The organism is Mycolicibacterium stellerae (assembly GCF_003719305.1).
In the GTDB taxonomy this organism is placed as follows: Bacteria; Actinomycetota; Actinomycetes; order Mycobacteriales; family Mycobacteriaceae; genus Mycobacterium; species Mycobacterium stellerae.
Genome location: NZ_RARC01000008.1, coordinates 1 through 57,530, shown reverse-complemented (window position 1 = coordinate 57,530; position 57,530 = coordinate 1). Strand labels below are relative to the sequence as shown.

At 61.6% G+C, this 57,530-nt stretch carries 55 protein-coding genes; 28 read left to right on the top strand and 27 right to left on the bottom strand.

What is annotated here, in order from left to right:
• Positions 1-9 precede the first annotated feature (9 nt).
• A complete protein-coding gene (locus D6M19_RS12590; protein ID WP_123025569.1) occupies positions 10-687 on the top strand; it encodes a GtrA family protein in 678 nt (225 codons plus the stop codon).
• Here D6M19_RS12590 and D6M19_RS12585 read toward each other — a convergent pair.
• Both D6M19_RS12585 and D6M19_RS12580 read right to left on the bottom strand, forming a co-directional pair.
• The gene (locus D6M19_RS12585) at positions 624-1,160 is read right to left on the bottom strand and encodes a PH domain-containing protein (protein WP_123025568.1); all 537 of its coding nucleotides are present in this window, start codon (positions 1,158-1,160) and stop codon (positions 624-626) included. The two genes, D6M19_RS12590 and D6M19_RS12585, sit on opposite strands and share 64 nt — an antisense overlap.
• 15 nt (positions 1,161-1,175) lie before the next feature.
• Entirely contained in the window at positions 1,176-1,988 is an 813-nt protein-coding gene (locus D6M19_RS12580; protein WP_123025567.1) for a biotin--[acetyl-CoA-carboxylase] ligase, read from the bottom strand.
• 854 nt (positions 1,989-2,842) lie between these two features.
• On the opposite strand from D6M19_RS12580, the gene D6M19_RS12575 reads away from it, so the two are divergent.
• Positions 2,843-4,597 carry a DUF4012 domain-containing protein gene (locus tag D6M19_RS12575; protein ID WP_123025566.1) on the top strand — a complete coding sequence of 585 codons (1,755 nt, stop codon included), beginning with the start codon at positions 2,843-2,845 and terminating at the stop codon, positions 4,595-4,597.
• Between the two features lie 212 nt (positions 4,598-4,809).
• Here D6M19_RS12575 and D6M19_RS12570 read toward each other — a convergent pair whose 3' ends face one another.
• Entirely contained in the window at positions 4,810-6,297 is a 1,488-nt protein-coding gene (locus tag D6M19_RS12570) for a sugar transferase (RefSeq protein ID WP_123025565.1), read from the bottom strand.
• A gap of 428 nt (positions 6,298-6,725) precedes the next feature.
• A complete protein-coding gene (locus D6M19_RS12565; protein WP_327389789.1) occupies positions 6,726-7,253 on the bottom strand; it encodes an arsenate reductase/protein-tyrosine-phosphatase family protein in 528 nt (175 codons plus the stop codon).
• Between the two features lie 308 nt (positions 7,254-7,561).
• Here D6M19_RS12565 and rfbA point away from each other — a divergent pair, with 308 nt between their 5' ends.
• The 7 genes from rfbA (at position 7,562) to D6M19_RS12535 (ending at position 16,907) form a co-directional block, all read left to right on the top strand.
• Positions 7,562-8,431 carry a glucose-1-phosphate thymidylyltransferase RfbA gene (gene rfbA, locus D6M19_RS12560; protein ID WP_123025563.1) on the top strand — a complete coding sequence of 290 codons (870 nt, stop codon included), beginning with the start codon at positions 7,562-7,564 and terminating at the stop codon, positions 8,429-8,431.
• Positions 8,432-8,830: 399 nt separating this feature from the next.
• Positions 8,831-9,745, top strand: coding sequence for a class I SAM-dependent methyltransferase (locus D6M19_RS12555; RefSeq protein WP_164478463.1), 915 nt, complete (start codon positions 8,831-8,833; stop codon positions 9,743-9,745).
• Positions 9,746-10,160: 415 nt separating this feature from the next.
• Entirely contained in the window at positions 10,161-11,138 is a 978-nt protein-coding gene (locus D6M19_RS12550) for a glycosyltransferase family protein (protein ID WP_234834832.1), read from the top strand.
• A 144-nt stretch (positions 11,139-11,282) separates the two neighbouring features.
• Positions 11,283-12,329 carry a glycosyltransferase family 4 protein gene (locus tag D6M19_RS12545; protein WP_123025561.1) on the top strand — a complete coding sequence of 349 codons (1,047 nt, stop codon included), beginning with the start codon at positions 11,283-11,285 and terminating at the stop codon, positions 12,327-12,329.
• Positions 12,330-13,811: 1,482 nt separating this feature from the next.
• Positions 13,812-14,618, top strand: a complete 807-nt coding sequence (locus tag D6M19_RS12540; RefSeq protein ID WP_123025560.1) for a class I SAM-dependent methyltransferase — start codon at positions 13,812-13,814, stop codon at positions 14,616-14,618.
• Between the two features lie 609 nt (positions 14,619-15,227).
• The gene (locus D6M19_RS34225) at positions 15,228-16,055 is read left to right on the top strand and encodes a hypothetical protein (protein ID WP_164478462.1); all 828 of its coding nucleotides are present in this window, start codon (positions 15,228-15,230) and stop codon (positions 16,053-16,055) included.
• Between the two features lie 78 nt (positions 16,056-16,133).
• On the top strand, positions 16,134-16,907 hold the full coding sequence (locus D6M19_RS12535) for a class I SAM-dependent methyltransferase (protein WP_123025559.1): 774 nt from the start codon (positions 16,134-16,136) through the stop codon (positions 16,905-16,907).
• A gap of 56 nt (positions 16,908-16,963) precedes the next feature.
• On the opposite strand, the gene D6M19_RS12530 is transcribed toward D6M19_RS12535, so the two are convergent.
• The 13 genes from D6M19_RS12530 to D6M19_RS12470 all read right to left on the bottom strand — a co-directional run bounded on the left by D6M19_RS12530 (position 16,964) and on the right by D6M19_RS12470 (position 31,233).
• Positions 16,964-18,100 carry a hypothetical protein gene (locus tag D6M19_RS12530; RefSeq protein WP_164478454.1) on the bottom strand — a complete coding sequence of 379 codons (1,137 nt, stop codon included), beginning with the start codon at positions 18,098-18,100 and terminating at the stop codon, positions 16,964-16,966.
• Positions 18,101-18,559: 459 nt separating this feature from the next.
• Positions 18,560-19,195 carry a class I SAM-dependent methyltransferase gene (locus D6M19_RS12525; protein ID WP_164478461.1) on the bottom strand — a complete coding sequence of 212 codons (636 nt, stop codon included), beginning with the start codon at positions 19,193-19,195 and terminating at the stop codon, positions 18,560-18,562.
• A 26-nt stretch (positions 19,196-19,221) separates the two neighbouring features.
• The gene (locus D6M19_RS12520; RefSeq protein WP_123025557.1) at positions 19,222-19,899 is read right to left on the bottom strand and encodes a class I SAM-dependent methyltransferase; all 678 of its coding nucleotides are present in this window, start codon (positions 19,897-19,899) and stop codon (positions 19,222-19,224) included.
• A 544-nt stretch (positions 19,900-20,443) separates the two neighbouring features.
• Complete coding sequence (locus D6M19_RS12515; RefSeq protein WP_123025697.1) at positions 20,444-21,538, bottom strand: glycosyltransferase; 1,095 nt, start codon at positions 21,536-21,538, stop codon at positions 20,444-20,446.
• A gap of 155 nt (positions 21,539-21,693) precedes the next feature.
• Positions 21,694-22,527 carry an SMP-30/gluconolactonase/LRE family protein gene (locus tag D6M19_RS12510; protein WP_268812309.1) on the bottom strand — a complete coding sequence of 278 codons (834 nt, stop codon included), beginning with the start codon at positions 22,525-22,527 and terminating at the stop codon, positions 21,694-21,696.
• 193 nt (positions 22,528-22,720) lie between these two features.
• A complete protein-coding gene (locus D6M19_RS12505) occupies positions 22,721-23,110 on the bottom strand; it encodes an acyltransferase (RefSeq protein ID WP_234834830.1) in 390 nt (129 codons plus the stop codon).
• Between the two features lie 181 nt (positions 23,111-23,291).
• Entirely contained in the window at positions 23,292-24,716 is a 1,425-nt protein-coding gene (locus D6M19_RS12500) for an O-antigen ligase family protein (protein ID WP_164478459.1), read from the bottom strand.
• Positions 24,717-24,879: 163 nt separating this feature from the next.
• Entirely contained in the window at positions 24,880-26,292 is a 1,413-nt protein-coding gene (locus tag D6M19_RS12495) for a lipopolysaccharide biosynthesis protein (RefSeq protein ID WP_123025553.1), read from the bottom strand.
• Positions 26,293-26,401: 109 nt separating this feature from the next.
• Positions 26,402-27,124, bottom strand: a complete 723-nt coding sequence (locus D6M19_RS12490) for an SDR family NAD(P)-dependent oxidoreductase (RefSeq protein WP_123025552.1) — start codon at positions 27,122-27,124, stop codon at positions 26,402-26,404.
• Positions 27,121-28,053, bottom strand: a complete 933-nt coding sequence (locus tag D6M19_RS12485) for a phosphoglycerate dehydrogenase (protein WP_123025551.1) — start codon at positions 28,051-28,053, stop codon at positions 27,121-27,123. The genes D6M19_RS12490 and D6M19_RS12485 overlap by 4 nt, the downstream gene beginning before the upstream one ends.
• Positions 28,050-28,724, bottom strand: a complete 675-nt coding sequence (locus D6M19_RS12480; protein ID WP_123025550.1) for an acylneuraminate cytidylyltransferase family protein — start codon at positions 28,722-28,724, stop codon at positions 28,050-28,052. Before D6M19_RS12480 ends, D6M19_RS12485 begins: the two co-directional genes overlap by 4 nt.
• Before the next feature lie 19 nt (positions 28,725-28,743).
• Positions 28,744-29,703: a glycosyltransferase family 2 protein gene (locus tag D6M19_RS12475; RefSeq protein WP_123025549.1), complete on the bottom strand. Its 960-nt coding sequence runs from the start codon at positions 29,701-29,703 to the stop codon at positions 28,744-28,746.
• 90 nt (positions 29,704-29,793) lie between these two features.
• Positions 29,794-31,233 (bottom strand): tyrosine-protein kinase domain-containing protein, encoded by a 1,440-nt coding sequence (locus D6M19_RS12470; RefSeq protein ID WP_123025548.1) that lies wholly within the window; start codon positions 31,231-31,233, stop codon positions 29,794-29,796.
• A 1,198-nt stretch (positions 31,234-32,431) separates the two neighbouring features.
• On the opposite strand from D6M19_RS12470, the gene D6M19_RS12465 reads away from it, so the two are divergent.
• The 4 genes from D6M19_RS12465 (at position 32,432) to D6M19_RS12450 (ending at position 35,311) form a co-directional block, all read left to right on the top strand.
• Positions 32,432-34,084, top strand: a complete 1,653-nt coding sequence (locus tag D6M19_RS12465; protein WP_123025547.1) for an acyl-CoA carboxylase subunit beta — start codon at positions 32,432-32,434, stop codon at positions 34,082-34,084.
• A gap of 49 nt (positions 34,085-34,133) precedes the next feature.
• On the top strand, positions 34,134-34,418 hold the full coding sequence (locus D6M19_RS12460; protein WP_123025546.1) for an acyl-CoA carboxylase epsilon subunit: 285 nt from the start codon (positions 34,134-34,136) through the stop codon (positions 34,416-34,418).
• Positions 34,419-34,516: 98 nt separating this feature from the next.
• A complete protein-coding gene (locus D6M19_RS34220; protein WP_164478457.1) occupies positions 34,517-34,897 on the top strand; it encodes a hypothetical protein in 381 nt (126 codons plus the stop codon).
• Positions 34,898-35,311 carry a hypothetical protein gene (locus tag D6M19_RS12450; protein ID WP_123025544.1) on the top strand — a complete coding sequence of 138 codons (414 nt, stop codon included), beginning with the start codon at positions 34,898-34,900 and terminating at the stop codon, positions 35,309-35,311. It abuts the gene before it with no gap.
• On the opposite strand, the gene D6M19_RS12445 is transcribed toward D6M19_RS12450, so the two are convergent.
• Positions 35,312-35,917, bottom strand: coding sequence for a YdcF family protein (locus D6M19_RS12445; protein ID WP_234834829.1), 606 nt, complete (start codon positions 35,915-35,917; stop codon positions 35,312-35,314). It abuts the gene before it with no gap.
• 136 nt (positions 35,918-36,053) lie between these two features.
• Between D6M19_RS12445 and D6M19_RS12440 the strand changes: the two genes are divergently transcribed.
• The 4 genes from D6M19_RS12440 (at position 36,054) to D6M19_RS12425 (ending at position 40,020) form a co-directional block, all read left to right on the top strand.
• Complete coding sequence (locus D6M19_RS12440) at positions 36,054-36,692, top strand: Maf family protein (protein WP_123025542.1); 639 nt, start codon at positions 36,054-36,056, stop codon at positions 36,690-36,692.
• Positions 36,693-36,701: 9 nt separating this feature from the next.
• Positions 36,702-37,589, top strand: a complete 888-nt coding sequence (locus D6M19_RS12435) for a sulfurtransferase (RefSeq protein ID WP_123025541.1) — start codon at positions 36,702-36,704, stop codon at positions 37,587-37,589.
• Positions 37,586-37,996, top strand: a complete 411-nt coding sequence (locus tag D6M19_RS12430; RefSeq protein ID WP_123025540.1) for a SufE family protein — start codon at positions 37,586-37,588, stop codon at positions 37,994-37,996. Before D6M19_RS12435 ends, D6M19_RS12430 begins: the two co-directional genes overlap by 4 nt.
• Positions 37,997-38,223: 227 nt before the next feature.
• Positions 38,224-40,020: an acetyl-CoA carboxylase biotin carboxylase subunit gene (locus D6M19_RS12425; protein ID WP_123025539.1), complete on the top strand. Its 1,797-nt coding sequence runs from the start codon at positions 38,224-38,226 to the stop codon at positions 40,018-40,020.
• Between the two features lie 644 nt (positions 40,021-40,664).
• On the opposite strand, the gene D6M19_RS12420 is transcribed toward D6M19_RS12425, so the two are convergent.
• Together D6M19_RS12420 and D6M19_RS12415 are read right to left on the bottom strand one after the other, a co-directional pair.
• Positions 40,665-41,360, bottom strand: a complete 696-nt coding sequence (locus tag D6M19_RS12420; protein ID WP_123025538.1) for an SDR family oxidoreductase — start codon at positions 41,358-41,360, stop codon at positions 40,665-40,667.
• Between the two features lie 78 nt (positions 41,361-41,438).
• On the bottom strand, positions 41,439-42,173 hold the full coding sequence (locus D6M19_RS12415) for a hypothetical protein (RefSeq protein WP_123025537.1): 735 nt from the start codon (positions 42,171-42,173) through the stop codon (positions 41,439-41,441).
• A 403-nt stretch (positions 42,174-42,576) separates the two neighbouring features.
• Between D6M19_RS12415 and D6M19_RS12410 the strand changes: the two genes are divergently transcribed.
• The 4 genes from D6M19_RS12410 (at position 42,577) to D6M19_RS12395 (ending at position 47,092) form a co-directional block, all read left to right on the top strand.
• On the top strand, positions 42,577-43,905 hold the full coding sequence (locus D6M19_RS12410; RefSeq protein WP_123025536.1) for a nucleotide sugar dehydrogenase: 1,329 nt from the start codon (positions 42,577-42,579) through the stop codon (positions 43,903-43,905).
• 9 nt (positions 43,906-43,914) lie between these two features.
• Positions 43,915-45,264: a glycosyltransferase family 2 protein gene (locus tag D6M19_RS12405; protein ID WP_123025535.1), complete on the top strand. Its 1,350-nt coding sequence runs from the start codon at positions 43,915-43,917 to the stop codon at positions 45,262-45,264.
• A gap of 95 nt (positions 45,265-45,359) precedes the next feature.
• Positions 45,360-46,832 carry a polysaccharide deacetylase family protein gene (locus tag D6M19_RS12400; RefSeq protein ID WP_164478456.1) on the top strand — a complete coding sequence of 491 codons (1,473 nt, stop codon included), beginning with the start codon at positions 45,360-45,362 and terminating at the stop codon, positions 46,830-46,832.
• 23 nt (positions 46,833-46,855) lie between these two features.
• On the top strand, positions 46,856-47,092 hold the full coding sequence (locus tag D6M19_RS12395) for a hypothetical protein (RefSeq protein WP_123025533.1): 237 nt from the start codon (positions 46,856-46,858) through the stop codon (positions 47,090-47,092).
• Here D6M19_RS12395 and D6M19_RS12390 read toward each other — a convergent pair.
• Positions 47,076-47,630 carry a nucleotidyltransferase family protein gene (locus D6M19_RS12390; RefSeq protein ID WP_123025532.1) on the bottom strand — a complete coding sequence of 185 codons (555 nt, stop codon included), beginning with the start codon at positions 47,628-47,630 and terminating at the stop codon, positions 47,076-47,078. The genes D6M19_RS12395 and D6M19_RS12390 overlap by 17 nt on opposite strands.
• Positions 47,631-47,872: 242 nt before the next feature.
• On the opposite strand from D6M19_RS12390, the gene D6M19_RS12385 reads away from it, so the two are divergent.
• Entirely contained in the window at positions 47,873-48,316 is a 444-nt protein-coding gene (locus D6M19_RS12385; RefSeq protein ID WP_123025531.1) for an STAS domain-containing protein, read from the top strand.
• On the opposite strand, the gene D6M19_RS12380 is transcribed toward D6M19_RS12385, so the two are convergent.
• Positions 48,272-49,063: an RNA polymerase sigma factor SigF gene (locus D6M19_RS12380; protein ID WP_123025530.1), complete on the bottom strand. Its 792-nt coding sequence runs from the start codon at positions 49,061-49,063 to the stop codon at positions 48,272-48,274. The two genes, D6M19_RS12385 and D6M19_RS12380, sit on opposite strands and share 45 nt — an antisense overlap.
• Positions 49,060-49,494: an ATP-binding protein gene (locus tag D6M19_RS12375; RefSeq protein WP_123025529.1), complete on the bottom strand. Its 435-nt coding sequence runs from the start codon at positions 49,492-49,494 to the stop codon at positions 49,060-49,062. The genes D6M19_RS12380 and D6M19_RS12375 overlap by 4 nt, the downstream gene beginning before the upstream one ends.
• Before the next feature lie 115 nt (positions 49,495-49,609).
• On the opposite strand from D6M19_RS12375, the gene D6M19_RS35105 reads away from it, so the two are divergent.
• From D6M19_RS35105 to mbp1, 3 genes are all read left to right on the top strand, one after another.
• Positions 49,610-49,744 (top strand): hypothetical protein, encoded by a 135-nt coding sequence (locus D6M19_RS35105; protein WP_268812308.1) that lies wholly within the window; start codon positions 49,610-49,612, stop codon positions 49,742-49,744.
• 49 nt (positions 49,745-49,793) lie between these two features.
• The gene (locus tag D6M19_RS12370; protein WP_123025528.1) at positions 49,794-50,813 is read left to right on the top strand and encodes a DNA topoisomerase IB; all 1,020 of its coding nucleotides are present in this window, start codon (positions 49,794-49,796) and stop codon (positions 50,811-50,813) included.
• A gap of 126 nt (positions 50,814-50,939) precedes the next feature.
• Positions 50,940-51,176, top strand: coding sequence for a microaggregate-binding protein 1 (gene mbp1 / locus D6M19_RS12365; RefSeq protein ID WP_123025527.1), 237 nt, complete (start codon positions 50,940-50,942; stop codon positions 51,174-51,176).
• Between the two features lie 65 nt (positions 51,177-51,241).
• Here the strand turns inward: mbp1 and usfY are convergent, their stop codons facing one another.
• Together usfY and D6M19_RS12355 are read right to left on the bottom strand one after the other, a co-directional pair.
• A complete protein-coding gene (usfY, locus tag D6M19_RS12360) occupies positions 51,242-51,550 on the bottom strand; it encodes a protein UsfY (RefSeq protein WP_123025526.1) in 309 nt (102 codons plus the stop codon).
• Between the two features lie 86 nt (positions 51,551-51,636).
• Positions 51,637-52,011, bottom strand: a complete 375-nt coding sequence (locus D6M19_RS12355) for a hypothetical protein (RefSeq protein WP_123025525.1) — start codon at positions 52,009-52,011, stop codon at positions 51,637-51,639.
• A 111-nt stretch (positions 52,012-52,122) separates the two neighbouring features.
• On the opposite strand from D6M19_RS12355, the gene D6M19_RS12350 reads away from it, so the two are divergent.
• The gene (locus tag D6M19_RS12350) at positions 52,123-52,698 is read left to right on the top strand and encodes a restriction endonuclease (protein WP_123025524.1); all 576 of its coding nucleotides are present in this window, start codon (positions 52,123-52,125) and stop codon (positions 52,696-52,698) included.
• Here the strand turns inward: D6M19_RS12350 and lat are convergent.
• Together lat and D6M19_RS12340 are read right to left on the bottom strand one after the other, a co-directional pair.
• The gene (lat, locus tag D6M19_RS12345; RefSeq protein WP_123025523.1) at positions 52,691-54,028 is read right to left on the bottom strand and encodes an L-lysine 6-transaminase; all 1,338 of its coding nucleotides are present in this window, start codon (positions 54,026-54,028) and stop codon (positions 52,691-52,693) included. The genes D6M19_RS12350 and lat overlap by 8 nt on opposite strands.
• A gap of 53 nt (positions 54,029-54,081) precedes the next feature.
• On the bottom strand, positions 54,082-54,534 hold the full coding sequence (locus tag D6M19_RS12340) for an Lrp/AsnC family transcriptional regulator (protein ID WP_123025522.1): 453 nt from the start codon (positions 54,532-54,534) through the stop codon (positions 54,082-54,084).
• Positions 54,535-54,564: 30 nt separating this feature from the next.
• On the opposite strand from D6M19_RS12340, the gene hglS reads away from it, so the two are divergent.
• Complete coding sequence (hglS, locus tag D6M19_RS12335) at positions 54,565-55,773, top strand: 2-oxoadipate dioxygenase/decarboxylase (protein WP_123025521.1); 1,209 nt, start codon at positions 54,565-54,567, stop codon at positions 55,771-55,773.
• On the top strand, positions 55,770-57,323 hold the full coding sequence (gene amaB, locus D6M19_RS12330) for an L-piperidine-6-carboxylate dehydrogenase (RefSeq protein ID WP_123025520.1): 1,554 nt from the start codon (positions 55,770-55,772) through the stop codon (positions 57,321-57,323). Before hglS ends, amaB begins: the two co-directional genes overlap by 4 nt.
• The last annotated feature ends 207 nt before the right edge of the window (positions 57,324-57,530 follow it).

The following is a 57,530-nucleotide window of genomic DNA, read 5'->3' as shown; positions in this document are numbered from 1 at the left end:
TCGCTTGTCGTGTCCTTCACCGACGCCACGATCGCGCGGCTGCCGCGCCCGATCCGGCCGTACTTTGAACGGCACCACGAGCTCATCAAGTTCGCCATAGTCGGCGCGACCACCTTCGTCATCGACTCGGCGGTCTTTTACACGCTGAAGCTGACGGTGCTGGAGCCCAAGCCTGTCACGGCGAAGATCATCGCAGGCATCGTCGCGGTGATCGCCTCCTACATCCTCAACAGGGAATGGAGCTTCCAGAACCGCGGCGGCCGCGAACGCCACCACGAGGCGCTGCTGTTCTTCGGCTTCAGCGGTATAGGCGTGGTGATCTGCATGGCCCCGCTGTGGTTCTCCAGCTACGTACTGCACCTGCGCGTGCCCGACGTTTCGCTGACCACCGAGAACATCGCCGACTTCGTCTCCGCGTACGTCGTCGGCAATTTGCTGCAGATGGGGTTCCGGTTCTGGGCGTTCCGGCGCTGGGTCTTCCCCGACGAGTTCGACCGCGCCCCGGACAAGGCCGTCGAGTCCACGCTCACCGCGGGCGGCATCGCCGAGGCGATGGAGGACGCGCACGAACACCGCGAGCATGATCCGTCGAACGTGACCCCGCTGCAGCCGACGCGGCGGCGTCAGCGCCTTCCCGGAGACCGACTGTCGGACTCCTCGCCGCCGAGCGTGTCGAAGACTTCGTGATATAGCAGCGAGTGGACGCGCTCCACTTGCGGAATGTCGTTGAACTCCAACGGGTCCTGTGAGGCCGACTCGATGATCAAGGTGCCGGTGCGCACCATCCGGTCGATCAGCCCGTGCCGGAACTCGACACTGTTGATCCGTGCCAGCGGGATGTCGATGCCCGTGCGGGTGACCAGTCCGTGCCGGAACATCACCCTGCGGTCGGTGATCACGAAGTGTGTCGTCAGCCAGTTCAGGAAGGGCCACAGCGTGGCCCAGCAGGCGAGCACCAGCCAGATCACCCAGATGACAAGGAAGATGATCTTCTTGGCGTTGGCGTCCCAACTGAGGGTGTTGACGTAACCCGCGACGAAGGTTGCTGCGGCGGTGGCCACGAGCAGGATGAGCACCGGCAGGATCAGTCGTTTCCAGTGTGGATGCCGATGCAGCACGACTTGCTCGTCAGCGGCCAGCACATTCTCGGGGTAGCCCACGGTGGAACTCTACGGCTAGACCGGCCGCAAATGGGTGATGTCACCGGCGGAGACGGTGAATATTTCGGTGCCGGTATCGATCTGAAGGCGTCCAAGGTCGTCGATGTCTACCGCCGTGCCCTCGACCGCCCTGTCGCCAGGCAGGCTGGCCCGGACGCGGCGACCGATCGTGACGCTGCGCGATCGATAGTCGGCCTTCAGCGCGGCGTCGGCGCCCCCTGCGCTTCGCCAGGCGGCGACACGGGTGGCCAGGTGCTCGAGGACGGCCTGGGCCAGGATGGTGCGGTCGGGAGCGTCGACGCCCAGCATGGCCAGGCTGGTGGCGACGGGATCAGGCGCCTCTTCGGCTGTCATGGTCACGTTCAGGCCCAGGCCGACGACCACGACCGGCTCAGGTGCGGCCACCTCGGCGAGGATGCCTGCCAGCTTCCCGGTGCCGACGAGGACGTCGTTGGGCCACTTGAGACCCGCGGTGATGCCGCAGACCTCCAAGACGGCGTCCACCACCGCGACACCGGTAAGTAGAGGAAGCCAACCCCACGCTGCGCTGGGGACCCCACTGGTGTTAATGCCCACCGACATGGCGATCTGGGAACGCGGGGGTGCCGACCAGCTTCTGCCGTGCCTACCGCGGCCCGCACGCTGGTACTCGGCGAGCAGCACCACACCGTCGATGTCCTTGCCGTTCGCCGCACGCGCCAACAGATCGGCGTTGGTGGAGCCGGTCTCCTCGACTACATATATATGGCGCCACACCTTCTGCTGGTCGACCAGCGAACGTTGCAAATCTGTGATTCTCAGGTTCTGCCTCATTTGATCGTGATTCATCGCCTACAGAGTAAACGCCAGCAACATCGGCGTGGGGCTGTGACTTTGGATGCAAGCGTCTCCGATTGTTTGTACCAATCTATGCCTCAACAGGGCAGACGTGCACTGATGGGCTCGTTAGCGAGGGGAACGAAATTGCGTAGGCAGCTTTGGCTATCCCAATCCTTGCAAACTGAAATTAACAATTGTTTCTGTTGTTGATTACCTGAGAGCGGTGTACGCTAAGCCACAGATTGTTTTTAGGGAGGGGAACCGGAACATGACAACATTCGGTACAAAAGTTCGGGTGGGAGTCGCAGGCTGCGCAATCGCAACTGGCGCGAGTCTCATATCTATTCCAGCGGCGCAGGCGGCACCCCTCGCGCCCGCTCCGATCAGCCCGGTAACGATGCCGTTGCCGGCCAGTCCAGCCACTCTGCCAGCACCGGCGAGCCCAGGCGTGCTGGGATTCGGCGGCGCACCGACGGCCCCGGGTTGGTGGCTGTTTGACGGTCGGGGCGGTTCACGCGATCTTCAGGCGGCTCAGCAGACTCGAAGTGGATGGTTCCCCGGGAAATACATTTTCCGGTTCATCCGCTTCCTCATCCGACTTATTTTCGGACCCTACGGTACCCGCGGCATCTAGCCCGCCCTACGAGGTGAGCAGCAACCCCAATAATTAGAAGATTGGCCTTTCGTGGCTGGCGATCGACTCCAGTCACGAAGGGCCTATTTTCGTCACAGAGGACGCGTTCCGGGTGCCAATATTCTCGCGACATCCCTTCCGACGAGGCGCAAATTCAGAAAATCGCCGTTCTGCGCGGCCTGAAGCGTCCAACGTCGGCAAGGATTCTTCTCAAAACGATGGGAGGCGGATGACTCCGCCTCGCTCCCGTCTCGCCATCATCGCGGGGTTCCTCTTGCTTGTCGTCGCTTTCGCGGCCTGGCTCGGCTATGAGGCGGTTCAAGCGAAGTCGAATCTGGAAGAGGCGCGTCAGAACATCCAGAAGTCAAAGGATGCCCTCCTCGAAGGGGACGATGAGGAAGCGGCTGACTGGGCGGACAAGGCACAGTCAAACGCCGAGGCGGCGCAGGCCCACACCGACTCTGTGCCTTGGAACATTGCCTCAGCCGTACCGTGGCTGGGCGGCCCGCTGAAAACCGGTCAACAGATAGCAGATGTTGTGCTGGTTGCGGTGGCCGATGTCCTGCAACCCAGCGTGCAAATCGGGCAGGTGATGTCGCCGGATCGCTTGCTCAAGGACGGCCGCGTGGACGTTGAATTGCTGCGCGAAACAGAACCCAAGCTGAGTGAAATATCCTCGGCGGCCACCAAACTCGTTTTTCAGGCAGAGTCGATCTCCGACCCCCACTATCTCTCCACCCTGCGTGACGCTCGTCAGCAGCTTCAGGCGCAGACCTCGGACCTTGCCGGGGTGATCGAAAATACCGCGCTGGCGGCGCGCATCGCGCCGTCGATGATGGGCGCAGACGGCCCGCGAGCCTATTTCATGGGATTCCAGACCAACGCCGAGGCCCGTGGCACGGGTGGGCTGATGGGCGCATTCGGCATTCTCCGGTTCGACAACGGTGACGCCGAGGTGGAGACGCTGGGACGGAACTCCGCGCTGGATAAGCAGTTCACCCCGATCGATTTCGACCAGGATTTCGACGAACAGTGGGGATTCACCAATCCTTCGACCGACTTCCGGAACAGCAATATGAGTTCCCACTTTCCGTACGCAGCCGAGATCTGGCGATCGATGTGGCGGCAGCAGTCGGGAACAACGGTGGACGGAGCCATTGCGATCGACCCGGTTGCGTTGAGTTACATCCTTGGCGCGATCGGGCCTGTGACCATGCGGGACGGCGAGACCGTCACAGCGGACAACGTGGTCGAGCTGACGGAGTCGACGGCCTATATCCGTTTTGCCAATGACAATGACGCGCGCAAGCAGTGGCTCCAGGACATGGCCAGCGAGGTCGTGAAGAAGGTGACGGGAGAGGTCAAGGCGCCGCGGACGTTACTGGACGCCCTTGGCAAAGGTGTCAGTGAAGGGCGCATCGCGTTGTGGAGTTCGACACCGGCCGAACAGAAAGTCGTTGAGGAGACACCGTTAGCACATGTGGTTCCGGACGATCCGGCGCCGTACGCGGCGGTGGTGGTCAACAACATCGGTGGAAACAAGCTCGATTACTACCTGACTAGGCAAATTGAGTATTCGGCTGGTGCCTGCGATGGCGAGACGAGGAAGTCCACCGTCACTGTGCGATTGACGAACAATGCGCCACCTACCGGGTTGCCGGACTACATGGCCAAGCTGTCGGAGCTCCCATTCAACGCGCCGCTCGGTACCAACGCGGCGTGGGTTTCTCTTATCGCCACCAAGAACGCACAAATAACAAACGCCACTATCGACGGTGACCTTCTCACCGTTGCGTCAGGCGAGGAGCGCGGTCACCCGGTCTTCAATTCGCAGGTGGTAATGGAGCCTGGGCGCACAATCGTATTGCGTTTCGAGCTCACAGAGCCGACATCTCCAGGTGCCGCCAGGGTTCCGATCCAACCGCTCGTGGACAATCCCGTTCCAGTTGTGTCGGTGCCCGAATGCGCAGCGAAAGAGCAGTAGCGCCATTTCTGTTCCAGGCACAGCGTAGTGATATGAGAGAACGTTAAACTCTTAAGCCGCACCGAGGCGTTAGGAAAAGCGATTCCTTGACGAAGTCGATTCGGATGCGGTTTTCGATGGGGTCGACTGCGTTGCGCAGACGCCAGACATTGAAGGACGCGCAATCGGACACCGCAGCGGCACATTATCCGGTCAGCGGTGATTTCGCTCGATCAGTATGCGCCGGAGTGGGCGATCATCGCCCGGACGGTTTTCACGGCGATCTGTAAGTCGGCGATCATCGACCAGTTCTCAACATAGAAGAGATCGAGCCGAACGGAGTCGTCCCAGGACAAGTCGGACCGCCCGCTGACCTGCCACAGACCGGTGATGCCGGGACGCACCAGGAGTCGGCGCTTCGCGTGGTCGTCGTAGGTCTTGACCTCACCTGCCAGCGGCGGCCGGGGTCCGACCACACTCATGTCCCGCATAAGCACGTTGATGAATTGTGGCAGCTCATCGATGCTGTACTTGCGCAGGAAGGTGCCGATCGGCGTGACCCTGGGGTCGTTGCGGATCTTGAACAGCACTCCGCCCTTGCTTTCGTTCTGCTCGATGAGCTTTTCGACCATCGCGTCCGCACCATCGACCATCGTGCGGAACTTGATCATTTCGAATGGCTCCCCATCCAAACCGATGCGCTCCGAGCGGTAGAAAACCGGGCCCTTGCTCGTCAACTTGACGGCAACGGCGACGCAGATCAGCACGGGAAGTCCGAAGAGTAGAGCCAGGCCCGAGAAAACCACGTCAAATAGACGCTTCTGGAACTTCTTGGCACCGTTGTACTGCGGTTTCTCAACGTGAATCAGCGGCAGGCCACAGACGGGCCGCATCATCAGTCGTGGGCCTGCGACGTCTATGACACCCGGTGAGACGAGCAGATCGATATCCAGTTTTTCCAGCTCCCACGACAAGTCGCGAATTCCCCGTCCGTCCAGTCGCTCAGTGGCCGTGACGGCCACAGCATGGCTGTTAGTGGCCGTCACCGCGCCGACGACGTTCGACTCGTCACCGAACGTCGGAATGGACCCCACGCCGGGCACATCGATCTTGGTCCGCACGATCGGCCCAGGAATGCAGGCCCCGACCACCTCGTATTCGGACGACGGCTCGCGCGCAAGGGATTTAGTGAGGTCGCGCACTGCAGAAGCGCTACCCACGACGAGCACTCGTGTGATGCACTTCCCGTGCTTTTGGCGGGCTCTGCTTACGGTGCGGCGCGCCGCTCGTCTGAGCAGGAGCAGGATAACCAGCCCGGTGGGCAGCGCGATCATCAGATAGCCACGGGCGATCTCGAGCTTGAACAACATGGAAACAATCGCGACCCCGCCGAATACTACGAGCGTCGCCATCCAGACACGCCGGTATTCCTCAGCTCCCGATCCAATAATGCGCGGGGACCGCGACCTATTGATGGAGAGCGCCAGCATCCAGCTGACCGCGATAGCGGCTGACACCGCGGTGTACAGATACTTGTAAGAACCCACTGTTCCCGGTAGCACGCCGAAGCGCAGCCACTGCGCGAGACTGACCGACAGGATTACGCCGGCAAAATCGAGCACAACCAGGCGCCGGGCGTACCCCCGCTGCCATACGGGTAGTTTGCTTGGAATCGGAGCAATATTTGCTGGAGCATCCAAACGCTCATTAACCGCCGTCATATATCCCCCCAGATAATTAATTCCCCTAGCAGGCACTTTATCCCACCAGCTGCAGACTTCTCAAGTGAATCGAGGACTTCGCTCGCAAACGGTAGGTAAAATAGCGCACCATGGTAAATCTTGCTTCTGTGGATGCACGAGTTGTGGCCGCTGAGGGAACCAGTCGCGACTTGGCGCTCGGCAAGGCGGCCTCCGCCGGGGTTGCCCCCGCGGAGTCGGAGACGCTTGCCGGTGCAAGCACTATCGATAGTCGGGGACCACTGCTGGCCCACTATTCTTAACACTGAGGGTTGTAACTGCAGCCTCGGCTTTTGGCGAACTTGCATGGCTCGCCGCTCTTCCCGCTCCACGCGCATTGGCCCCGCGTCGCTTCACTTCCGAGCGCGTTCCCGCCATCGCCTTTGGCGATAAATGTTCTGGGAGCCGGCCTAATCGGCCACAGTTGCCGAAGAGCGCAGGCAAAGTTCGAGTATAGGCGGCAAGAGAGCGTCAATCCGCGATCCAACCATCGAAAAGAACTCTGCGCCTTGGCCGTTCGGGTCTGGAATCTCGGGTATCTCGTGCGCGACTAACTGTGGGCGGAGGGACGCCAACTCTGCGACGTTGCGTGGTTTGCACTCTGCTGCGAGCCGAGAGGCTTCGGTCAGCGTGAAGGTCCGATGCAGCTGTCGCGGGGCGAGTTCGAGGACCGAGTCGAGATGCGCCCTCGTCATAGTGAGAACAAGATCGGCGTCTGAAGCAATCCTAGGGGTGAGTTGCCGGGCGGCGAAGTTGGATATGTCACCGCCTAGCCTTTCCAGCACATCGCCCGCATCCTGGTGAATCGGATGCGCAATAACTGCACGGGTCCCCGCGCTGGACACGCTGAAGGCTGGGATCTGGAGCCGGGCGCCGTGCGCGGCGGCCAGTCGCTCCGCCGTGGGTGATCGGCAGATGTTCCCAGTGCAAACGAACAATATGTGCAGGGCAAACTCCTTGTCTTGACGGTGAATTCAGGTGACTCACCCCGTTGGAGGAGGAAGCGCACTCGAACCGCACACATTTCCAGTGTGTTATCGGGGCTGGCCGCACCCCGGTGCACCTATGTAGTTGACAGACCCCACATCATCCCTCATGTCTTAGGCAAGGAACTTGAGGTGCGGTCGGCTGTGGGCAAACCTGTTCGAGCAGAAAGGGAAGTTTATCAGCAATCGTCACGCCCCGTGATTATCCTGTTGGCTCAATCGTCACAGCAAGTCTCCGAGGTCTGTGCCACGATGGCCCTGTGAGGGGGATTATTTTGGCGGGGGGCGCTGGGACACGTCTGCATCCGATCACGCTCGGGATTTCCAAACAGCTGATCCCGGTGTACGACAAGCCGATGGTGTACTACCCATTGTCCACACTGATGTTGGCTGGTATTCGGGACATTTTGCTAATCACGACGCCGCATGACGCTTGTAGTTTCGAGCGGCTGATGGGTAACGGGTCGCGGTTCGGCGTGTCAATTACGTACGCGCAACAACCGTGTCCCGACGGGCTCGCGCAGGCGTTCACTATAGGAGCCAAGTTCATAGGCGGAGAGAAAGTCGCACTCGTCCTTGGTGACAACCTGCTGTACGGGCCTGGACTGGGAACCCAACTTAGTCGCTTCACCACTATTGACGGTGGTGCGATCTTTGCCTACTGGGTGGCCGAACCCGGCGCATACGGCGTGATCGAGTTCGACGGAAGCGGATTGGCGGTATCGCTGGAAGAGAAGCCGGAGAAGCCAAAGAGCAATTATGCGGTACCAGGTTTGTACTTCTACGACAACGACGTGGTCGCAATAGCGCGGGATCTGACTCCCAGCGTGCGCGGCGAATACGAGATCACCGATGTCAACCGCACGTACCTGGAGCAGGGCAAATTGCACGTGGAGGTACTCCCGCGCGGAACTGCATGGCTGGACACCGGGACGTTCGATCAAATGGCCGACGGCGCCGACTATGTACGCACGATCGAGCGGCGTACCGGCCTGAAGATCGGCGTGCCCGAGGAAATCGGTTGGCGGCAGGGATATCTCACCGATGAGGAGCTGCGAACTCGTGCCGAGGGCTTAGTGAAGTCCGGTTACGGCAGTTATTTGTTAGATCTACTGGACAGGGGACGCTGATGTCGGCGGCGGCTTGTCACCGGAAGTGCCCGGAATTCGGCTGTGATTTCGTACGTCATGTCATGTCACACCACCGTGCTACATCTTCTAACCCGATGGGAGCGCTGATTGCCCGCAAACCTATTCAACCGGCGCGGCGGCGGAGCCTCGCGCTACTCTTGAGCGTACTGTCGCAAGCCGGAACACCCGTTCGAGTTCCGTACACCGTCGGCTAGTCTGAGGGGGAGATATTATTAACAAGACATCCGCGGACAACAACTCAGCACCGCTCTCTGGCGTTCTCGCTCATCATTCATATATCTGCACGAGTATCGCATTTGGGAAGCCAATTGCCCGCTCAACGCAATGTCGAACCTTGCAACGGCAATCCTCTGGGACCTACTTAGATGTGGTCACGCCATGACCGGTTCGACCGATGATTGGCCATTTCCGCCGATTACTGATGAAGTGGTTCAGCGATATCGAAGGAATTATTCGATTCCCACGGGCGTCACCGTGACTCGAGACATGGTCGAACAGCATACAACACTTGAGCATAAGCTGAAGCAGTTACTTTCTAACTCAAAGCCGGAGACTCGTTGCGAAATCTGGGCAAGCAGCTATGACCAATTATATCGAGAATTGCCATGGTTAGCCGAGGCTTCTCCAGTCGATCGGCACAGTATCGATGTCCAGCTCGGGCACTTTCTCAAATTAATCCCGCCAGGTTCACAAGTTATAGAAATAGGATCCGGTGTCGGCTTGCTAGCCCACTACCTGACAGAGCATGGGCGTCCCTGCGTCGCTACCGAAATCACCGGCCATCGAGGTATTCGCGATGATGGAGGCGTTGCGTGGCACAGTACGGACGGTATCCACCTCGATGCGTACGAGCCGGAATCTAGCTACGACTTCGTGCTTTCAACACAAGTAATCGAGCATTTTCACCCCGAGGATGTTGCTCGTCATTTCGAAGGTGCATACACCCTGCTAAAGCCCGGTGGCAAGTATATCCTGGAGACACCTCACGCTTTTTTTGGACCTGCCGATTTGTCGCGAGTGTTTTGCCTCGATCGACCTCAATTTATGCATTTGAAGGAATATACACATCGCGAGCTTGGAACGGCAGCCCGAGGGGCTGGATTCGAAAACATATCTGCGGTCTACATTCCGCCCACAGTAGTCCGGAAGAGGATTCCGGCTGTTATCCGTTCTCGCTTGCTGTATAACTACCTGAGTGCGCTGGAACGACTATTCGGCAACACTAGGCCACCCCAAATTATTCTCAGAGCCCTACTCTTTCACGGTAACGTTTTCTTGATAGCGGGTAAGTAGGATCAGGTTAGCGATTTCGTCGCCGGCTAGCTGGCCGACAGATACCGCGATGTGATGTATATCGAAGCAAATGTGTATAGTATGCAATAAGCTGTACGTTATCCGCATTCGGGGGAAGTTTGAAGTATCGCGGCTTGGAGTCGTCTGCACTGTCGACAGCAATCGATTTGTCGCTGTTGCCTCGCGGGCGGACGCGCCACGTCGAAACCGAAGCCGCTGGGCAAATGTTATCTGACCCTGAACTGCGGTTCCGCGTCACTCCGACGGCGGCGGCTGCCGCTGGTCGCGCGCTGCGGAATCCGCCACCAGCATGCTCAAGGAACAGAACCTGATGCGCATATTGTGGCTCTGTCCCTGGCTTCGCCCTTTGGCTCGCGTACATGCCGAGCAACTTAGGGCGCTAGGTGCTGAGGTTATGCTCGTCACGGCGGCCCTTCATCCAGAATCGGATTCGCCGCGTGAGTATGAAGTGGAGTTGTTAGGTCGTCCGGTTCCGACTGCTGGATGGCTGCCGTTCTTGGCGGCATTCGATGACGCCAGACGGTTTCAGCCCGATGTCGTTGTTACAGAATTCCTGCGGGATCCGCGGTGGCGCGCCTTCGGACAACTCGCTCCGCGGGTACGGCTCTTACATGATGCGACACCGCACGATCCGACGCACAGGGCGCCGTGGTGGAACCGTCTGTTCTTCGAACGCTGGGACGCGAAGGCGTACGCCACCGTAGTGTTTAGCAATTACGTAGCAAATCGCATCGCTCCGACGAGCACGGCTGGTCACCCGGTATACCTGGCGCCGCTAACAAGCGATCTCGAGGCGAGCCTCGTTCCAGAGTTTGTCGCTGCCGAGAAGCGCAGGAACTTTCTACTGATCGGCAGGCAACGCCCTTATAAAAATCATGGGGTCGTCTTCGCCGCCTGGGAAGCCCATACGCAAAGGTCCTGTTGGCGTGGCGATGAATTAGTGCTCTTCGGAGATGGGGAAATTACCCAGCCTTTACCGCCCCACGCTCGCTGGCATCGGGGTTCCTACCTCTACCGTGAAGTAATAGCTGAACTCGCTGCCTCCAAAGGATCGATAATTCACAGCCGTGCCGCCTCACAGAGCGGGGTACAGGTTCTGTCTTTGCAGCTTGGCGTTCCGACCCTCGTATCAAGCGCCGGAGCCCTGCCGGAGTATCAACCCCCCGGTATGAGCATCACGGGCATCGATGACATCGAAGGATTGGCAGTCGCTATTGACGCCCTCGCCGATACTGCACAACTGGATATTCAATCGAAAATGGCGCTTGAGCATTATCGGAGCCATTACGATTCCGCAATTGCCGCGCGAAGACTTCTTGAGATCTTCGATGATGTCACGAAGCGTGCTCGGGGTGACAACATTAATGAATAGGACGATTCAGGAGCCGCACAGGTGCAACCCCTACTAGCTGGCAGCCGAATTCGAAGGAAATATTCGATCGATAAAAAGAGACGCGCACTTTGGGTATCGTCGAGCCTTACTACCTACGGTGGAATCGCGACTTTTGTGCGTAATATGCGTGACACGGCTTTATGGACAGAATGGGACATTCGGCATGTCGCTACACACTGCGATGGTACGAAGTTAAAGCGTCTCGGCATTTTCATAGTTGGGTCTGCGCGATTTATCGTTCAGCTCCTCATCAAGCGGCCTGACATTATCCACTTACATACCTCGGAGCGCGGAAGCTTCGTCCGGAAAGGACTGTTGACCTGGGTGTCGGCCATATTTAGGATTCCGGTTCTCCTACACATGCATGGCGGCGAGTTTCATGAATATTTCGCAAATCAGTCTAGACCTCTTCAGTGGCTGATCCGGGCAACCCTGGAGCGCACCGATGTCGTTATTGCCCTCGGAAATGTTTGGGCTCAGCGCCTCCAGGACGTGGCACCGAAAGCACATATAGAGGTCGTACCCAATGCGATCCGAGCCAACGTAAAAGTTGATCAAATAAGTGCCAAAGAAGTACAAGTAGTATTTCTAGGAGAGCTCTGCGAAAGAAAGGGCACGTCCGTATTGCTCGACGCATGGGCAGGGATGATCGCCGCGAGAGACGTGAAACCGGCAAAGCTAACGATAGGTGGATGGGGAGAAATCGACCGTGCCAATAATCAAATTCGTTCTCTTGGGATTGGGGACACCGTTCACATTGCCGGCTGGCTGTCTGCGACGGAAGTTCAGCAGTTATTAGCACGAACGCACGTACTGGCCCTCCCATCGTTAAACGAAGGGCAGCCGATGGTCATACTCGAAGCAATGGCAAGAGGCATCTGCGTAGTATCCACCACTGCCGGGGGCATTCCGGAAATGCTAGATGAGTCTGAAGGTGTGTTGGTAGCCCCGGGCAGCGTGAGCGAGTTTTCCTGCGCCTTGGCGAAGGTCATAAACGATGCCGAAGCGCGCGGTCGATTCGGATCGCATGCGCGCAATCGAGTCGAACGCGAGTTCAATGTCGACGCCGTCTCGCGCCGTTTCGATGAGTTATACCGCACCGTGCTCACAGATCGCAGACGGCGCCGAGGAAGCGCACCCGAGAATTCGGCCAAGGTTGTGGATCCGTGACACAGTGGTCGGCTGACCTGAGCCCGCCCGTCGATTCTGGCGAGACTTGAAGACCGCGTCTGGCCGGCGTTCCAGCCACGGATCACTCATCGCGGCTGAAGCGGGTCGTCGCGGCCCCCCGACGTAGGCGGGGACGGCGCGTGATATCGGCCAGGCCTGTTCCGGCCACGGGGATTCCGAGCCGCGTCCGTTAGAAGCGAACCGATATCCCGAAAATGCTTAGCGCCATCTTGACGGCGAATCCAATGGTTGTGTTCGCGGCGCCAGACAGAAAAGGAAAGCCTTCCGAACGTTACGCTCCGTATTCACATAATCCAGTCTTATTGCACAGATCGGTGCACCACTTCACGGTGTTTTCATCTTTATCGCAAACTGATGAATCCGATGCAATGTACTTCGCGGTTGCCTCATCCTTTTTTGCCTCGCGCCCCTGCGTGCTCATGGCGGACGCACCTGGGTGGCCGGGGGAGGCAAGAGGTTGGTTACAATCGAGATTTAGCAGGTACTCTCCACTTCGCCCAACGCCACTAGCGTCGCGGAAAATTGACTTCTGCCAACTAAGTACAACGCAGTCGTCTGTTTCCACTTGACTACCGCTCATCGTCGCGATGACCGCCGTACCCTTCCAGCCCCCAATAGTCGACGCCGCGTCAGAATAAGTCTTGCCAACGAGCGGATCCGCCCACGCGACAGTGCCACTAATAGCGGAAACTGACATTGCCACTCCCGTAAGTACGGTCGTCGCACGCAAAATGAATTTCATTGGCCCCCCCGGCACTCCCCAGTGCTGTTACTGGCCCCCACGGCCAACCTAGTTAACCACCAGCACGTCCTCCGGAGTATAACCACCTTCCGATCCAACCGCTGGCCATTCAGCGATAATTTCGCAAGTCAGATTTTGCCGGACATCGTGTTAGATGTTTTCCAGAACTGTCGGAGCCTTGCTGGAAACATTGAATTGCTGCATTTCTGCCAATCTGCGCGGTTCTCGTCGCGCAGCTTCTCGGCCTCAGGGTGAGACGGGTCGACGGCGCTTGGAGCAGACCGGAGCTCTCCGAGGTCGAGTGCAGCAGGTCGGCGCCCCGCGCGGTCGCGAGCTCCGTTATGCCAGCTCACCGCTGACGGCAGGCCCCGATGCGCCGGCCGAGCGGGTCATTTAGCGATCATTCCTCGAAGATGAAGCCGGCGGCCGCTCCGGTTGGGGCGGCCGCCGAGTCGAGGCAGGCTCGCGAGACGCCCTGGCCGTCGCACGGCATCATGGCGGCAGTGTCCGTAATGTACCGAGTGTTTGCTGAATGACGTATGTGCGGCATTTGTCCGATCCTTCACGGCGTCGCGCACGGTCGCACATTTGCCCAGCATCGCCCGATGCTCGATCGTCTCGCCGTCGACCCGCTAGGCAAAGGCTCTCACTACGCCGCTTCGGGATATGCTCGCTAAAACATGGGGGCGATCGGTCGTGGTTCGGGGGCGGGTTTCTGAGTGAACAAGGGATTCGAGATCTACAAATGGCTCGGCCACAGGTTCGTCGCCGGCTGGCTCGAGCCTGAGGTGCTGTCTATCCTGAGAGTCCTCAACTCAGCCCAACGTTCGCAGAACGTATCGGGAGCTGTCGCCGAGGTTGGCGTCCATCACGGTAGACTCTTTATTGGCTTGAGCCTTCTGCAGCGCAGCGAAGAATACTCCGTTGCTATCGACCTGTTTGACGATCAGCTCCGCAACATCGATCATTCGGGGAAGGGTGATCTCGCCACGTTTCAGAAGAATGTCCGGCGTTGGTCGTCTTTGGATAATGTCGTAATCCATCAGGGCGACTCCACCCACCTGCTGTCCGATGAGCTCAGCAAGCTCGCGCGCGCGCAGATTCGTTTGTTCAGCGTCGATGGCGGACATACGGATCAAATCGTCTTCTCCGATATGATGCTGGCGGAGTCAACCACTGCGCCAGGCGGCATCGTCGTGGCCGACGACGTCTTCAATCAATACTGGCCAGGAGTGGCAACTGGCACGCTGAGGTATTTGAGTGGAAGTGGAGGGCTGGTGCCTTTCGCGATCGGCTTCAACAAAGTGTTTTTTTCTTTTGCGGGTCATGCCGAATTCTATCGTGGCATTCTTCGCAAAAGTTTCCAGGATCGACATCTTCTGCTCGTCAAAACGTCGGAGTTTGCAACGCACGATGTTCTTGTAATCACTCGAGCTCCGCGCGGGCCTCGAGGGCTAATCAGCCGCAGCGAAACAGCCAAGCACATCTATCACCGGGTCCAGGAGTGGTCTCATCATCGGCAATGATCACGAAGTAGCAGACGTCGACTCGCGCAGTGCTGAGCATGTCGACCTTGTCGGGAGGTGCGGACGTCGCCAGAGCGACTGGTCAACCGCAAACCCCGTGTGCGGCTTGGATTATCGATCGGTGCTTGCAGAAGCTGACAATGAAAAACGTCTCAAGGAGGATCGCGGCCTCGATAGAAGGCTGGCCGTCGCCCCTATCGACGCGACGACGAAAAGCCGAGGTTTCGCCACGGCGGACTTCGCATCCAGCCGATGATTAGCTACTCGTTTCCGTTGCACCGACGGGCGCTGTGGGCCCTGAGAAGAAGCTTGAATTCGACGGTGGATGTACTCAGAAGACCAATCCGCCGGGCCGACGTCTTACTCGTAACCGGAGACGCAGCGCCATCGAAAGCTCGCGAGGTCGAGGCTCGCCTACAGTTCCTACTCACGCACCTAGATGACCATCTCGACATACGGAGTGTGAGAACGGCTTCACCGTTCGCTTACCTCCGCAGTACCGCTGTCGCTGCCGCGGACGCCAACGCAATCCCAGCTGTAGCACGTCGATACGTACGGTGGATTGCCGATCTTGACTACGAGACCAATCCTACTGACGGATGGGCGCTGATGGACCTTGCCGCCGCAATCAGTGGGGGCGTCCCCCGCAGAGAGGCCGCGACCGCTCGCAAAACGTTCGTCAGTCACGTTCAAGGTCTGAAAGCTGACGGCCCGCGGCCCGTCTATGTCTTCGGCACCGGGCCCTCGCTGGGATCTGCCGTCGAACACTCGTTTGACGATGGCACAGTCGTTGTGTGTAACACGATCGTTCGAGATCCAGAGTTGTGGCACCATCTGGCGCCGGCGTTTCTCACCGCCGGCGATGCCATATACCATTTCGGCCACACTCCACACGCACGCGCATTCCGGGCTGACGCGTTACGTCGCCTCAAGGAATCAGACGGGCGCACACTGTTCGTATATCCGGCCACCTTCGACGTCGTCGTGCGTTCCGAGTTTGAGGCTGTCGAATCGTTGTTGGTACCGATTCCGTGGGGTGAACATACTGATATTACGGTGGATCTCACAAAGCATTTTGTGCTTCCTGCGGTTGGGAACGTGCTGAACGCGCTGTTACTTCCGTTGGCGTGCACATTGAGCCAGGATGTGCGTCTGTGGGGGTTCGATGGACGAGCGCCCACAGACACCGGCTTTTGGGCGAACTCTGGCCGACATACATATCCAGAGCTCATGCAGTCCATTCGCGATTCACATCCGGCGTTCTTTGCCGACAGAATACCGAAGGGCGATGAGATCCGATATGTAAAGGAAGTTCACGGAGACTGGTTGGAAACGCGCCTCAGCGAAGCCGAGGAGCGCTCCTTCCAGTTTCGAATGCTCCACCAATCATGGACACCGACCTTACAGAAGAGATATGCAAGATTACCTCGATCTTGACTGGATACCCGTTCATCGGGCAGCGAATTATCGAACATCACACTCGGGTTGTGATTACCCCGTGTTACCTATGAGAGGATGGCGACTGCTTTGACACTCCCTATGCAATTGCGAGGCCGTCACGGCGACCCACAGCAGCGCGTGCAAAAAGCCGTAGATCAACTATTGGCCGGCGAAGACCGACCGCGTGTTCTCGAGGCCGGATGCGGTTCGCTGAGCCGAATTCAATTACCGACTGGACGCACGCTCGTCGGCATTGACATTGAGCAACGACAACTCGACCGCAATACGGCGCTGGATGAGAAGATCCTGGGTGACCTGCAGAGTTTCACACCACCTGCGCCTGGGTTCGACCTAATACTTTGTTGGGACGTAATTGAGCATCTGCCGGAGCCGATCAAGGCGCTGGAACGCATGACCGCGGCGTTGAACCCTGGCGGCGCCTTGGTTCTGGCGTTCCCAAATCTCTGGTCATTGAAGGGATTGGTGACCAAATTCACGCCCTACACGGTGCATGCCCTGTTCTACCGCTTCGTTGTTGGCGACCGACGAAGTGCGGACGAGTGGGACCAGTTTCCCACCGTCTTCCGAGCGAGCATCGCACCGGGAAGGCTCCGGAAATGGGCTGCCAAGCACGGCTTCCAGTTGGTCTACGAAGAGGTGTACGAAGGCCCTGTACAGGTCGGCCTACGCTCGCGAAGTCGGTTGTTGGACTTGTCATTTGCGGCATTAGGCCTGGTCTCCAGGACATTGAGCCTAGGGCGTCTCGACTTGGGTCTTTCCGACTGCATCCAGGTGCTGCGCTTACCCGATGGTGTTGTGAATGACAACGACGGTAAGGCGGTAAGCTAGATATTCGCTGGACTAGCCGCAGCACCGAGTGAGTGTTGGACCCGCGCAAATGCTTGTCATTCGATTACGACGACCGAGCCAACCTCGCGACCCGTCGCCACTTGCCAGGCTGCAGCTTGCTCTGCGGTTTCGGGCCGCTGATACTGCATCTTTTGATCAGCCCTCAAACGGATTGTGTTGTTGCGTGTCGTGTAACCAACAGGCTCGTAGTGATGGTAACTGTACGCACCGTAGGCGCCATCAAAGATATTGTTCTGAATAGTGATGTCGGCTGGAGTATCCCAACGATAGGTGAGCAGGTGGACTCGTGTTTCCTGGTTCGGCCGAACATCGGAAAACACTGAATAACCCGCTCTCTCGCACACGTTTCCTTCGACGATAATTCGTTTGAATCCACCGGCGGAGGCACTACCCCTCGACCAGAATTCGAACGACTGGTTGCAATCATGGATATGATTATTGCGAAAGGTGATATCTTCCCAACTGCCGTCGGTACCCGCACGGCCTTGCGGGCTCCACGCCACGTCATATACTTGAGCGATTTCATTGGCCTCGATAAGCCATCTTTTTACATTGACCCAGCAGTCGATTCCATTTCCGTAGCGATTATTCGTGCCATCGCGCAGTCTGGATCCACCAATGTAGTCAATCAAGCAGTTGAAAATATGGACATCTGCGGCGGCACCTCCAATGCCGCAACCGCCAGTACCCGTGACATGCACATCGTGAATGTCGTTTGAGCCAGCGGAGCACAAGATACCTCGCCCCGTCCGGCCATTCGGTGCGGCCTTGATATCGCCGGCCAAGAGGGTGGGGTTAGTTGATGCTGCCACGAACAGAATGTTCTCGTTGAGATCGCAGCTGAAGTCCCAGGGGCTGCTCAGCTCAGCAAGCGAAGGCTTGGATGTCGGCATCACGGCGCCATTTACGACAAGGTAACCAATATTCGCATCAGGGGTTGTGTTGTAGCCGTCATGCGTAGCGGGCGATCCAAGGTCGATCTTCCAGATTCCTTGAGCGTGCTCGGTCCAACCGTCCGAGCGGTTCAATACCTTGAACATCGTCAGAATCGGCTTGGCGCCTTCTCCGTACGATCCGACCTCACAACCGAACGGCGGTGACAGCTCGCCGAAGAAAGTATCCCCCTGCCGGAATCGTACGACAGATCCGTCTGTAGGTAGCGACGAGTTCACTTTCTCAATTGTCGCCCAAGCCGACTCAGGACTAAGCCCGTCCGCGCTGTCATTTCCGGATGCTGATACGTAATACGTTGGCCGCCCAGGCATCTCCGCGGGACGATCGGTGTCAGGGAATGGAGACGCCTCAGCGTGAGGGGCATCCCTAACGCCCAAGATTGGAATTGCCATCGCCGCTAATGCCCGGCTCGCGGTGAATAGCGCGGTTCGGCGCGAGACTAACAAACCCATACCCTCTTCGTCGATACGGTTGATACCCCGAGCAGCACTGCCCTATCCGCCCAAACTAGCTGAAGACTTGTCGCGCCGGGCTGAGCGAGCGGTCCGCCGCACCTGACCGGCCGCATACGATATGTATTCGAGTCCATAACGAAATATCCGGTGAACTGGAATTTGCACAGCATTTTCGCGCAGACGTTAAATTTCCCAACGATTCCGTAGTCAGGCTACACGGAATCAGAGGCTGCGGCCGCCGTCACCTTCCGAGTAGCGAGCAAGGAATGTGGGGCTCCATGGCGCGCCGGACACCTCTGTGCCGGCCGGCAGGAGCGCACGAAACTGCCGCCGCGACAAGAGTCGTGTGAAGTTCACTTCGTGTCGCTTTCGCCATGAGGGAAACCAGTGGAGAAAAACTGCCGATGTGTGCGACTCAACCGGGAACCATTTGTTAGGCGTAGTGACAACCCAGGCGCGAGCAACCCGCGTCATCTCGTTTATCATCCTCCGCTGGTCCTGTTCCTGGCCGACGTGCTCTATCACCGCGTTCGCGAGTGCGAAATCAACGTAGTCGTCTGGAAACGGCATGTCACGGGCGTCAGCAACCATAAAGGGGTAGTTTGTAACCGCTGGCTCGATGTCAATGCTCATCTTTATTTCGAAGCAATCAGCAATTCTGCGCTCTACGATATCAGCATTAGACAGATCACTGAGACTGGCGCGCTTGTCCCCCAACGTGCCAACGAGCAGAACATCTTTGACATCCCGCTCACGTAGCCATGTGAGAATTTGGTCGGCCTTCCGGTGACGGTTACGAACGCTATATCTCAGCGCTACCTGACGGATGAGTTTATTGAATCGGCTCTTGAACGGCACCGTGTGATTATAGGACGTGGGAACCCTCACTTTCGAACCCATGCGCAGAATCCATGGTTGTAGTTCAGGTTTACGGCAAAGAAGATTGCCTGGTCGAGCGTGAACGGTCGCGCTTTTCGCCGATACCATACGCGTACTGCGAGTTCCAGTGCTCGATTGACTATCGAAGCCAGCGCAGAGTGGAGCCGTGGCAGCGACCGTATCTTTCCATAACTGATCACATCCCATACGACCCAGCCGTAGCCGACGTCAGTCCCGTTTCCGGGCACGAAGATCTTAGCTTCGCTGAAGCCACTGACCATCCGCGCAAGTTCGGTAATTGTAAAACGGTGGTAATCCATTATGTCATGGAACTGGAAGAAGAAAGGTACGTATAGGAAAGCCTCGCCGCCGGGTCGCAAGATCGAATGAATATTCGTAATTGCCATCTGATAATCAGTCACATGCTCAAGAACGGCATCACAGTAGACGCCGTCAAAAGAGTTAGGTTGAATCGTCGTATTAGTGATGTCGTCGAGAAGATCGGGCTCGTAATCGGGTATGACGTCAGTCGCTATGATTCTGGTTGATGGTCCCGCCCCCAACAAGCGTAGTCGCCGAGCACTATTTGATGAATGGTTACGGCCGCCTATATCTAATACCTTCGGCTTTGTGGCGATACGCTGCTCGTACGAATCTCTGATGCCGGGCCGCGTGTCGAGCATACTACCAAGCTGTTCGAATACCGTCTCAATATCTGGCAACGCGCGGCCCCCCTAGATAACTCCGAGGCCGTAACTCTAGCCTGACTTGGCTCACGATTCGCGGTGTGGGTTAGCCACAGCGTTTTCACTTGATGATTCTTGGGTGTGGTCGAGGTGTGCGCCCTAAGCCGAGCCTCATAGCCGCTTCGGCGTACTACGTGCGCACCGACGTGGCCGCGCCTTTAAGAGCGATCGCGGTATAGATGGATGGTCATCGTAGCCGGGCGAAAGGATCGCCGGATCGGGCCCTGTTACCAGTTGCCCCCTCCTGTGCGGTCCAGCGCACGCGGCGCGGCATCGAAGAACACGTCGTCTAGAGAGCACCGCGGGCGAAACTGCCGTGGCGAAACCAGTATCGGAGTATGCGTGTATTGGCTAACTCGACCTTACGGGCGCAGAGTTACTGGGAGTCACCGACATTCGGGGCCCGCGGCCTCGCTTCGAGGCCGCGTTAGTGGTTTCCGCCCGTAAATGTTGCAGCGACAGCCCATGGAGAGAACCAAGCTCAGCGCCGTAAGAGGTCGCGCAGAGCGCGCTCGTAATCGGCGCAAACTTTCGTCCAGGAGTAGTGCTGTTTTGCGCGCCGGATGTTTGCTTCGGCGGCTTTGTCGCGCTTCGTTTCATCGGCCATCAATTGATGGACCGTTTCGACGATTTCTGCCGGATCGGCAGCGACGAATTCTCCTTCTGGCCCCAAAACCTCGCGGTTATAGACGGTGTCTCGAGCTAGGACGGGAGCTCCTGCCGCCATCGCCTGTACCAGTGCCGGGTTGGTGCCACCGACGCTATGGCCGTGAAAGTAGACGCCGGCGTGCTGCCAAAGTGCGAGTAGCAGATCGTCGTTACTCACCTGGCCGAGCCACGTTACTCCTGGGTGATTGGCCAATTTCCTTGCGGCTTCGTCCCACTCGCCGCCATACCCAGAGCTTCCGACGATTACCACCGGATGATTTACGGCGATCGCTGGTATCGCCTGAAAGAACTGGGGCACGCTGTTTTCCGGAACCAGCCTTGCAACCATCAGCACGTAACTTCGATGCGCCAGCCCTTGCGGCACAGGCAACGCCGGTGGCACATCACCACCGTAGGGGATGAACCTCCCTCCAACGGAGAAGGTGTCATGCCAATACTTTTCGATCGCCAGCGAATCGAAAACAAGATCAGTGGCCCATTTCGCCGTAAAGTTGGCGCCACGACGGAAGACTCGCCTCGCCAGCGGGCTCCATTTCGCCCGCTCCCACTCGACCCCGTCGACGTTTACAAGCGTCGGAACGCCGCGTGCCTTCAGCAGCGGAAGGAAGTAGCCGTTGGCCACGTTCATTACAAGTGCGACGTCAGGCCTGCGCGACGCGGTGTCGAGGGTCGACGTGAACCCGTACGAGAGCGTGCTCAAGCTCTTGGTTTCCAGGCCTTTAGTTACACGAGTTGCCACGCGAGAATCGGCATCGCGGTCGTCCGGTCGCGTGGCGTCGCGACGGCCATACACCGTGACATCCCAACCCTGGTTGGCCAAATAAGGCGCCAGCTTGCGGATTGCCGTCTCGAAGCCGCCATAGTAACTGGGGTAACCCCGCGTTCCGATGATGGCAACTGTCGGCACCACTTCTCCGATCTGCTTGAGCGCTTAGTGCGAACGTTCGTTCAATCTATAGTTCGGCCGCCCGTGCCAGGCGCGCAGTCTATAAAGCCGCCGATAGGTTGCATATCGTGTGCGGACGCTACGGCAGTTCGCCGGTTGTGAAGTGAGCCTCATGACTATCTGGGAAATTCCGCCGGAACCGCGCCCCGAACCGCTGTCTGCATCGCGAACACCGCGCCAGCGTTTGGCTCCCTTCCCGGAGGTAAGTCCTTGCGAGATGTAGTGATATAGAGGATATCTCGCGACTTGCCGCCGAACGCACACGAGCTGACCATGGTAACGCCGGGGACGGCAATGGTGTCGATGTGCCGACCCGAGTTGTCATAGCGAAGAACTGTTCCTGCGCCCCACATCGCAATCCAGAGTCCCTCTTCTTCGTCGATCGCCATGCCATCGGGAAATCCGGGCATGCCATCGATCCGGATGTGCGGACGACGACCTGACCATACGCCGGTACGGGGATCGACATCGAACACGTCCACCCGACGAGTTGGAGTATCGATGTAATAGACCCGTGAGCCGTCAGCAGACCATTGCACTCCGTTTGAGATCGACACTGGCGCCAATATCTTGCACACCTGGCCATTTGAAGTCACACGGTAAACGGCCCCACTGTCGGGTTGCTCGTTGTAGGACATCGTGCCGATGACGAATCCCCCGAACGGGTCGCAACCACCGTCGTTGGTCCTCATCGCCGTGTTCTGGATCACCTCGGCGACAGTTTCGAAGGAGGTCAGTCCGTCATCGGCGACAACGACGCCGTGCTCTGTGGCGATGACGAACCCCGAGTTCGTCCGGTGCCTGATCACTGTCGCGGCACGACTGGGCACCGGATAGCGGTGCGGGCCACCGAAAGAATCGATGGCCACGATGGTGCCCGCCAGGACGTCCATGCACATGAGCCTATTGCTGCGTGAATCCCAGAAAGGCCCTTCCCCGTGGACTGCCACCGGATATGTGAACCGCTCAGCGCGACGCACGAAATCGCCTGCGAATACTCATCGGTACCCAAACCTGAACGGCAGGAAACTCGCCAATGCACGGGCCGAGATCAACACACACGATGTGCACCGAACTAGCCCGACTCAGGCCGCAAGAGGGTCATCATGCAGGAGAGACTTAGCCGTTTGTCTTCTAATGAAATTAGGCATCGGAATCGGATTCCTCGTCGGAACGATCGAGTGCGGGCACTTCATCCGGGACATCGACAAATCGCACTTGGGCCGGAACGCCGGCTGCGAAAGCGCCGGCAGGAATGTTGCGGGTAACGACAGAGCCCGCACCTATGCGTGCATTGTCACCGATGGTCACCTGCCCAATTATGATGGATCCGGCCCCGATGAAGCATCCCCGACCGATGACTACGTCGCGCCCGGATAAAGGAACCTCAGCCAGGGCATCATAGTCCGATAAGCTGACTCTCTGGCCCCCGTGAAAGCGGTGAGTACCGGTCAAAACCATGCAATTGTGTGAGAACAATGTGTCGTCGCCGATGCGGATTTCTCCCGAGACCGTATTGAACAATGTATTCATTATAGAGCACCGCTGCCCAAGTGTGAGGCGACCAGGATCGCCATGAACGTACGAATAATCGATGTTCAAGAAGCCCGCCGCCAAGCCCAAGCGTGTCAGGGGCTTGACTGCTCGCGCTATGACGCGCTGACGGCGCGAAGATTTGGACTGCCGCCACGGGTTGTATACGAACGGCATGTTGTTAGTCCCGGCCCTGTCTGGTTGTGGCACGGACGTCGCCAGCGCGGACTGGCGTCAGCGTCCGCTTCAGCTCGGCGCTGGCCGAGTCCTTCAAGTCCTGGGAGGTCGTGGCATCTTGGCGTTCGGAACTGCCGTCGACGGCTCGCGTGCCGCTCGCTTGACAGGCAATGCCAACAAGAACCAAAAACACCCAGAAGCTCTCCTGAGCCACGCCAGGCGCCATCGTCGCCTCAGTCATCGCGCCCAGAAGTAAGACGGCCATCGCAACTATCGCGGTAACCCCCCAATCACGTCGTCGACGGGCGAAACGTGTGCCAGCCCAATATGTGGCCAGCACGAAAAGGAGCCATCCAATAACTCCCCCGTCAAACACTTGCTGAAGAAAGGAATTATGGACGTACGCAAGCTCGGAGTGTCTGATCAGCGATGCTAACGCCTCACTGTAGCTAAAAGAGGCACCTGATCGATACTGACCATTAACGCCATACCCGAATAGCAGGTGGGGCACGTCGTTCACCCAGTCATTCCAATACCTGATCGAATGATCCCATACATATTCGCGGCTCTCGAGCGTCGCAATTGATCTTGCGTCACTTATTCGACCGGGCGCCAATGACATGAGCGGCGTAACGATAAACTGTATCGAGACAATGATGCTCGGCAGAACAAGGGCGGAAACTGCAGCCAGCAATGTTGTTGCTTGCACCAACCACCGGGTGACGACAGGGAGGCACAATACGAGTAGCGACAAGGCTACAGCGCTTGCCAGTGCCCCTCGGCTTCCGGAGCCGACCAGCACGATGATTGCGGCCACAAAAAACATCAGTCGAAAAGAGCGTCGAACCGACCCTGGTTGTCTTATGAGGAAGATCGAAGATGCGATGTAAACAGCGGCGATTATTGGCGGGGAATTTATGGAAGACGTCAGGGGATACACAATACGCACAAAGCCTGTTGACTCGACCAGACCACCTAGCCGAAAGTCCGTCGACGGTGACTGCAACCCCGCTGCGTAAAAGCAGACGTTGGCGAACAAGTACAGTCCGCAACCATCAATCAGCGAGGCAATGATTCTCCGGGCATCAACCGTGGTTACGAGGCGGACAACAAGCGCGAAGACAAGAAGTAGGTTGAGCAGCGGCCCAATGCCCGCCGGCCTGCTGAAAACAATTGCGCACGACAGGAACAGCAGAACTAAGGGACCGGCATTGAGCTGGAATTTGGCGTCGAATCTACGGATGTAGGCTGCGGCAAGAAAGAATCCGATGATCAGCAGCGAGCCTTCAGCGCTGAACACTCGAATCGCGATGGCAGTCGGGAGCAGCAGGACGATCCAGTCCGGTTCGGTACCATCTGCGGGGACAATTACGCGAGCCGAAAACCGACCTCGCATGGCAAGTGGCGCTAACAAACGCTTAGTCGACACGCCGACGAACAGCTAGCGGGTCAAGCCGGATTTCAGGAGCGGCAAACGTGGTTGCGGTCGCAACTCGTCGGGAGGCCATCGGGTTCTCCTTCCGACGAGACATAGAGTCCGTCATGTCATTAGGACATCGTCCAGGCGGCTTGTGCAAGTGTACCCATGTTATCTATGTCAGGGAGTGCTTTCCACGCGCGGTCAAGATGATCGCGCCCAGCGCAGAAACCAGCGACGTCCCTACGAAAATCCATACGGCGCTTGAGCCCACGGGCTCCGAAAGCGCGACGATGCCGCAAATTAGTGCTAACGCACCAAAAAGAATTGCTGGCCAATCTGTCAGCCACGAATTCCACGCAATGTCCAATCTCAGGCCTCTGACAAGCATCAAGGCCAGGACCGCCATTATCACGTAACCTACGACGGTTATATAGGCGACCCCGGCAGCGCCATACTTATGACCCAATAGCAGAATCGCGACGAGGATGAGTACTGCGCCTCCACCTGATGCAAGGGGACTGTACTTCGGTAGCCCTGCTGTTTGCGTCAGGTAGTTCATTGGTATGAGGTAGAGGCCATACGCCGCTTGACTGATGAGCAATGTTCCCGTCAGGGGGAAAGACGGCCAGTACGCATCGGCGATGATGAGTGGGCCAGCGACCGCCACAGTGGAGCCGATAATTGCGGGGATAACGAATGCGCTGACGAGTTGCCACCTGACGGGGGCAAGAGTTTCGTGGGATGGGGCCCGGAAATTCTCACGCGAGTAGCGGGGGAGCACAGCGCGGTTGATTTCTCCCAACACTAGCCCGGCAACCGACGCGAGATTCAAGCCGAATGCCAGCAACCCAACCTGTTCCAGAGAGGAAACCGCAGCCATTGCGGGACGACTCAGACTATTCAACGCCCAAATTGATGCACTGTGGGGGATAAGAGGCAGGGCGAATCTCAGAACTGCCCGAGCATGGTCACTAGTAATCCGTGCATGCGGCAGCCGCACAAGCAATACCGCCACGATCGCCGAAAGGACTGCACTGATCAAGTCGGAGAGGACCCATCCGAGCACGCCCAACTCGAGTATGACGACGAGCACGATCTTCGACGCTGCTGTCGCTAGAACCGTCGTTGAGGAAAGCCACGCGAATCTGGCGAGATCCTCACGTGCCTGCGCCACCCATAGGGCATAAATAGACGCGGCGGGTTGAAAGCCGATCGCGAGAAGTTCGATCCCCCAAATTGTGCCGTTCACCCCGAGCACCTCGGGCACAAACAGTGCTACTAGCGCACCCGCAACCGCCACCGCGATGGGCAACACGAAGTAGCAATATATGCCGGCGATACGAAGCAGGGCGGGCCCGTCTTCGTCGCCTCGAGCCGCCGCACGGATTACCAGCTGTATCAGCGGTGCACCGACGACAGCAGTTACTAGCAGTGCCGTCGCCGTCAGCGTGGAGGCAGCGCCGAACTCCACGGGCGACATCGCATGTGAAAGGAACGGGAGAATCAGGAACGAAATACCACGCTGCAACGTAGCAAGGAGCATGTAAGTCGCTACTGCCCGTCCGGTTCGCCCAAGTTGTCCCATGCCTAGCCCAACCGTGAATGACGGCAACGGCTTTGCCGCCCGTCTAAGACGGATTCACACCTACATCCCCGTGAATTTCGGCGCACGTTCGACCCGGGCGCGGGCACCGTTACTCGGTACCGAGACGTGCAGTTGCTCCACCGTCAACGACAAGAACGGTGCCGGTGACGAAGCGGGCGTCGTCACCGATCAAAAATGAGACAGCCCCTGCGACTTCGCTCGGCTCGCCAATCCGGCCCAGCGCTGTTCGCTCGCGCAACACCGCTTTGCGCGCTTCCATCGACTCTCCCCAGCGTGCGAAACCCTCACGGAGCTTCGCGGTGTCGATTGCTCCCGGACAGACGGCGTTGACACGGATGTCGGGTCCGAGGTCCATCGCGGCCGAGCGGACCCAGCCCTCCAGCGCCGCCTTGGTCGTGGCGTAGGCCGTGATCCCGCCCGTTGTCGCGCGCCCGTGCACACTGCTTATGACCACAACTGAACCCTGATTGGCGGCGAGGTTCTCGCGGGTGCCCGACGTCAGCGCGTCGACGGCGATGACGTTGACCCGCAAAGCATTTACCCATTCATCGAGGGATGTCTCGCCTGCCCGTGCGATGGGCTGAACCGCGCCGTTGTGCACGAGGGCCTTCAGGTCGTAGTCCCTGGCCAGTTCCCGACCAACGTCCACGAGCTGCTCGGACTTGCTCAGGTCGTGCTGGAGGTCGATATCGGCCGCCGGCGCAGCGTAGCGGTCGATCCCGATCGCAATGTATCCGTCTTTGCGCACCCGTTCGCACAGCGCCGCGCCGATCCCGCCGGCAGCCCCCGTGACGATGACCGCGCGGCTCATCGCGCGAGCTCCTCGATGAGGAAGTCGACTGCAGCGTTGCTCGCCCGTACCACGCCCTCACGGGTGTTCGACGCATTGTGTGCTCCAAGCACGACATTCGGCAGTGTCCGGAATTCGCTGTCCAGCGGCAGAGGCTCGACTTCGAAGACGTCGAGCGCAGCACCAGCAAGCCGCCCGCTCTTGAGGGCACCGATCAGGTCCGCTTCCAAGACAACCGGACCCCTCGCCACATTGATCAGATATGCGTCCGAGCGCGCCAAGGCTAGGCGCTCGGCGTTGATGAGATGGAATGTCTCGGGGGTAAGCGGACAGGCGAGAACGATGAAGCGACTCGTTTTCAGCAGCTGGTCAATATCGACGATTGATACGTCCGCCGACGCCCCGTCGACGTAGGGGTCGAACGCGACGACGTCCATGCCGAAACCCTGTCCGCGCTTGGCGACCTCGCGTCCGATCGCGCCGAAGCCCACAATTCCCAGCCGTGCCCCGGCAAGTGTTATTCCTTCGAGCTTGGGCCACTCCCCCCGGCGGACGGCAGCGTCCACGTCGATGTAGCCCCGCACGAGGTTCAGAATGTAGCCGAACGCCGAGTCAGCGACTTCGTGGCTGAAGACGCCCGGGGTATTGCGAACGGTCACACCGTGTTGTCGGGCGGCGTCGTGGTCGACGGAATCCATGCCGATCCCCCAGCGGATCACCGTCTTGAGTTTGGCGGCTCCGTCGAAGAACTCACGATTGAGCTCGTCATCGCCGGCAATGATACCCACCAGGCGATGGCTGTAGTCGAGCAGTTCGGAGGCGGTAAACTGTTGCCGCCCAGCAAGTTCCGGCGCTACGACGTCGTATCCGAGGTTCTCGATGCGTTCGCGGTATCGCGGGAGTTCGACCTGCATCTGCCGGCAGGTCACAAGAATCAGCGGCTCGCTCATAGAGTGATCCCGCCGCGCTCTGCAATGGCCGCCGCCAGGGAGAAATCCTCTTCTATATCGATGTCGACCGCCTCCAGCGGCGCAATCTCGACCATGAATGGACGTTCCCCGATGCGAGTGCCACGCTCCCTCAGCAAGCTAGGAGTAAATATGAAGAAGCACGAATTCTCAATGAACAGCGGTGCAAGATCTTGTGTTCGAAGCAAGACGGACGGATCGTGATTGACTGGGCGGGTATCGGCGTCCCAGAGGCGCGCCTGCAGGCGCGTCACGCTGAATACGGAGTCGAATTGACGGTCGGGCCTAGCGAAGAGTTCAAGTGCGGCAGATACCGTGTCGGCCTTGAGAAATGGGTTCGTCGAGTGTGTCTGTAGCACGATGTCGGCCTCGACTTGATCGAGCGTGTTGAGCAGCACGTCGTTCATGGCGATCGCGCCATCACGCAAATGGACCGGGCGCAGAAGCACCTGTACGTGCGGGAAGTTATCGGCGCAGTCCTGAATGATGAATTCGCTGTCGGTGTCAATCACGATCAGGTCGATTCCGGCGACCGAACTCAACATACGAACGACGTGGTGGTAGAGCGGAACTCCCGCTAGTGGGCGGTAGTTCTTCCCCGGAACGCGCTCACTGTTGTGACGCATCGGGACGATCGCGACATTGCGGGTCATCAGTCTCTACTACCGTTATCTACGCGTCTTCGGAATACATGATCTTGCGGCCGGGCGCAGGCGGGAGGTCGTAGCTCTGCTGGGACTCCGGCGGGTAATAGAAGCGCTGCAGCAATCGCTCCGACACATGGTTGGGGGCGCGGAAACCCTGCCACGCACCAATGAACTGTGCGAATCGGAACTGCGGGATGCTCAAGACGTTGCTGCGTAGGCGGTTGGCCTTGACCGCCTCCCGGTAGTCACCGGCGATGTTCGACAAAGCAAGCTCGAGGGCGTTCGCCAGTGACATCTGCGACCCTTCGACGATGCGAGCGTAGGCCATTGCTTCACGCCTGTATCTGTTCCGGATCGTGCTCCAAGTCTCTTCGTGCACGTGGACCACCGGCGCATCCGCGACATATGCGATCTTGTACCCTCTGTCGAGGGCCTTCTTGGCAAAGTCGAGATCCTCAAGGCCGGTGAGTGTCTCGTCATAGGGAGATTCCTGCCATACCGACTTCAGTACCGCCGCGTTGGCATTATTGCTGAACGGATGGCCCTGGTCCCAGATGTTTTGATTGGGAAACCATTTCAGCATCACCCGTGATTCGGAAAACTTGGTTCGCTCGTCTCCGATCTGGCGTCCGTAGGCTATAGCGACGTTGTCGCGGTCAAACGCGCTGACGATGTGCTCGACGTGCGTGTTGTACACCGGGTAGACATGGGCCGAGGCGAACAGCAGGATGTCGCCATTCGCGGCGGCGCAGCCCCTATTGAGCGCCCGACCGAAGGAGAATTCGCTCTTGGCGATATTCACGATGGTGCAACCGGCGGCCTCGGCGATCGCGACAGTGTCATCCGTAGAGCCCGAATCGACCAGGATGATCTCATCGAGTTTGACGGTTTGCTGCTCGAATCCCTTAAGCAGTCGGCCGATGTGCTCGCCTTCGTTGTGAGCGCGGATAACCGCCGACACGCGGGGCGGGCTGATCTCAGCCATCCTTCGCAGGCCCCGCACTGGCGTCACGATTCGCGACGGGGCCGGTAACGTCCTGCCCCCGCGCCGCGCAACTCGACCGCCAATGCACGCTCATTCAGCCGCCCTACGCCTTCCGCCGGCCGGCTGCGTGACCTCCCCGCTAGGCCGTGCAGGATTCGGCGGTTGTCGCCGCGCGTTGTCATCGCCGTAGTAACTGTAGCTGTAGTTGTAGGACGCATGTCCGCGGGTGGGCGTCATCGTGAATACCGCCCCGAGCAGTGCAGCGCCCACATCCTGAAGATTTCCGATCGCGTGTGCAAGTTGCTCCCGCTTGGTTTGCTTGAATCGGGCCATGATGAGCACACCATCGGAATTGGCCGCCAGAATCGCGGCATCGGTGACCGCAAGCAGCGGTGACGAATCCACGATGACATAGTCGAATTGCGCACGCATTTCGCCAAGCACCTTTTGGGCTGCCAACGACCCAAGTAGTTCGCTCGGATTCGGCGGGACGGTTCCCGAGGTGAGGACGGTCAAGCCTGGGAAACGTGTCTTCTGCAGCACCTCGGAAAGTGATGCTGCGCCACTAAGCACGGTGCTGAATCCTGCGGACCCGACCAAGTCGAGGTACTTGTGCAACATGGGGCGTCGCATGTCGCCATCGACGAGCACTACGTTGTGGTCGGCTTCTGCCAACGCCAGTGAAATATTTATCGCCGTAGTGGATTTGCCCTCGCCCGGCATAGAACTGGTGACGACGATCAGGCGCGGCGGATTATCGACTGCGAGGAACTGCAAGTTGGTCCGGAGTTTGCGAAATGCTTCGGCGATCCCCGAGTTCTCGCTACCGAAAGATATCGCTGCTTCCTTCCTGCGCTCCTTGTCGAGCGGAATGCTGCCGACCAATCCGACGCCAGTGATCTCCTCGAAAGTCTTTCCGTCCTTGACTGTGTTGTCGAACCGATCGCGTAGTACTGCAAGGCCTACTCCCAACAACAAGCCCAGCGCCACACCGGCAGCAATATTGCGAGCGACCTTCGGAATCACCGGGCGGTCGGGAATCGACGCGCGTTGCTCGACGACAACGCGAGCATCGGGCGGCGTTCCGTCCTCCGGAGTTTCCAATTCGCGTACCATGACGACGAACTCGTCGGCCAAGGTGTTGGCAATGTCACGAGCGCGGACGGGTGATTCGTCGAGCACCGCCACATCTATCAAGACGGTATCGGGTTTCGCAGTCGCCTTGATGTTCTCTTTAAGCGCTTTTGCACTCATACCCAGGCCGAGTTTGTCGATAGTGCGCTGAGCCAGCGTCTCGCCCGTAAGCAGCTCGGCATAGGAGACCACGCGTTCTTGGGAGAAGCGATTACCCTGGTACACATCGGATAATGATGAGCCGGCCGTGGTCGATACGAATAGCCTCGTCGACGCTTGGTACAGCGGTGTCGTTAGCAAAGTCACTGCGACGGCCCCCAAAACGGCGACCACCATCGTGACGCCCACGGTAATCCACCGAGAACGCAGCAGCTTTGCGAAGTCCTGCAGATTCAATGCCCCCCCTTGATTACTGCGTGCCCCTGCCCCCGTGCTCCGTCATCCGACGTCGCGATCTGCGGGAAGTATACCTTTTGCGATTTCGACGCAGCTCATTAATGAGAGTAGTCGCAGTTCACCAATGAGAGTAGGAGCAAACCAAAGTGAGGTCTCAACAGTCGGGCGCCTTGACACATCCCAGGCACTCGGGAACCAACACTACGGGGGTGCGGTGTACAGCAACAGTCGAATGGGGCACCCGGTGCGCACGGTGACGTCGGCATTCGGTGAGTACGAAGAGCGACTCGAGAGCAGCCTCGCTCTATTGTCAGCTGTGCGTTGAGGATTCGGCGACTCTGTTCGACACCAGTGAATAGCGTCGATTGCTCCCCCCCGGCAGTGGCGTCCGTCAGCTGCACCGTTGTCGCCCCGAGAACAGAAACCCGCGACACGTTTGCACCGCTCCGCACATCGACGGGGAGCCATGGATAGCCACAACGTAGTCCGGCAACTCGTCAGCGAGCACGTTATTAGTGACCCGAACCGTGACGATAATTCCTGCACGTGGAATCACGAGCACCGGCGGAGTGCCAAATGTGTTTCGTCAGATAGTAATCGCGTTTGCTGACATAAAGATTATTGATCACCACCGCTGCGTACGGCGGAGGATCTTTCTGAAACTGATGTGCCACAGCAGTCTGCGGAGCATCCGCAGTTGGCTTGGCGACAAGCTCCAGCAAAGATTCGTTGCTACCTTCGGATCGCTGCCTCATCTCATGATCCCGGGTCTTTTCGGGGCGCGACCAAGCCGTGAGCTGCGGTTTCCCGGTTCACGAGGTGATGCGTTTCGTTGACGACGCGCTCACCGGGGACGCCAGACCCTTGACAAGACGCTCGAGAGCCGTGGAGGCGGTCATCGGTCACCAGACGAAGGTTGACGATCACGCCTTATGGCGTCGGGATCGAATGACCACCCACCCCTTCGACTCCGAGCGCAGCAATTCGGCGAACTCGATGCCAGCACAAGACTGCTGCGACCAGAACGCCATCGAGATTCAAGTTCGTGTGGTACGCGATCCGCGCCAGCTATGTACTTCGGCGACACAACAGACAGCCCTGTCATAGCGCTGTGTTGAATCTGATGCCATTCTGCTGTCTGCCCGCTTGCACACCACCACGGGGCCGGCCGCCCACGCACCCGATAGCATCGACACCCATGACGAGCAGTACCAAGGACACCGCGGACCACACCGCCGAGCCATCCGCCGAGCACACGATCGACATCCACACCACGGCTGGCAAGCTGGCCGACCTGCGAAAGCGCGCGGAAGAGACGCTGCACCCGGTCGGTGAAAAGGCGGTGGAGAAAGTCCACGCCAAGGGCAAGCTGACCGCCCGCGAGCGCATCCTGGCCCTGCTCGACGAGGACTCCTTCGTCGAGCTCGACGCCCTGGCGCGGCACCGCAGCGTCAACTTCGGCCTGGCCGAGAACCGCCCGCTGGGCGATGGCGTGGTCACCGGCTACGGCACCATCGACGGCCGCGACGTCTGCATCTTCAGCCAGGACGCAACTGTATTCGGCGGCAGCCTCGGCGAGGTGTACGGCGAGAAGATCGTCAAGGTGCAAGACCTGGCGCTCAAGACCGGCCGCCCGCTCATCGGCATCAACGACGGTGCCGGCGCCCGCATCCAAGAAGGCGTCGTCTCACTTGGCTTGTACAGCAACATCTTTCACAACAACATCAAGGCATCGGGCGTCATCCCGCAGATCTCGCTGATCATGGGCGCCGCCGCGGGCGGCCACGTCTACTCCCCCGCGCTGACCGACTTCGTCGTGATGGTCGACCAGACCAGCCAGATGTTCATCACCGGCCCTGACGTGATCAAGACCGTCACCGGCGAAGAGGTGACGATGGAGGAACTCGGCGGCGCACACACCCACATGGCCAAGTCGGGCCTCGCGCACTACGTCGCCTCCGGCGAGCAGGACGCCTTCGACTACGTCCGCGACCTGCTGTCCTACCTGCCGAGCAACAACTACTCCGATCCCCCGCGGTATCCGGCCGAGGTCCCGCAGGGCGCGATCGAGGACACCCTCAACGAAGAGGACCTCGAGCTGGACACGCTGATCCCGGACTCCCCGAACCAGCCGTACGACATGCACGAGGTGATCACCCGCCTCCTCGACGACGACGAGTTCCTCGAGGTGCAGCAGGGCTATGCGACCAACATCCTGGTCGGGTTCGGCCGCGTCGACGGCCGTCCGGTCGGCATCGTGGCCAACCAGCCCACCCAGTTCGCCGGCTGCCTGGACATCAACGCCTCGGAGAAGGCCGCCCGGTTCATCCGGACCTGCGACTGCTTCAACATCCCGATCGTCATGCTTGTCGACGTGCCCGGCTTCCTGCCCGGCACCGAGCAGGAATACAACGGCATCATCCGGCGCGGCGCCAAGCTGCTCTACGCCTACGGCGAGGCCACGGTCGCCAAGATCACCGTGATCACCCGCAAGGCCTACGGCGGCGCCTACTGCGTCATGGGCTCCAAGGAGATGGGCGCCGACGTCAACGTCGCTTGGCCGACGGCCCAGATCGCCGTCATGGGTGCATCCGGCGCGGTCGGCTTCGTCTACCGGGGGCAGCTCAAGGAGGCCGCGAAGGAGGGCAAGGACGTCGACGCGCTGCGCCTGGAGCTTCAGCAGGACTACGAGGACACCCTGGTGAACCCGTACATCGCCGCCGAGCGGGGCTATGTCGACGCGGTCATCCCGCCGTCGCACACCCGGGGCTACGTCGCCACCGCACTGCGGCTGCTGGAACGCAAGATCACCCAGACACCGCCCAAGAAGCACGGGAACATTCCACTGTGAGCGAGCGAACGATCGGACCCCCTGTGAGCGAGCGAACGATCGGACGACTGTGAGCCACGACGAAACCCACATCACCGAGGTCAGCGACCCGCGTGAGATGACCATCGACGACCCGCCGTCGCAGGCGGTCGACGAGATCAACGTGGTCAAGGGCGAGCCCAGCACAGAGGAAGTCGCCGCGTTGGTAGCGGTGCTCAGCGCCGCCACGGGTGGGCGCGTCGAAGCGGGCCCGCAGGAACTCAACCTGTGGGGCCATCCGGTCGACAAGCTGCGCTACGCACCCACCAGCTGGCAGCTGGTGACGATGGTTGAGCGGACACACATGCGCCGATGACGCGCGTGGTGCAGGTCCAAGCGGATATCCCGTCAGTAGAAGGTGCTTCGCTTATCGCCGAGCGGGCGCATTCGGCCGGCGGCGGCTAGCTTTGGCCGATGCAGCACACGACGCCGCAGCGGACTTCCCGCCGGGCTCCGGCAGTGCTGGGCGGGGCGGCATGTGGAGCGGCAGCGCGCTTCGCAACGCTGTCCTTCTGGCCCGCCGAGGCGCAATTTGTTCCCACGTTGGCGCTAACCATTTCGGGGCTCTTCGTGTGGGGACTGATATCGGTTGGCGACCGGTTTCAGCTGGCAAGGACCGCCGTTGGCGCATTCGTCGGAACAGCCTCGAGTATCGGCATTCTGGTAATCATCGCGATCTCGGCGACCCCTCGTGTTTGCGTTGCGTACATCGCCGCGGTTCCGTTGTGCGCCATCGCCGGACTGGCGGCAGGGGTCCTGCTGGCGGTCGCAATTCAACGCCGAGACGTCGAGTAGATGTCGCCGACACTCAGCTTCGTCAACTTCGTCGCACTGGCGGGCGGCGCGATGGCCGGAGCCGCTGTCACCCTGCGGCGGCCGGCGCACCGCAGCATCGATCGACCCGGTCCCGCCGTATCGCCGGCAGTAATGGCGGTATGCGCGCTCGCGGGCATCCTGACCGGACTATCCATGCACTGGCCAAAGCCAGAATGGGCGAAAGCATTTGCCTTCGGCGGAGTCGCCGCGGCGGGATCGATGACATTGGCTATCAACTCACCTTCGGCGATCCGCTCCCGCGCTGATGTCACAACGTATTTGAAGCGCGCGTCGTTGTCGCTCGCCGCGAACGTCGCCTGTGGGGTCGCGTTCGCCGCTGTGGGACTGATCTTCGTTCGGGGAGCGCTTCACATCATGAACAAATTCGTCTGATCAGCGCGGGCAAAGCCCTTCCAGGGCGGCCTTGGCGAAGCCCGCGTACTGATAGGCGTAGGTGGTTTCCCAGTAGGCGAACGACTGGCTATACGACCTCGGCACCGCCTGCATGACGACCTGGGCGGGATCGTCCGAATAGCACTGCCCGAAGATGAACCGTGCTCGTGGGAGATGGAACCGCCAACTGACCACCACGATGCGGCGCCAGCCCAGTTCTCGGCCGTATTTTCGGGCCATCATCGCCTCACCGCGTGTCGTCAACAGCGACGGGCGATCGCAGATCACCCGCACTTCACCGCGGCGCTTACCGCACCACGGTTTCATCGCGGCGTCTTCAGACGGATATGGGTCCGACATCAATACCGTTGGCGCGCCGATCTTTTCGGCCAACTGAACCCCATAGGCTTCGCGGCCGTCATGTTCGCCGGCGAGAACCACCACGGCGTCAGCGTGCGTGAGCGGATCCTCGCTCGCGTGCTTGAACTGCCGGTTGCCGACGACCGCGACGACCGCGACTATCACCACCACACCGGTGCTACCCGCCAGCCACATCCGACGCCGCCACACGCGCGCCCTCGAGGGTCGACGGTGTTTGGCAGACATACCGTGACCGTACGGGGCAATGCGGCAAAACGCGCGACGCGAGCCATCGGGCCCGCCTACTTGGGTCGAACCATTACGTTTGAGCCATGGCCGAAGGCGAACCTTGTGAAGATCTCGACCGGATGCATCGGAAGCCGTGACGCGGGTCGTTCTCGCATCGGCCTCACCCGGCAGGCTGAACGTTTTGCGCCAGGCCGGAATCGATCCCGTTGTCGTTGTCTCCGGCGTCGACGAGGATGCCGTCATCGCCGCGCAGCGCCCCGACGCCGCACCGGGTGACGTCGCCAACGCACTGGCAGCCGCAAAGGCCGAGCAGGTCATCGTCGATCTCGATCCGGAACTGAGCACGGATTGTGTTGTCATCGGCTGTGATTCGATGCTGTTCATCGACGGTGGGCTGCGAGGTAAGCCGGGTTCCGGCGCCGAAGCGCGACGGCAGTGGGCCACCATGTCCGGCCGCTCGGGCGTGCTGTACACCGGGCACTGCGCGATCCGGCTGTACGACGGTGCCGAAACACACCGCGGGGTCGAATTCGGCTCCACCACAGTCAGGTTCGCTCACCCGACAGATGCGGACCTGACGGCGTATCTGGCCAGCGGGGAGTCATTGCGGGTGGCGGGCGCCTTCACGATCGACGGGTTGGGCGGCTGGTTCGTCGACGGCATCGACGGCGATCCCTCGAATGTGGTGGGCCTTTCGCTGCCAACGATGCGCCGATTGTTCGCCCGCGCGGGGCTGTCGATCGCCGATCTCTGGTCTGACAACCCGCTGTAGGCTCGTGGGGTGCCACTTCCTCCCGATCCCGACCCCGCCCTCGCCGCCTACGCCCACCCGGAACGGCTCGTCACTTCCGACTGGCTGTCAGGCAACCTCGGCAGGCCGGGCCTGGCCGTCGTCGAGTCCGACGAAGACGTGCTGCTCTACGACACCGGACACATTCCCGGCGCGGTGAAGATCGACTGGCACATCGACCTCAACGACCCGCATGTCCGCGACTACATCAACGGTGAGCAGTTCGCGGAGTTGATGAACCGCAAGGGCATCTCCCGCGACGACACGGTCGTCATCTACGGCGACAAGAGCAACTGGTGGGCGGCCTACGCGTTGTGGGTGTTCACCCTCTTCGGCCATCCCGACGTCCGCCTGCTCGACGGCGGCCGCGACCTGTGGATCTCCGACGGCCGGGACACCAACCTCGACGTGCCGAACAAGCCGACCACCGGCTACCCCGTCGTCGAGCGCAACGACACGCCGATCAGGGCGTTCAAGGACGATGTGCTCGGCATCCTCGGCAAACAGCCGCTGATCGACGTCCGTTCGCCGCTCGAGTACACCGGCGAACGCACCCACATGCCGGACTACCCCGAGGAAGGTGCGCTGCGCGGGGGCCACATCCCGACCGCACGCTCCATCCCGTGGGCCAAGGCCGCCCAGGACAGCGGCCGATTCCGCAGCCGCAAAGATCTCGAAGAGCTGTACGGCTTCCTGACGCCGCAGGACAAGACCGTCGTGTACTGCCGCATCGGCGAGCGGTCCAGCCACACCTGGTTCGTGCTGACCCATCTGCTCGGCCTTCCAGGTGTGCGCAATTACGACGGCTCATGGACCGAATGGGGCAATGCCGTGCGCGTGCCCGTCGCCGTTGGGGAAGAGCCCGGCGACGCGCCATGACCATGCCAGCGCCACTGGCCGAAGTGGTGTCGGATTTCCAAGAAGTGGCCGGCCAGGACAAACTGCAGCTGCTGCTGGAGTTCGCCGGTGAGCTCCCTGCACTGCCCGCCGACCTCGAAGAGGCGGCGATGGAACCGGTGCCCGAATGCCAGTCGCCGCTGTTCCTGCATGTCGACACGGAGGACCGGGACCACGTGCGCTTGTATTTCAGCGCGCCACCCGAGGCGCCGACCACACGGGGATTCGCATCCATCCTGGCCCAGGGCCTCGACCAACAGTCGGCCGACGACATCCTTGCCGTGCCCGACGACTTCTACACCGACCTAGGGCTGGCCGCATTGATCAGCCCGCTGCGGCTGCGCGGCATGTCGGCGATGCTGGCCAGGATCAAGAAGCACCTCCGCTAACGCCCACGACGAGATCGCCGCGAGCGCTCAACCCGGTACGGAAATCCCCGCAGAAAACGTACAAAAGTGTGCGCTCATGCGGCCGCCGACCGCCCTTCGTCGCAGTGCCGCGTCAGCTCGCCGTCGGCTATTCAGGGTCAATTGGGGGCGGCACAGCGTGGGCGCTTAAGCTACGCGGGATACATTCTTAAAGACGATTCTTAGATATCTGCCGATCAGGAGGCGCAGTGCCAAGTCACGCCAGCTCACGCATCCAGAAGGTGCTGGTAGCCAATCGCGGTGAGATCGCCGTCCGGGTGATCCGCGCGGCCAAGGACGCCGGAATCCCTGCGGTGGCCGTGTACGCCGAGCCCGACGCCGACGCCCCACACGTCCGGCTCGCCGACGAAGCCTTCGCGCTCGGCGGCCAGACCTCCGCGGAGTCCTACCTCGACTTCGGCAAGCTGCTCGACGCAGCGTCGAAGTCCGGCGCCAACGCCATTCACCCGGGCTACGGATTCCTTTCGGAGAACGCCGATTTCGCGCAGGCGGTGATCGACGCGGAGCTGATCTGGATCGGCCCGAGCCCGCAGTCCATCCGCGACCTCGGCGACAAGGTCACCGCCCGCCACATCGCGGCCCGCGCCCAGGCGCCGTTGGTGCCGGGCACCCCGGACCCCGTCAAGGACGCCGACGAAGTCGTCGCGTTCGCCGAGGAGTACGGCGTGCCGGTGGCCATCAAGGCGGCGTTCGGCGGCGGCGGCCGCGGCATGAAGGTGGCCCGCACCATCGAGGAGATCCCCGAACTGTTCGAGTCGGCCACCCGCGAGGCCGTCGCGGCGTTCGGCCGCGGCGAGTGCTTCGTCGAGCGCTACCTGGACAAGCCGCGCCACGTCGAGGCCCAGGTCATCGCCGACCAGCACGGCAACGTCGTCGTCGCAGGCACCCGTGACTGCTCGCTGCAGCGCCGCTTCCAGAAGCTCGTCGAGGAGGCGCCGGCGCCGTTCCTGACCGACGCGCAGCGCAAGGAGATCCACGAGTCCGCCAAGCGCATCTGCAAGGAAGCCCACTACTACGGCGCGGGCACCGTCGAATACCTGGTCGGCCAGGACGGCCTGATCTCGTTCCTCGAGGTCAACACCCGTCTTCAGGTGGAACACCCGGTCACTGAGGAGACCTCCGGCATCGACCTGGTCCGCCAGCAGTTCCGCATCGCCAACGGCGAGACCCTCGACATCACCGAAGACCCGACGCCACGCGGCCACTCGATCGAGTTCCGCATCAACGGCGAAGACGCGGGCCGCGGCTTCCTGCCCGCCCCCGGCCCGGTCACCAAGTTCGACCCGCCGACCGGCCCCGGTGTGCGGCTGGACTCCGGCGTGGAAACCGGTTCGGTGATCGGCGGCCAGTTCGACTCGATGCTGGCCAAGCTGATCGTCACCGGCGCCACCCGGCAGGAGGCCCTGGAGCGGTCCCGCAGGGCGCTCGACGAATTCACCGTCGAGGGCCTGGCCACCGTCATTCCGTTCCACCGTGCGGTCGTGTCCGACCCGGCGTTCATCGGCGACGACAACGGGTTCACCGTGCACACCCGCTGGATCGAGACCGAGTGGGACAACACCGTGGAGCCGTTCACCGGCGGTGACCCGATCGAGGAGTCCGACACCATTCCGCGGCAGACGGTCGTCGTCGAGGTCGGCGGCCGCAGGCTGGAGGTGTCGCTGCCCGGCGATCTGGCCATCGGCAACGGCGGCGGCGCTGCCGCGCCCGGTGTTGTGCGCAAGAAGCCGAAGGCCCGCAAGCGCGGGGCGCACGGGGGTGCCGCCGCGTCCGGCGATGCGGTGACCGCCCCGATGCAGGGCACCGTCGTCAAGGTCGCCGTCGAGGAGGGCCAGGAGGTCGCCGCGGGCGATCTGGTGGTCGTGCTCGAGGCGATGAAGATGGAGAACCCTGTCACCGCCCACAAGGACGGCACCATCACCGGCCTCGCGGTCGAGGCGGGTGCCGCGATCACCCAGGGCACGGTGCTCGCCGAGATCAAGTAGGTCCTGGCAGGCGCACGGTCGGGAAACCGGCGTGCGCCTGCCATTTCGTTGCCTGTATCGCGACAACTCGGCGACCCCGGGCTGATTGTGCACCCATTGTGCCGTCCCGTGGCGTTCGAACGCAGCAAGCCCATTAGTCAGGTACATAACCCAGCTCATGCTGTGCCTATATCCCGACCTCTGCATTTCAGCAAATTAGCCGAGTCTAGATTCCAGTAGCCGATGGCAGCCAGATTTATCGATGCTCTCGCGCTGGAATGGCGCCGCAATAGTTGCCATACTACAGCTGTTGGATCTCTTGCAAATTATTGACGTGCACCTCTTCCGGTCGGGTACAAGCTGGTCAAAATGGTTTCTGGTCAGACATTGACCTTTATGTGGCACCATCGTCATTTATCGCTTATGCTTTGCCCACGAGCGGAAGTCTTCTTGCTGAAGGAGAAGATTTTGCAGCTCCTGGTATTTGCTGGTGTCTCGGCGAGGCAATCGTCGTGCCGACGACATCAACAGATGTGGGGAGGGGGCAGTAAGGACCGGGACCCGGCTGGATCCGTTCCCCAACGGAGAAGCCGAACCGGTCAGGGGGTGGATTGGCCCCGCTTCTGAAGGCGAAAGCACTCAGAGGCGGGGCCAATTCTTTACCGTCAGTCCGGCGTCACCAGGCTGCGCTCCTCCAGCGTGGTGCCGAAGTACTTGGCCTTCTCGTCGACGACGACGGACTTCGTGCCGCCGCGGCGCGCCAGCGAGTCGCGGGCCATCTGTTCGAACGAGATCTTCTGTGGCCCACCGATATTCACGTAGCCGCTGAGCGGGGCGGCGACGGCAGCGCGCGAAACGACGGACGCCACCTTCCAACCCGGGATCGGCTGGATCATCGCGTCGGGAACACGCACCTCGTCGCCAACGGCCAGCGAATCGGTGATCTGGTCGGTGAACTCCTCGAACTGCGTGGCCCGCACGAGCGTGTACGGCAGACCCGAGCCGGCGACGATTTTCTCCTGCGCGACCTTGGCACGCAGATATCCGCTGTCGGGCAGTCCGTCGAGCCCGACGATCGACAGCGCGACGTAGTGCCCGACCCCGGCCTTCTTCGCCGCTGCCACCAAGTTGGTCGTCGACGTGGTGAAGAAGGACATCACGGCGTCGTCCTCGAACGACGGCGAATTGAGCACGTCGACCAGCACATCGGCACCATCGAGAGCGTCGGCGAGACCTTCCTCGGTGAGAACGTCGACGCCGGTGTTGCGGGAGGCGGCAACGACTTCGTGGCCTTCGGCGGTCAGCCGTTCGACGAGCTGGGTTCCGATCAGGCCACTGGCCCCGATCACTGCGATCTTCATGCCTCCTATTACCCCCGCCGAACCGGTGTAAATCAATGCCTGCGCTTGTTATCGACGCGGACTCCGCCGGCCGCGCCCTCAGCTGCCCTGGTCGACGATGATGTTGGCGAACCGAAGCTCTGCGTTATCGCCGCGGATGCCCACACCCCCGCCACCACGCAGCGCCGGACAACCGATGCCGTCGTCGGTCGCCTCGATGGGTACACCGTCGCGCGCGGCCGTGATGTGTACCGATCCATCCGGCAGGTCCCGGACCGACACAGCGACGTGCTGCCACTGGCCCTGCGGAATCGGCACGTCGGGCAACGACGGGCTGAGGTCGTAGTAGGTGCCGCCGTTCGAATCGCCACCGGGGCACTTCTTCTTGATGATCATCGTCGCGTCCCGGCGATCGACGCTGACCGCATACAGCTCTCGGTCCGATCGGTACCTCACCCAGATGTGCGCTCCGTCGTAGTCCTGGGCCGGCGTCCGCGAGGTTTCGACAAGCGCGTCGACGCGCAGCGTGACCGACATGTCCAGATCCGCGAAGCGGCGATCCTCCGAGACCATGCGGAAGACTGCCGAGCCGGTGGATTCCGGGGTGCCGCCGGCATCGGGGTGTCCCGTCCACCCGTTGCCGCCCGCCCGGAACAACGTCCCGCTGGTGACGTCCCAGCTGGCATCATCACTGCCCGGCGTGCCCTCTGCCGCGATCAGCTCATCGGGACCGGCGAACGTTTCCGCGATGTGCGCGGGGCTCGCGACCGCAACTGAACAACCCTGGACGGCCACCAAGGCCGCCAGCACGGACGCAGCACGCCCCAGAGTCATGTGCGCGCCTCCAAACACTGTGTGAGCGGCCAGCCGGACCGTACTGCCGATGATGGATTGATTGTAGCGACTAATGTCTCTGATCTCCGCCAGACGACTGGGTGCGCACCATCGTGAGTGCTAGATCTCAGATGGGCACGAAGATGCATTTTTGGCAAAACTTAAATGCATAAGTCAGTAGAGCTAAATATCGTGGTTTTCGTGGTTCTTTAACAAGAACTCTACGCGCTAGTGCAATACTGGCAACATTCAGTAGCCGCGTGAACTACATCACAATTGTGGGTTGGCGAACGCGAGGTCTGTTATTTTCGTACACGTAACTGCAGATTTAGCAAACTATCGAGACGAACTACCCACTCCCGCTGGCCGTCCCGCGAGCGCGAGTCGATGAGGAGCCCCGCTCATGCCGGTTGAAACGAAGCTGGCAGCGGCCAAGAAGACTGGCCGCCCGGCCCGACAGAACAGATCACCACGAGCCACCTCCACCGTCGCCGTGGTGGGTCTCGGATATGTAGGACTTCCGACAGCGCTGTCGCTCGCTGGCGACGACGTCGACTTGCTCGGCTTCGATATCAGCGCAGCCCGCCTTGCCGCAATCGAGTCGGGCCGAGTCGACCTTCTGCCGCGAGATCTCAGCCGGCTGCGCGACGCGCTTCGCGAGAACCTGATGACGCTGACGACCGAGCCGACGAGCCTGGCGGCGGCCGACGTCGTCCTGATCTGCGTCCCTACTCCCGTCGACCACCACACAACGCCGGATCTGGCCGCATTGCGCGACGCCTGCGACACCGTGGTCCGCCAGGCCAGATTAGGTCAGCTGATCGTGCTGACATCCACCACCTACCCGGGTTGCACCCGCGACATGCTGGTGACCCCGCTGCAAGCCCGTGGCTTCGAAGTGGGCCGCGACGTGTTCGTGGCCTTCAGCCCGGAGCGCATCGACCCAGGCGTGGCCGCTCACCGACCCGAACTGACACCGCGGGTCGTCGGCGGGGTCACGGCGCAATGCAGCGCGAAAGCCGCCGAGACACTTGGCCGCACCGCAGGCGTCCTGCACATCGTCTCATCGCCCGAGGCGGCCGAGATGACCAAGCTCGTGGAGAACTCGTTTCGTGCCGTCAACATCGCGCTGGCCAACGAATTCGCCGCTGCCGCAAACGAACTGAACCTCGACGTCATGGAGGTCATCGGGGCGGCAGCCACCAAGCCCTACGGCTACATGCCCTTCTATCCGGGTCCGGGAGTCGGCGGCCACTGCATCCCCTGCGACCCGCACTACCTGCTGTGGCAGCTTCGAGCCCGGCGGACCTCGCTGCCGGTGATGGAGTCCGCGATGACCGCGATCTCCCACCGACCGATGGAAGTGGTCGACGAGGGCCGCCGAGTTCTCGCCGATCGGGGCGTCGCGTTGCGGAATGCACGCGTACTCGTTGTCGGTGTGGCATACAAACCCGGTGTCGCCGACGTCCGGGAATCACCTGCTCTGGTCATCATCGACCGACTGATCGGCGAAGGCGCGCGCGTCTCCTACACCGACGCCGAGATTCAGCTGATCCGCACCCCGGACGGGCATGAGCTGGTACATCACGCCGACCCCGCCGACGAAGCTTGGGATCTGGTCATCGTGCACACCATCCATCCGGCAGAGCAGCACGAATGGCTGGCCGATGCGGCTGCGGTTCTCGACACCACGTATCGCATGTCGCACCTTGCCGACCGCCATGTCCTCTGAACGCCGCCGATGACACTGCTTGCACCCACCCGCGAGAGGGACCACGCGGTCGCGCGCCCAAGGTCTGGACCGCCGCGCCACGCGCTGCCCCCCGCACCGCGCGTCACCTCTGAGAAGACCCTGCGCGCAATACTTCTCATCGCGATCGTCACGATCGTCATCACCATCTGCATCCAAAAGGTCGACAGCCTGAGCAACCTCCGTCGGGATCCCGTCTGGGCCGCGTACAGCATCGTGGTGACGACGTTCATCTTCTCGCGGTTCGGGCTGGCGTGGCTGTACCGCGTGCCCCGCGGAAGCTTCGGCGCGACGTACTGCCCGACAGTGGCGATCATCGTGCCCGCCTACAACGAACCCGACATCGCCCGCACACTGCTTGCCTGCCTGAACGTCGACTATCCGGCCGAACGCCTGCGTGTCGTCGTCGTCGACGACAAATCCACCGACGACACCCTTGAGCGGATCGAGGAGGTCGCAGTCACCCACCCGGAAATGGTGGTGATCCCCGCCGAAGTGAACCGGGGCAAGCGTCATGCCATGGCCACGGGTATCGCGGCCGCAGGCGACGCTGAGATCCTGGTGTTCATCGACTCCGACTCGCAGGTGAGCTTCAGCGCCGTCAAGCGACTCATCCGCTACTTCGCCGACCCGGCGGTGGGCGCGGTGGCCGGCCACACCGACGTCGCCAACAAGAGCGTCAACCTCCTGACGCGAATGCAGGCGATGCAGTACTACATCGCGTTCCGCATCTACAAGTCGGCTGAGGCGTTGTTTGGAGCGGTCACGTGCTGCTCGGGCTGTTTCTCCGGGTATCGCACCTCGGCGGTGGCGCCCGTCCTCGACGCGTGGCTCAACCAGCGATTCCTCGGGCAGCCGAGCACATTCGGCGACGACCGCAGCTTGACGAACTTCCTGCTGCCACATTGGCGGGTGCTCTATGCACCAGACGCGCAGGCCTACACCAACGTGCCGGAGCAACTCAAGCAATTCCTGCGTCAACAGCTGCGCTGGAAGAAGAGCTGGCTGCGGGAAGCGCCGCGGGCGGCCAAGGCCATGATTCGGAAGAACCCGGTGGCGGTGCTGATGTTCACCCTTAGCCTCGCTCTGCCGCTGATGGCCCCGCAGGTCGTACTGCGCGCGCTGGTGGTCCAGCCGCACTTCATCAGCGAGTTGCCGTACTGGTACTTCGGTGGCGTGGCCGCGATGGCACTCATCTACGGTCTGTACTACCGACTCAACCAACCCGAAAAGCATTGGTATCTCGGAATTTTCTTCACCATGTTTTACACCGTCGTACTGGTCTTGCAACTCCCCTACGCGATGGCCACGATCCGCGACTCCAAATGGGGGACGCGATGAGCCGCGGTCGCCATTCAGGCCTTGGTCGCAAGTCAAAAGGAACCCGCCGCTTTGCGCGTCTGCATCCTGCCCTGCGGGGGTTACCGTTCGTCGCCGTGGTCGTCGGATACCTGCTGCTCCCCGGCACGTGGCAGTGGCAACACGCCGCGACCCTGGCCGCGGTGCACGACAACATCGTCGAGCAGGTCGAAATCACGGCGCCCGCAGGCGATCCCGCCCTGACAGCCCGTCTTGCCGCAGCCAGCACCGGCAGCCAGGCCGCGCCGATCATCCTGACGTATCACGATATCGACTACCGCGGCGACAAATACACCGTCAGCCCGGAATCGTTCGCCGCGCAAATGCAACTCATCCACGATGCGGGTTGGACCACGCTGACCAGTGCCCAGATCCGCGCGTGGGTACGCGGCGAACCGCTACCGCCGCACAGCGTGATGATCACATTCGACGACGGCGCCCGCGGCGTATGGAAGTACGCGGACCCGATTCTTGCCCGCAACAACCAACACGCCGCGGCGTTCATCATCACCGGCTTCGTCGGCACCCACGCCCCCTACTACCTGACGTGGTCTGAACTCGCCGAACTTTCGGCCAGCGGCCGGTGGGACCTCGAGGCCCACACCCATCTAGGCCATGTGCGGGTCCCATCGGATGCCAGCGGCGGAATGGAACCATTCCTGACCACCATGCAGTACCTGCCGGACCAGCACCGAGTTGAGACGCAAGAGGAGTACCAAGCGCGGGTACTCGGCGACCTGAGCGAATGCAAACACCAATTTCTCGTCCACGGCCTTCCGGAGCCGTCCCTGTTCGCCTTCCCTTTCTCGGCTCACGATGACGACCCCGCGGGAACCGGGATACTGAAGAACCTCGTCACCTCGCTCTACGACGCCGGCATGCTCGACCAGGCAGACGCGACCAGCGTCACCACCAGCGACCAACGCGCCCAGGGCAACATCGCGCGGATGGACGTCACCGCCGACGTCACGCCGGACACGCTGGCGGACCGACTGATCTCTGCCAGTCCGTTGGAACCCGCTGCGGCACAACCACTCCTGGACACAGAGCAGTGGATGACCTCGGAACAGCAGGCCACCGAAGTCACGATCGACGACGGCCGGCTGGTGCTCGATCCGGGGCCGGGCCAGGACTTGTCGCTGCAATATGCGCGCTACCGAAGCTCGATGTGGACCAACTACACGGTGTCCGCCGACATCGGCACGTTCGAATACTCCGGAGACGGCACCACGACGGGTCTCACTGTGCTGGTGGGTGATTCACGCGACGAGGTCCAGCTCAGCGTTAGCAGTTCCGCATACCAAGTCACCCAGGGCTACTATTCGCCAACTGACGTCGGGTCCGGCGAGTTGCCGTCGGCGACTACCTACCACGCCGTGATCTCGGTGACACCGGATCAGGTGGTGGTCACCATCGACGACAACATCGTGGCGACGGTGCCGGTGCAAACCGATCGCCCGCATGAGACGGCGGGCGGAATCTCGGTCAGCGCACATCGCGAACGCGACGACAGCCCGGTGCCCGCCATCAGCAATCTCACGATCACCTGACCAACACGTCTACTATCAGCCTCGTGGAACCGGTGGAAATCAATGCCGGCGCTTGGTATCTGCGCGGTGTACCGTCCGAAACCGGCTACCACTGGGACGTGTGTGAACCGATCTCAGGCGACGTGGTGGCCGAGGTGACACTCGACCCGGACACCGCCACGATGTCCTGCGTCGGTGATGACGCCGATGCGATCCAGGCGGCCGAGCAGGCCATCCGCCGTTTCGCGGGCCAGGCGCTTGGCATCACGGTCCGGGATTGACGTCGATATCGGCACCAGTCGCCAGGTCGGCGCAGTCCACCCACACCACATCGCTGCGCGAAGAAAGAAACGAGCGCGCCCCCTCGTCACCGTGCAACGTGGCGACCAGCGCCGGCCAGTGCGCACGCCCGATGACCACCGGATGCCCTGGCCGCCGGCCGTACCCGGCCCGAGCGATTCCCGAGGGCGCCCCGCGCGCCGCGCGCAGCACGCGCGCCACGACCGCGGCGCCGATGTCGGGGGTGTCGACGGTCATCAGGACGGCGTGGCGGGCCGACCCGTGCTCCAGTGCCGCTATGCCTGCCCGGAGCGAGGCGCTCATCCCCTCCGCCCAGTCGCCCGCGACCACGGGACGCGCAGGCGCAGGTACGTCGACGATCGCCGCACCCAGGACCACAACGACGTCGTCGCAGCCGCCGTCATGTAGTGCCAAAACCGCTGAGCGCAACCACTTTCCGTCATCGGCGAGCACCTTGGGCATGCCGTATCGAGTGCCGGCCCCCGCTGCGAGGACCACTCCGGCGGCATGGTCGGCCATCTCACCAGTCTCTAGCCGACTCGCCGTGCTGACCAGGCTTTATCAAAATCAGATCAATCAAGATTGATCATCGGCCGCGATGGGGCGTAGGGTCAAAGCAGGTTGAGTTCACAGCCACGGGATACGTCATCGACGTGCAGGCACCGATGTTGCTCTTGCACCGATGGGCTTTGAGGATCCAGGGCCTTGAACTTTTGACGCGAACCACAGTCCGAAATTTCGACTGATGGAGTCACAGGAAAATGTCTACTGCCATAACTACCTCTCGTCCCATCGACCGCACGCAGAGCAGCACCGCCACGTTCACCACACGGTGGCTCGAGCCGTCGGTCGCGGTCATCACCGCCCAGGGTGATCTTGACGCGTCCAACGCTCAGGAATTCGTCGACTACGCGCTGCGCGGTGCCCAGCGAACGCATCGCCTTGCCCTCGACCTGACCGGCGTCGACTTCTTCGGCACCGCCGGCTTCTCCGCGTTGCACACGCTGAACGTGCGTTGCGCGGGTGCGGGTGTCGAGTGGGTTCTGGTGCCCAGCAATGCGGTCAGCCGATTGATGAGGATCTGCGACCCCGATTCCACCCTGCCCATCGCGGCCACCATGCCCGCCGGGCTGGCGCGACTATGCGCCGAGCAGCGTCGGCTACTGCAGCTGGTCTCGGAGCCTGGTCAGGGATTTCGCCAGTAGCCGCGACACATGCATCTGTGAGATGCCGACGCGCTCGGCGATCTGAGTCTGGGTGAGCGACTCGAAGAACCTGAGTACCAGCACAGTTCGCTCGCGCTCCGGCAGCGCTTCCAGCAAGGGCCGCAACGCTTCTCGGTTCTCGATTTGATCCAGGCTGAGATCGACGTCGCCAAGCGTGTCGGCGATTGCAGGCGCGTCCTCGTTGCCGCTTCCGCCACCGCTGTCGATCGACAGCGTGTTGTAGGAGCTGCCCGCGACCAGCCCTTCGACGACCTCGTCGCGGTCCATGTCCAGTTCGGCGGCGAGTTCCGATGGCGTCGGCGCACGGCCTAGTCGCTGCGAAAGGTCGGCCGTCGCCGCGCCGAGCCGCAGGTGGAGTTCCTTGAGCCTGCGCGGCACCTTCACCGACCAGCTGTTGTCGCGGAAGTGCCTGCGGACCTCACCCATGATCGTCGGCACCGCGAACGAAACGAAGTCCGAGCCCGCATCGACGTTGAACCGGATCACGGCGTTGACCAAACCAACCCTGGCGACCTGAACGAGGTCGTCGCGCGGCTCGCCGCGGCCGTCGAAACGGCGCGCGATGTGGTCGGCCAGCGGCAGGCATCGCTCCACGATGCGGTCCCGTTGGCGGCTGAACTTCGCCGAATCCTCCGTCAGCCCCTGCAACTCGCGGAACATGTCTGCGACATCCGCGTATTCAGAGTTCTGCCGTGATGACGAACCCTGGGAGGACTGCCGACTCACCTGAGCGAACTCGCTCGCCTCGTCGTCATGGAAATTCCGAACACCTGACCCTCTTCGGCACCCTGGCCGTCCTGGAACGTCTTCACCTCATCGGTGAGCGAACTCAGCACGTGCCAGCTGAAGCTGCCGGGCGTCAGAATGTCCTGGGTCTTGCACGTGGTGGACGCCTCGACCACCACCTCGGTCTCGCGAGGATTGACGACCACCACCAGAGTGGAATGCGGCACCGCCGAACGGATCAGCCGCGTACACGCCTCGTCGACGGCCAGCCTCAGGTCGGACACCGCATCGAAGTCGAGATCTTCGAAGGTGCCGATGGCGGCGACGACGGTGCGCACGACGGCGAGGTTCTCCAGCTGTGCTGAAACGCGAACCTCGACTGAACGGTCACCGTTTTGGTGTCCGTTGTTGTTCTTTTCGACGTCGGCCATCTGACCTCCCGGCAATGTCGACCCGACACTACTCCAAGTGGTGTCCCAGCTAATCACTGATGCACCCGACTACCAGCAACGTGTGACCCGGCTCTCGGCTGGGTAATACCCCGGGATGAACGACATTCGGTCGTCGCGAACGCCCCGGCGCATCTTGGTGACGGCGGGACTCGTGCTCGCCGCACTGATCGTGACCGCGGCGATGGTTTACGCCGTGGTATTCCTCATCCTCGCGCCGATGATGCAATGACATCGATGTTTGATACCCAGCCTGAGTGCGTTTGTAACGGCGGGTTGCCATGCGGTTGCGCCGCAGCGTAGTGAGCGGACCCGGTCTGCACCGGGTGCGGCGCGGCCGCGGATTCTCCTATCACGATCAAGAGGGTAAGGCGCTCACCGACGAAGCCACCATGACGCGGATCAGGGACCTGGCCATCCCGCCTGCCTGGAAGAACGTCTGGATCAGCCCGCACGCGCACGGCCACATACAAGCCGTCGGCACCGACGTGGCCGGTCGTCGCCAGTACCTCTACCACGAGCAGTGGCAGGAAGACCGGGCCGAGGAGAAGTTCGACCGGGTGCTGGAGATGTCCAAAGCGCTGCCCGACATGCGTCGGCAGATCAACGCGGACCTCCGTAAGCGCGGCCTGCAACGCGACCGAGTGCTCGCCCTGGCGCTGCAACTTCTCGACCTCGGGTATTTCCGGGCGGGCGGTGAGCAGTACGCCGAGGAGAACAATTCGTACGGGATCGCCACCCTGCTGTGTGAGCACGTAGGGCTGCAGCGCGGGGCCGTCGAATTCGACTTCCCCGCCAAAAGCGGCGTCCGCCGAACCCTCGTCATCGACGACGCCGAGGTGGTGCGGTCGGTTCGGGCGCTACTTCGCCGCCCAGAGCGCACCGAACGTCTGCTGGTCTGCCAGGACACCTCGGGCTGGATCGACGTCCGCGCCGACGATCTCAACTCGCGGTTCAAGGAACTCGTCGGCGACGAGTTCACGGTCAAGGATCTGCGCACCTGGCACGGCACCGTGCTGGCGGCCGCGGCGTTCGTCGACACCGATCCGCCGGTGAACAAGACGGTGATCAAGCGCGTCGAGTCCGCGGTGATGAAGGAGGTCGCCGACGAACTCGGCAACACTCCTGCGGTGGCCAGAAGTTCCTACGTCGATCCGCGGGTTGTCGAAGGGTACGAGAAGGAAATGACGATCGCGGCCGGCGCGCGCCGGGCCGACCGCGCAACGACGCCCGGTGAGCGGCAGGCGATCCTAGAGGAAAGCACCGCACGCCTGATCCGGAAAGTCGCGCGAGGCAAGTAGGGCGACGCTGGTCACTGTTTAGCTTTTCGGCCGATCGGGCACCCACTTAGTACGCGGGAAAGATCCCTGTGTGAGCCCATAAGAGGGCAAAACCCCAAGCAGATCCGTTTAGCGGAAAGGTGAATTATGACTGAGAAGAACAGTGGTCCGCAGGAAGCTGTCAAGGGCGCCGTCGAAGACGTCAAGGGTAAGGCCAAGGAAGCGGTGGGAACCGTGACCGGCCGTGACGACATGATCAATGAGGGCAAGGCCCAGCAGGACAAGGCCGACGCCCAGCAGGATGTCGCCAAGAAGGAAGCCGAAGCCGAGGCAGCCCGCGGTAGCGCGAAGGCAGCCCAGAAGCGCCAAGAGGCCAATCAGTAAGAGCTAGCGCTCGCACAGAAGTCCCAGTCGGAAAACCGGCTGGGATTTCTGTTGTCTCCTGTCGACTAGCTGCTGGGTCGCTGCCGGTGGACGTCGGGATGTTCTGCGTACCAACGCTCTTCGATGCCGCGGACCCGACGGTGCTCGACGACCAACCACAGCATGCCGATGACAAGGCCTGCCGCGGCCATCGATGCGAACGCAAGGCCGGTGTCGTGGTGACTTGTCGCGAAGGCCGCCAAGGCGCCGACGAAGCACACCAAGGCGACGCCGATGACGATCAACCCCGGCATGTTCTTGGTATCCGTCATCGATTCGCCTGCGTGCGGCCGGGTCGTCCTGGAATGGTCGACGGGATCTTTAGGGCTTTTCATGGCTTCTCCTTCCGCCATATCTCTGCCCGTTTGCAGGGATATATCCACGGTAGGACTACCTGGCCCCAATGACACCAAATCCGACATCACCAATAAGGCATGGCGATGGACGGCACGCTGGTGGCGAAGACCAACAGCATCACGGCCATCAGAACCCAGCCCGCCGCATGCCACGGCCACGCGACGGCGTCCTGCCGTCGGGCCTGAAAGGTGCGCAGGAACGCCCACAGTCCGCCGCCGAGCAGGATGAGCGGGGCACCGATGGCGAAAAGGGTGAGTTGCGGGGCACCACAGGCAACCGCGTCGAAGGTCGATCCACCACAGGTACCGGCCCATACCGCGGCGACTGCCAGGAACACGGCTGCGGCAACCGCGACGCCGACGCTGAACCGGACGGCATCGCGAACACCCTCGCGGGCATCCGGGCCGCTGCGACGCAGGTCATCGGTGGCGCTGTACACGGATCATTGATTCCCCTGGCTAATCGCGGTTAAACCTGGTTTCCGACGACGACGCGCCAACCGGTCATCCACAACCGCTGCTTGTCGGCCCGCGGACCTACCATTCGCCTCGTGGTGCGCACCAGAACGAAGGCGTATGTGGCCGTCGGGGCCGCAGCGGGTGCGGCCGCTTACCTACTCGGCGTGAGCATCCCCGGCAGTGTCGTCATCGGGCTCGTCGCACCGGTACTGCTCGCCGCCACCCCACGGTTCCTGCTGGCCACCGTCAAGGGCGCCTTCACCCCCGGTCCGCGAGAGGCGGCCGCGGGGTCGGCGATGACGGGCATGGAGTTCGAAGACCATGTCGCGCGGATCGCCCGAGGCTGCGGCGTCCCGGTGATGATGACCGCGGTGACCGGCGACTGGGGCGTCGACCTCATCGTCGGAAATCGGCCCGATCGTGTTGCGGTGCAGTGCAAGCGACAGTCACGGCCGGTCGGGGCCGGCGCAGTCCAAGAGGTCGTCGCGGGTGCGCCCATGCATGGCTGCACGAAGACCATGGTTGTCACCAACCACGAATTCACGCCTGCCGCAGTCAAACTCGCGGAGCTGCACGGGTGCGAGCTCGTCGGCGGATCGGAGCTGCCCAGGCTGCGGTCGATCGTCCGCAGGCTCACCGAGCCTTCGACGCCCGCCGCGCCTAGCTGAGCGCGTCCCGTACGGCGGCGACGGCCTCGTCGATCTCGCGGTAGGACACCGTCAGCGCAGGCCGGAACCGGACGCTGTCGGGGCCGCTGGCGAGCATCACGACATTGCGATCCCACAGCTTGCCGATCAGCTCGTCGCGCTGCTGCGCAGACGGCAGGCTGAATGCCCGCATCAGGCCTCGGCCGCGGACATCGTGCACCAGCTCGGGGAAGTCGGCCGCCAACTCCAACAGCCTTGCGTGCAGATAACGGCCCGCCTCGTCGGCATGCGCCATCAACCCGTCGGACTCGATGACCTCGAGGATGCGGCGCGAGCGAACCATGTCCACCAGGTTGCCGCCCCACGTCGAGTTGATTCGCGAACTGACAGCGAACACGTTGTCGGCGACCTCGTCGACGCGACCGCCCGCCATCAGGCCGCACACCTGGGTCTTTTTACCGAACGCGACCACATCCGGCATCACACCCAATTGCTGGTAAACCCAGGCGGTTCCGGTCAATCCGCAGCCGGTCTGGACCTCGTCGAAGATCAGCAGCGCGTCGAACTCGTCGCACAGTTCGCGCATCGCCGCGAAGAACTGCGGGCGGAAATGCCGGTCACCGCCCTCACCCTGGATCGGCTCGGCGATGAAGCAGGCGATGTCATGGGGGTTGGCTTCGAAAGTCGCCCGCGCCTGCCGCAGCGACTCGGCCTCGACCGCGTCCATGTCTAAGTCGGGCCGGACGAACGGGGCGTCGATGCGCGGCCAATCGAACTTCGGGAACCGCGCGACCTTGTTCGGGTCGGTGTTCGTCAGCGACAGCGTGTATCCGCTGCGGCCGTGGAAGGCGCCGCGCAGATGAAGCACCTTGGTGCCGAGTTCGGGGTCGATGCCGCGCGCCTCGTTGAGCCTGCTCTTCCAGTCGAACGCCACCTTCAGCGCGTTCTCCACGGCCAGTGCGCCGCCATCGACGAAGAACAGGTGCGGCAGCGCGGGGTCGCCGAGCACACGAGCGAAGGTGTCGACGAAGCGTGCCATCGGCACGCTGTACACGTCGGAGTTGCTCGGCTTGTTCACCGCGGCCGCCGCCAGCTCGGCGCGAAACGCCTCATCGTCGGCCAGCGCCGGATGGTTCATGCCCAGCGCCGACGACGCGAAGAAGGTGAACATGTCGAGGTAGCGCTCGCCGGTGCGGGCGTCGACCAGGATCGAGCCGGTCGAGCGCTCGATATCGAGGACGAAGTCCAGACCGTCGGCGAGGATGCTGCGGCCAAGCACCTCGCGCACGTCGGCTGGGCCGATCGCGGGGACGGCGGCTGTCTTTTGGGCAGGGGTCATCACGGCGGTCATAAAAGCGATCCTACCAACTTTTTTACGGTCCAACTACCATCTGACCGGAACTATTACGGGATGTGGTCGCGTCCAGCGTAAAAAGTCTGTAGGATGATCGTGCTTCGAGTGCGCACATTGGCCGCCGTCCGGATCTGCTGCAACAGATCTTCAAGTGCCCGCGCCGACTCGACACGCACCAAGAGGACATAGCTTTCCTCGCCCGCCACCGAGTGACACGACTCGATGGCCTCGATGTGCTCGAGACGGGCGGGCGCATCATCGGGTTGAGAAGGATCGATAGGAGAGATGGCCACAAACGCCGACAGCATGTGTCCGACGGCCTCGGGGTTGATCCGGGCCGAGTACCCCGTCACTACGCCCCGCGACTCGAGTCGTCGCACCCGGGACTGGACGGCGGACACCGACAATCCAGCGGTCGCCGCAAGCTGCGCCAACGTGGCGCGACCGTCCGCGACGAGTTCACGGACCAGTATCCGATCGATCTCGTCGAGCGGTTCGCTCATGGCCGCACTGTATCCCTTCCGGTGGTCGCAATGACCCGAGCAGTCGAAACCTGGCAGCTGCGCGCGAAATTCGCCGCCGCGCTTTCTCGCATGTACGGCGCGGAGGTGCCCGCGTACACCACACTCCTCGACGTCAGCGCGGAGGTGAATCGCGAACTCGGTGGCTCGCAGCGGGTGACCGCCGAACGTCACGGCGCGATCCGCGTCGGCAGTCCGCGCGAGCTCGCCGATGTCGCCGACCTGTTCGCGGCGTTCGGCATGTATCCGGTCGGGTTCTACGATCTGCGCGAAGCCACGCCGCCGGTCCCCGTGGTGTCCACCGCGTTCCGCCCGATCGACGCGGACCAGTTGGAGCACAACCCGTTCCGGGTATTCACGTCGATGCTGGCGACCGCCGACACGCGGTTCTTCTCCCCTGCACTGCGCCGCCGCGTCGAGCGGTTCCTGGCCGAGCGCCGGCTGTTTAGCCCCGCGTTGATCACCGAGGCCAGGCGCATCGCCGAAGCGGGTGGCGCGGAGCCCGATCGCGCCGACACATTCGTCGCCGAAGCGGTTGCCGCCTTCGCGCTGTCGCGTGCACCGATCGACCGCGGCTGGTATGACGAGCTGACCGCCGTGTCCGCCGTCGCCGCCGACATCGCGGGCGTCACGACAACACACATCAACCACCTCACCCCGCGTGTCCTCGACATCGACGCGCTGTACCGACGGATGGCCGCCCGCGGCATCACCATGACCGACGCGATTCAGGGCCCGCCGCGATGGGGGGTCCCCGACGTGCTGTTGCGGCAGACGTCGTTTCGGGCGCTTGCCGAGCCGCGCCGTTTCTTGGATTCCGACGGATCGGTTGTTGACGGCACGCTGCGCGTGCGGTTCGGGGAGGTCGAGTCGCGCGGGGTCGCCCTCACGCCGAAGGGGCGCCGACGTTTCGACGCGGCCATGGCCACCGCGGATCCGGCCAGGGTGTGGGGTGACTACTTCCCCGCCTCCCATGAGCACATGGCGTCGGCCGGTCTCGCGTACTACCACGGTGGCGACCCGTCGAAACCCGTTGTCTACGAGGATTTCCTGCCCGCATCGGCGGCCGGGATATTCCGGTCAAACCTCGATACCGACGCACAGATTGCCGACGGCGAGGAAGATCGAGACTGGGACTACACAGCCGGCTGGATGGCCGGACAGATCGGCCATCACATCCATGACCCATACGAGCTCTACGAGAAAGTCGCATCACATTGACCAGTGTTCAGACATCAGAAGCTTTAACCCGCCTTCCAGAAGCGGAAGCCCTTCGCGCGAAGGCCAGCGACGCGCTGCGGGCGATCGGTTCGCGCGTCGAACTGGGTGAGCCGGGCGCCCACGGGGTGCACGCCAGCACGCCCATCACCGGCGACGTGCTGTTCACCGTCGCCGAGACCACACCGGAGCAGGCAGACGCCGCCATCGCCGAAGCCGCGCAGGCGTTCACGACGTGGCGCACGACGCCGGCCCCGGTGCGTGGCGCGCTGGTGGCGAGGCTCGGCCAGCTGCTCGTCGAGCACAAGGACGATCTCGCAGCACTGGTCACCATCGAGGCCGGCAAGATCACCTCCGAGGCCCTCGGCGAGGTGCAGGAGATGATCGACATCTGCGAGTTCGCCGTCGGGCTGTCGCGACAGCTGTACGGCAAGACCATCGCCTCCGAGCGGCCCGGGCACCGGCTGATGGAAACGTGGCATCCGCTCGGCGTCGTCGGCGTCATCACCGCCTTCAACTTCCCGGTTGCGGTGTGGTCATGGAACGCCGCGATCGCGCTGGTCTGCGGTGACACCCTGGTGTGGAAGCCCTCAGAGCTCACACCTCTGACCGCGCTGGCCTGCCAGGCGCTGGCCGAGCGGGCCGCCGACGACGTCGGCGCGCCGCGGGCGGTGACCCGGCTGATCATGGGCGGGGCCGCAGTCGGCGAACTCCTGGTCGACGACCCGCGGGTGGCGCTGGTGAGCGCGACCGGATCGGTGCGGATGGGTCAGCAGGTCGGTCCCCGGGTGGCGCAGCGGTTCGGCCGCGTGCTGTTGGAACTCGGCGGCAACAACGCCGCGATCGTCACGCCGTCGGCAGATCTGGACCTGGCCGTTCGCGGCATCGTGTTCTCCGCGGCGGGCACCGCGGGCCAACGCTGCACGACGCTGCGCCGGTTGATCGTGCACTCCTCGATCGCCGACTCCCTCGTCGAGCGGATCGTGTCGGCGTATCGGCAACTGCCGGTGGGCGATCCGGCGGCCGATCTCACCCTCGTCGGGCCGCTCATCCACGAGACGGCCTACCGCGACATGGTCGGCGCGCTGGAGCGGGCGCGGGCAGAGGGCGGTGAGGTGTTCGGCGGCGAACATGTCGACCTCGGCGAGGGCTCCTATTATGTGCGGCCCGCGGTGGTGCGGATGCCCGCACAGACCGAGTTGATGCACTCCGAGACGTTCGCGCCGATCCTCTACGTGCTCACCTACGACGAGCTCGATGAGGCGATCGAGTTGAACAATGCCGTGCCGCAGGGTCTTTCGTCGGCGATCTTCACACTCGATGTGCGCGAGGCCGAGCGCTTCATGTCCGCCGACGGCTCCGACTGCGGCATCGCCAACGTCAACATCGGCACCTCCGGCGCCGAGATCGGTGGCGCGTTCGGCGGCGAGAAGCAGACCGGCGGCGGCCGTGAGTCCGGTTCTGATGCGTGGAAGACCTACATGCGCAGGGCGACAAACACCGTCAACTACAGCTCTGAGCTGCCGCTGGCCCAGGGCGTGCACTTCGGCTAGGAGGACCGTCGGCGTGGGCGGGCCGCCGAACGTGAAGCCACCGCGAATTTGGGGCCCTCAAAGTCAAGTGGTTAGTGCATCGGCGTTAGGCGGCCGCTTGGGCGAGTAGGGCGTTGAGCCGGTCGGCGGGTGTGTCGAGGTCGAGCGTGGGTCGTGGTCTTTTGTTGAGGGTGTCCTGGATGTGTTTGAGGTCTGCGGCGGTGTGTA

What these genes read in the sequence shown, in the direction of transcription:
- D6M19_RS12495 (WP_123025553.1), bottom strand. Translation starts at nt 26,292, where the DNA reads ATGGGACAACTTGGGCGAACCGGACGGGCAGTAGCGACTTACATGCTC.
- hglS (WP_123025521.1), top strand. Translation starts at nt 54,565, where the DNA reads ATGACCCGAGCAGTCGAAACCTGGCAGCTGCGCGCGAAATTCGCCGCC.
- D6M19_RS12580 (WP_123025567.1), bottom strand. Translation starts at nt 1,988, where the DNA reads ATGAATCACGATCAAATGAGGCAGAACCTGAGAATCACAGATTTGCAA.
- D6M19_RS12555 (WP_164478463.1), top strand. Translation starts at nt 8,831, where the DNA reads ATGACCGGTTCGACCGATGATTGGCCATTTCCGCCGATTACTGATGAA.
- D6M19_RS12415 (WP_123025537.1), bottom strand. Translation starts at nt 42,173, where the DNA reads ATGACTCTGGGGCGTGCTGCGTCCGTGCTGGCGGCCTTGGTGGCCGTC.
- D6M19_RS12450 (WP_123025544.1), top strand. Translation starts at nt 34,898, where the DNA reads ATGTCGCCGACACTCAGCTTCGTCAACTTCGTCGCACTGGCGGGCGGC.
- D6M19_RS12485 (WP_123025551.1), bottom strand. Translation starts at nt 28,053, where the DNA reads ATGAGCGAGCCGCTGATTCTTGTGACCTGCCGGCAGATGCAGGTCGAA.
- lat (WP_123025523.1), bottom strand. Translation starts at nt 54,028, where the DNA reads ATGACCGCCGTGATGACCCCTGCCCAAAAGACAGCCGCCGTCCCCGCG.
- D6M19_RS12370 (WP_123025528.1), top strand. Translation starts at nt 49,794, where the DNA reads ATGCGGTTGCGCCGCAGCGTAGTGAGCGGACCCGGTCTGCACCGGGTG.
- D6M19_RS12475 (WP_123025549.1), bottom strand. Translation starts at nt 29,703, where the DNA reads ATGGCTGAGATCAGCCCGCCCCGCGTGTCGGCGGTTATCCGCGCTCAC.
- D6M19_RS12520 (WP_123025557.1), bottom strand. Translation starts at nt 19,899, where the DNA reads ATGCTCGACACGCGGCCCGGCATCAGAGATTCGTACGAGCAGCGTATC.
- D6M19_RS12340 (WP_123025522.1), bottom strand. Translation starts at nt 54,534, where the DNA reads ATGAGCGAACCGCTCGACGAGATCGATCGGATACTGGTCCGTGAACTC.
- D6M19_RS12465 (WP_123025547.1), top strand. Translation starts at nt 32,432, where the DNA reads ATGACGAGCAGTACCAAGGACACCGCGGACCACACCGCCGAGCCATCC.
- D6M19_RS35105 (WP_268812308.1), top strand. Translation starts at nt 49,610, where the DNA reads ATGAACGACATTCGGTCGTCGCGAACGCCCCGGCGCATCTTGGTGACG.
- D6M19_RS12420 (WP_123025538.1), bottom strand. Translation starts at nt 41,360, where the DNA reads ATGAAGATCGCAGTGATCGGGGCCAGTGGCCTGATCGGAACCCAGCTC.
- D6M19_RS12390 (WP_123025532.1), bottom strand. Translation starts at nt 47,630, where the DNA reads ATGGCCGACCATGCCGCCGGAGTGGTCCTCGCAGCGGGGGCCGGCACT.
- D6M19_RS12570 (WP_123025565.1), bottom strand. Translation starts at nt 6,297, where the DNA reads ATGACGGCGGTTAATGAGCGTTTGGATGCTCCAGCAAATATTGCTCCG.
- D6M19_RS12430 (WP_123025540.1), top strand. Translation starts at nt 37,586, where the DNA reads ATGACCATGCCAGCGCCACTGGCCGAAGTGGTGTCGGATTTCCAAGAA.
- D6M19_RS12505 (WP_234834830.1), bottom strand. Translation starts at nt 23,110, where the DNA reads ATGAATACATTGTTCAATACGGTCTCGGGAGAAATCCGCATCGGCGAC.
- mbp1 (WP_123025527.1), top strand. Translation starts at nt 50,940, where the DNA reads ATGACTGAGAAGAACAGTGGTCCGCAGGAAGCTGTCAAGGGCGCCGTC.
- D6M19_RS12410 (WP_123025536.1), top strand. Translation starts at nt 42,577, where the DNA reads ATGCCGGTTGAAACGAAGCTGGCAGCGGCCAAGAAGACTGGCCGCCCG.
- D6M19_RS12375 (WP_123025529.1), bottom strand. Translation starts at nt 49,494, where the DNA reads ATGGCCGACGTCGAAAAGAACAACAACGGACACCAAAACGGTGACCGT.
- D6M19_RS12385 (WP_123025531.1), top strand. Translation starts at nt 47,873, where the DNA reads ATGTCTACTGCCATAACTACCTCTCGTCCCATCGACCGCACGCAGAGC.
- D6M19_RS12405 (WP_123025535.1), top strand. Translation starts at nt 43,915, where the DNA reads ATGACACTGCTTGCACCCACCCGCGAGAGGGACCACGCGGTCGCGCGC.
- D6M19_RS12535 (WP_123025559.1), top strand. Translation starts at nt 16,134, where the DNA reads ATGGCGACTGCTTTGACACTCCCTATGCAATTGCGAGGCCGTCACGGC.
- D6M19_RS12490 (WP_123025552.1), bottom strand. Translation starts at nt 27,124, where the DNA reads ATGAGCCGCGCGGTCATCGTCACGGGGGCTGCCGGCGGGATCGGCGCG.
- usfY (WP_123025526.1), bottom strand. Translation starts at nt 51,550, where the DNA reads ATGAAAAGCCCTAAAGATCCCGTCGACCATTCCAGGACGACCCGGCCG.
- D6M19_RS12575 (WP_123025566.1), top strand. Translation starts at nt 2,843, where the DNA reads ATGACTCCGCCTCGCTCCCGTCTCGCCATCATCGCGGGGTTCCTCTTG.
- D6M19_RS34220 (WP_164478457.1), top strand. Translation starts at nt 34,517, where the DNA reads ATGCAGCACACGACGCCGCAGCGGACTTCCCGCCGGGCTCCGGCAGTG.
- D6M19_RS12545 (WP_123025561.1), top strand. Translation starts at nt 11,283, where the DNA reads ATGCGTGACACGGCTTTATGGACAGAATGGGACATTCGGCATGTCGCT.
- D6M19_RS12480 (WP_123025550.1), bottom strand. Translation starts at nt 28,724, where the DNA reads ATGACCCGCAATGTCGCGATCGTCCCGATGCGTCACAACAGTGAGCGC.
- D6M19_RS12550 (WP_234834832.1), top strand. Translation starts at nt 10,161, where the DNA reads ATGCTCGTCACGGCGGCCCTTCATCCAGAATCGGATTCGCCGCGTGAG.
- D6M19_RS34225 (WP_164478462.1), top strand. Translation starts at nt 15,228, where the DNA reads ATGGACCTTGCCGCCGCAATCAGTGGGGGCGTCCCCCGCAGAGAGGCC.
- D6M19_RS12445 (WP_234834829.1), bottom strand. Translation starts at nt 35,917, where the DNA reads ATGTCTGCCAAACACCGTCGACCCTCGAGGGCGCGCGTGTGGCGGCGT.